At 63.5% G+C, this 57,187-nt stretch carries 50 protein-coding genes (2 of these 50 only partly in view); 34 read left to right on the top strand and 16 right to left on the bottom strand.

Annotated elements, in window-relative coordinates:
• Positions 1-687, bottom strand: partial view of an excinuclease ABC subunit UvrA gene (locus tag KI241_RS14345; RefSeq protein ID WP_212802629.1) — the start only. 1,980 nt of this gene lie to the left of the window's left edge; only the first 687 of its 2,667 coding nucleotides appear in the window; it begins with the start codon at positions 685-687; the stop codon falls past the left edge of the window.
• Positions 688-893: 206 nt separating this feature from the next.
• Here KI241_RS14345 and KI241_RS14340 point away from each other — a divergent pair, with 206 nt between their 5' ends.
• The 9 genes from KI241_RS14340 to nahK all read left to right on the top strand — a co-directional run bounded on the left by KI241_RS14340 (position 894) and on the right by nahK (position 14,259).
• On the top strand, positions 894-2,357 hold the full coding sequence (locus tag KI241_RS14340) for a hypothetical protein (RefSeq protein WP_042730207.1): 1,464 nt from the start codon (positions 894-896) through the stop codon (positions 2,355-2,357).
• Between the two features lie 176 nt (positions 2,358-2,533).
• Positions 2,534-4,684, top strand: coding sequence for a NosR/NirI family protein (locus tag KI241_RS14335; protein ID WP_212803878.1), 2,151 nt, complete (start codon positions 2,534-2,536; stop codon positions 4,682-4,684).
• A gap of 54 nt (positions 4,685-4,738) precedes the next feature.
• Positions 4,739-6,676 (top strand): TAT-dependent nitrous-oxide reductase, encoded by a 1,938-nt coding sequence (gene nosZ / locus KI241_RS14330; protein WP_212802628.1) that lies wholly within the window; start codon positions 4,739-4,741, stop codon positions 6,674-6,676.
• A gap of 26 nt (positions 6,677-6,702) precedes the next feature.
• Positions 6,703-8,022 (top strand): nitrous oxide reductase family maturation protein NosD, encoded by a 1,320-nt coding sequence (locus tag KI241_RS14325; RefSeq protein WP_042730210.1) that lies wholly within the window; start codon positions 6,703-6,705, stop codon positions 8,020-8,022.
• Entirely contained in the window at positions 8,019-8,936 is a 918-nt protein-coding gene (locus KI241_RS14320) for an ABC transporter ATP-binding protein (RefSeq protein WP_212802627.1), read from the top strand. Before KI241_RS14325 ends, KI241_RS14320 begins: the two co-directional genes overlap by 4 nt.
• On the top strand, positions 8,933-9,763 hold the full coding sequence (locus KI241_RS14315; protein ID WP_212802626.1) for an ABC transporter permease subunit: 831 nt from the start codon (positions 8,933-8,935) through the stop codon (positions 9,761-9,763). The genes KI241_RS14320 and KI241_RS14315 overlap by 4 nt, the downstream gene beginning before the upstream one ends.
• Positions 9,764-9,793: 30 nt before the next feature.
• The gene (locus KI241_RS14310; RefSeq protein ID WP_212802625.1) at positions 9,794-10,321 is read left to right on the top strand and encodes a nitrous oxide reductase accessory protein NosL; all 528 of its coding nucleotides are present in this window, start codon (positions 9,794-9,796) and stop codon (positions 10,319-10,321) included.
• A 208-nt stretch (positions 10,322-10,529) separates the two neighbouring features.
• A complete protein-coding gene (gene nosP, locus KI241_RS14305; RefSeq protein WP_042730214.1) occupies positions 10,530-11,687 on the top strand; it encodes a nitric oxide-sensing protein NosP in 1,158 nt (385 codons plus the stop codon).
• Positions 11,617-14,259, top strand: a complete 2,643-nt coding sequence (gene nahK / locus KI241_RS14300; protein WP_080922076.1) for a hybrid sensor histidine kinase/response regulator NahK/ErcS' — start codon at positions 11,617-11,619, stop codon at positions 14,257-14,259. The genes nosP and nahK overlap by 71 nt, the downstream gene beginning before the upstream one ends.
• Positions 14,260-14,417: 158 nt before the next feature.
• Here the strand turns inward: nahK and KI241_RS14295 are convergent, their stop codons facing one another.
• The 6 genes from KI241_RS14295 to KI241_RS14270 all read right to left on the bottom strand — a co-directional run bounded on the left by KI241_RS14295 (position 14,418) and on the right by KI241_RS14270 (position 19,634).
• Positions 14,418-15,083, bottom strand: a complete 666-nt coding sequence (locus KI241_RS14295) for a response regulator transcription factor (RefSeq protein ID WP_042730217.1) — start codon at positions 15,081-15,083, stop codon at positions 14,418-14,420.
• A gap of 53 nt (positions 15,084-15,136) precedes the next feature.
• Positions 15,137-15,670: a PQQ-dependent catabolism-associated CXXCW motif protein gene (locus KI241_RS14290; RefSeq protein WP_042730216.1), complete on the bottom strand. Its 534-nt coding sequence runs from the start codon at positions 15,668-15,670 to the stop codon at positions 15,137-15,139.
• Positions 15,671-15,916: 246 nt separating this feature from the next.
• Complete coding sequence (locus KI241_RS14285) at positions 15,917-16,708, bottom strand: ABC transporter permease (protein WP_047737917.1); 792 nt, start codon at positions 16,706-16,708, stop codon at positions 15,917-15,919.
• Entirely contained in the window at positions 16,705-17,436 is a 732-nt protein-coding gene (locus tag KI241_RS14280; RefSeq protein ID WP_042729327.1) for an ABC transporter ATP-binding protein, read from the bottom strand. Before KI241_RS14280 ends, KI241_RS14285 begins: the two co-directional genes overlap by 4 nt.
• Positions 17,433-18,422, bottom strand: a complete 990-nt coding sequence (locus tag KI241_RS14275; RefSeq protein WP_212802624.1) for a YVTN family beta-propeller repeat protein — start codon at positions 18,420-18,422, stop codon at positions 17,433-17,435. Before KI241_RS14275 ends, KI241_RS14280 begins: the two co-directional genes overlap by 4 nt.
• Positions 18,423-18,449: 27 nt before the next feature.
• Positions 18,450-19,634: an ABC transporter substrate-binding protein gene (locus KI241_RS14270; RefSeq protein ID WP_212802623.1), complete on the bottom strand. Its 1,185-nt coding sequence runs from the start codon at positions 19,632-19,634 to the stop codon at positions 18,450-18,452.
• A 118-nt stretch (positions 19,635-19,752) separates the two neighbouring features.
• On the opposite strand from KI241_RS14270, the gene KI241_RS14265 reads away from it, so the two are divergent.
• From KI241_RS14265 to KI241_RS14255, 3 genes are read left to right on the top strand one after another with little or no spacing between them, the layout of a single operon-like run.
• Positions 19,753-20,007: a hypothetical protein gene (locus KI241_RS14265; protein WP_212802622.1), complete on the top strand. Its 255-nt coding sequence runs from the start codon at positions 19,753-19,755 to the stop codon at positions 20,005-20,007.
• Positions 20,008-20,043: 36 nt separating this feature from the next.
• On the top strand, positions 20,044-21,300 hold the full coding sequence (locus KI241_RS14260) for a sensor histidine kinase (protein ID WP_212802621.1): 1,257 nt from the start codon (positions 20,044-20,046) through the stop codon (positions 21,298-21,300).
• Positions 21,300-21,938 carry a response regulator transcription factor gene (locus KI241_RS14255; protein WP_042729331.1) on the top strand — a complete coding sequence of 213 codons (639 nt, stop codon included), beginning with the start codon at positions 21,300-21,302 and terminating at the stop codon, positions 21,936-21,938. Before KI241_RS14260 ends, KI241_RS14255 begins: the two co-directional genes overlap by 1 nt.
• Before the next feature lie 183 nt (positions 21,939-22,121).
• Here KI241_RS14255 and KI241_RS14250 read toward each other — a convergent pair whose 3' ends face one another.
• Together KI241_RS14250 and exaA are read right to left on the bottom strand one after the other, a co-directional pair.
• Positions 22,122-22,766 (bottom strand): pentapeptide repeat-containing protein, encoded by a 645-nt coding sequence (locus tag KI241_RS14250; protein ID WP_042729332.1) that lies wholly within the window; start codon positions 22,764-22,766, stop codon positions 22,122-22,124.
• Positions 22,767-22,896: 130 nt separating this feature from the next.
• Positions 22,897-24,777, bottom strand: a complete 1,881-nt coding sequence (gene exaA / locus KI241_RS14245) for a quinoprotein ethanol dehydrogenase (RefSeq protein ID WP_212802620.1) — start codon at positions 24,775-24,777, stop codon at positions 22,897-22,899.
• 252 nt (positions 24,778-25,029) lie between these two features.
• Here exaA and pedF point away from each other — a divergent pair, with 252 nt between their 5' ends.
• The 12 genes from pedF to mqo all read left to right on the top strand — a co-directional run bounded on the left by pedF (position 25,030) and on the right by mqo (position 39,907).
• Positions 25,030-25,491 carry a cytochrome c-550 PedF gene (pedF, locus tag KI241_RS14240; protein ID WP_042729334.1) on the top strand — a complete coding sequence of 154 codons (462 nt, stop codon included), beginning with the start codon at positions 25,030-25,032 and terminating at the stop codon, positions 25,489-25,491.
• A gap of 5 nt (positions 25,492-25,496) precedes the next feature.
• Positions 25,497-26,372: a transporter substrate-binding domain-containing protein gene (locus KI241_RS14235; RefSeq protein ID WP_042729335.1), complete on the top strand. Its 876-nt coding sequence runs from the start codon at positions 25,497-25,499 to the stop codon at positions 26,370-26,372.
• Between the two features lie 53 nt (positions 26,373-26,425).
• The gene (locus KI241_RS14230; protein WP_244868294.1) at positions 26,426-27,142 is read left to right on the top strand and encodes a quinoprotein dehydrogenase-associated SoxYZ-like carrier; all 717 of its coding nucleotides are present in this window, start codon (positions 26,426-26,428) and stop codon (positions 27,140-27,142) included.
• A gap of 16 nt (positions 27,143-27,158) precedes the next feature.
• Complete coding sequence (locus KI241_RS14225; protein WP_042729337.1) at positions 27,159-28,094, top strand: quinoprotein relay system zinc metallohydrolase 1; 936 nt, start codon at positions 27,159-27,161, stop codon at positions 28,092-28,094.
• A gap of 141 nt (positions 28,095-28,235) precedes the next feature.
• Positions 28,236-29,339, top strand: a complete 1,104-nt coding sequence (locus tag KI241_RS14220) for an RHS repeat-associated core domain-containing protein (protein ID WP_212802618.1) — start codon at positions 28,236-28,238, stop codon at positions 29,337-29,339.
• Positions 29,340-29,564: 225 nt separating this feature from the next.
• Complete coding sequence (locus KI241_RS14215; RefSeq protein ID WP_212802617.1) at positions 29,565-31,340, top strand: PQQ-dependent methanol/ethanol family dehydrogenase; 1,776 nt, start codon at positions 29,565-29,567, stop codon at positions 31,338-31,340.
• Between the two features lie 284 nt (positions 31,341-31,624).
• A complete protein-coding gene (locus tag KI241_RS14210) occupies positions 31,625-33,145 on the top strand; it encodes an aldehyde dehydrogenase family protein (RefSeq protein WP_042729339.1) in 1,521 nt (506 codons plus the stop codon).
• A gap of 231 nt (positions 33,146-33,376) precedes the next feature.
• Positions 33,377-33,448, top strand: a complete 72-nt coding sequence (gene pqqA, locus KI241_RS14205) for a pyrroloquinoline quinone precursor peptide PqqA (protein ID WP_003243383.1) — start codon at positions 33,377-33,379, stop codon at positions 33,446-33,448.
• Positions 33,449-33,580: 132 nt separating this feature from the next.
• Positions 33,581-34,738 carry an alcohol dehydrogenase-like regulatory protein ErcA gene (gene ercA, locus KI241_RS14200; RefSeq protein WP_123579109.1) on the top strand — a complete coding sequence of 386 codons (1,158 nt, stop codon included), beginning with the start codon at positions 33,581-33,583 and terminating at the stop codon, positions 34,736-34,738.
• Positions 34,722-36,092 (top strand): hybrid sensor histidine kinase/response regulator, encoded by a 1,371-nt coding sequence (locus KI241_RS14195; protein ID WP_042729341.1) that lies wholly within the window; start codon positions 34,722-34,724, stop codon positions 36,090-36,092. The genes ercA and KI241_RS14195 overlap by 17 nt, the downstream gene beginning before the upstream one ends.
• A 617-nt stretch (positions 36,093-36,709) precedes the next feature.
• Entirely contained in the window at positions 36,710-37,915 is a 1,206-nt protein-coding gene (locus tag KI241_RS14190; protein ID WP_212802616.1) for a heparan-alpha-glucosaminide N-acetyltransferase domain-containing protein, read from the top strand.
• A 351-nt stretch (positions 37,916-38,266) separates the two neighbouring features.
• A complete protein-coding gene (gene mqo, locus KI241_RS14185) occupies positions 38,267-39,907 on the top strand; it encodes a malate dehydrogenase (quinone) (RefSeq protein ID WP_042729343.1) in 1,641 nt (546 codons plus the stop codon).
• Positions 39,908-40,608: 701 nt separating this feature from the next.
• Here mqo and KI241_RS14180 read toward each other — a convergent pair.
• Both KI241_RS14180 and KI241_RS14175 read right to left on the bottom strand, forming a co-directional pair.
• The gene (locus KI241_RS14180) at positions 40,609-41,460 is read right to left on the bottom strand and encodes a CAP domain-containing protein (RefSeq protein WP_047738768.1); all 852 of its coding nucleotides are present in this window, start codon (positions 41,458-41,460) and stop codon (positions 40,609-40,611) included.
• Between the two features lie 192 nt (positions 41,461-41,652).
• Positions 41,653-42,426 carry an L-iditol 2-dehydrogenase gene (locus KI241_RS14175; RefSeq protein ID WP_212802615.1) on the bottom strand — a complete coding sequence of 258 codons (774 nt, stop codon included), beginning with the start codon at positions 42,424-42,426 and terminating at the stop codon, positions 41,653-41,655.
• A 230-nt stretch (positions 42,427-42,656) separates the two neighbouring features.
• Between KI241_RS14175 and KI241_RS14170 the strand changes: the two genes are divergently transcribed.
• Positions 42,657-43,568, top strand: coding sequence for an AraC family transcriptional regulator (locus KI241_RS14170; protein WP_212802614.1), 912 nt, complete (start codon positions 42,657-42,659; stop codon positions 43,566-43,568).
• Here the strand turns inward: KI241_RS14170 and mhpT are convergent.
• Positions 43,547-44,758, bottom strand: a complete 1,212-nt coding sequence (mhpT, locus tag KI241_RS14165; RefSeq protein WP_212802613.1) for a 3-(3-hydroxy-phenyl)propionate transporter MhpT — start codon at positions 44,756-44,758, stop codon at positions 43,547-43,549. The two genes, KI241_RS14170 and mhpT, sit on opposite strands and share 22 nt — an antisense overlap.
• Positions 44,759-45,067: 309 nt before the next feature.
• Between mhpT and KI241_RS14160 the strand changes: the two genes are divergently transcribed.
• Positions 45,068-46,375, top strand: a complete 1,308-nt coding sequence (locus KI241_RS14160) for an OprD family porin (protein ID WP_042732037.1) — start codon at positions 45,068-45,070, stop codon at positions 46,373-46,375.
• A 57-nt stretch (positions 46,376-46,432) separates the two neighbouring features.
• Here KI241_RS14160 and KI241_RS14155 read toward each other — a convergent pair whose 3' ends face one another.
• Entirely contained in the window at positions 46,433-46,915 is a 483-nt protein-coding gene (locus KI241_RS14155; protein WP_042732036.1) for a MarR family transcriptional regulator, read from the bottom strand.
• Positions 46,916-47,129: 214 nt separating this feature from the next.
• Here KI241_RS14155 and KI241_RS14150 point away from each other — a divergent pair, with 214 nt between their 5' ends.
• The 3 genes from KI241_RS14150 to KI241_RS14140 all read left to right on the top strand — a co-directional run bounded on the left by KI241_RS14150 (position 47,130) and on the right by KI241_RS14140 (position 51,516).
• A complete protein-coding gene (locus tag KI241_RS14150) occupies positions 47,130-47,960 on the top strand; it encodes a p-hydroxycinnamoyl CoA hydratase/lyase (protein ID WP_212802612.1) in 831 nt (276 codons plus the stop codon).
• Between the two features lie 107 nt (positions 47,961-48,067).
• On the top strand, positions 48,068-49,516 hold the full coding sequence (locus KI241_RS14145) for an aldehyde dehydrogenase (protein WP_042732034.1): 1,449 nt from the start codon (positions 48,068-48,070) through the stop codon (positions 49,514-49,516).
• 131 nt (positions 49,517-49,647) lie between these two features.
• Positions 49,648-51,516, top strand: a complete 1,869-nt coding sequence (locus tag KI241_RS14140; protein WP_123579155.1) for a feruloyl-CoA synthase — start codon at positions 49,648-49,650, stop codon at positions 51,514-51,516.
• Positions 51,517-51,694: 178 nt separating this feature from the next.
• On the opposite strand, the gene KI241_RS14135 is transcribed toward KI241_RS14140, so the two are convergent.
• Complete coding sequence (locus KI241_RS14135; protein ID WP_042732611.1) at positions 51,695-52,012, bottom strand: DUF883 family protein; 318 nt, start codon at positions 52,010-52,012, stop codon at positions 51,695-51,697.
• A 158-nt stretch (positions 52,013-52,170) separates the two neighbouring features.
• Between KI241_RS14135 and KI241_RS14130 the strand changes: the two genes are divergently transcribed.
• Positions 52,171-52,425 carry a hypothetical protein gene (locus KI241_RS14130; protein WP_003181187.1) on the top strand — a complete coding sequence of 85 codons (255 nt, stop codon included), beginning with the start codon at positions 52,171-52,173 and terminating at the stop codon, positions 52,423-52,425.
• A gap of 3 nt (positions 52,426-52,428) precedes the next feature.
• Here KI241_RS14130 and KI241_RS14125 read toward each other — a convergent pair whose 3' ends face one another.
• A complete protein-coding gene (locus KI241_RS14125; protein WP_047738755.1) occupies positions 52,429-53,337 on the bottom strand; it encodes a LysR substrate-binding domain-containing protein in 909 nt (302 codons plus the stop codon).
• Positions 53,338-53,422: 85 nt separating this feature from the next.
• Here KI241_RS14125 and KI241_RS14120 point away from each other — a divergent pair, with 85 nt between their 5' ends.
• Positions 53,423-54,346: a carbon-nitrogen hydrolase family protein gene (locus KI241_RS14120; protein WP_212802611.1), complete on the top strand. Its 924-nt coding sequence runs from the start codon at positions 53,423-53,425 to the stop codon at positions 54,344-54,346.
• A gap of 1 nt (position 54,347) precedes the next feature.
• Here KI241_RS14120 and KI241_RS14115 read toward each other — a convergent pair whose 3' ends face one another.
• Positions 54,348-54,818 (bottom strand): LEA type 2 family protein, encoded by a 471-nt coding sequence (locus tag KI241_RS14115; protein WP_042732613.1) that lies wholly within the window; start codon positions 54,816-54,818, stop codon positions 54,348-54,350.
• A 157-nt stretch (positions 54,819-54,975) separates the two neighbouring features.
• Between KI241_RS14115 and KI241_RS14110 the strand changes: the two genes are divergently transcribed.
• From KI241_RS14110 to zapE, 3 genes are all read left to right on the top strand, one after another.
• On the top strand, positions 54,976-55,692 hold the full coding sequence (locus KI241_RS14110) for a YafY family protein (RefSeq protein WP_042732614.1): 717 nt from the start codon (positions 54,976-54,978) through the stop codon (positions 55,690-55,692).
• A 51-nt stretch (positions 55,693-55,743) separates the two neighbouring features.
• Entirely contained in the window at positions 55,744-56,085 is a 342-nt protein-coding gene (locus KI241_RS14105) for a nuclear transport factor 2 family protein (protein WP_042732615.1), read from the top strand.
• A gap of 183 nt (positions 56,086-56,268) precedes the next feature.
• Positions 56,269-57,187 carry the 5' portion of a cell division protein ZapE gene (zapE, locus tag KI241_RS14100; protein ID WP_212802610.1) on the top strand. It continues 200 nt past the right edge of the window, so only the first 919 of its 1,119 coding nucleotides appear in the window; it begins with the start codon at positions 56,269-56,271; its stop codon lies beyond the right edge, outside the window.

The raw sequence follows: 57,187 nt of genomic DNA, 5'->3' as shown, positions 1-57,187 counted from the left end.
GGTTTCTTCGGTGAAGAGAATCCAGTCGCGTTGCTTTTTCGGCAGGTCCCGCCAGGGCACATCGACGTCATAGCCCAGCGTGACGAGGATGTCGCGCAGGTTCTGCCCCTGCCAGGCCATGGGCCAGGCGGCCACGGCCCGCTGGCGGATGGTCAGCGAAGGGTCCGGCACCATGGACGCTTCCGTCACCTCATAGACCCGGCCCAGGCCATGGCACTCCGGGCAGGCACCCTGGGGCGTGTTGGGGGAGAAGTCCTCGGCATAGAGCATCGGTTGATCGGCCGGGTAGCTGCCGGCACGGGAATAGAGCATGCGGATCAGGCTCGACAGGGTGGTGACGCTGCCTACCGAAGAACGGGCGCTGGGCGTGCCGCGCTGTTGTTGCAGGGCCACGGCCGGTGGCAGGCCTTCGATGCTGTCCACGTCCGGCACGCCCACCTGGTCGATCAGGCGCCGCGCATACGGCGCGACGGATTCGAAGTAGCGGCGCTGGGCCTCGGCGTAGAGCGTGGAGAAGGCCAGCGACGATTTACCGGAGCCCGACACACCGGTGAACACCACCAGGGCATCGCGTGGAATGTCGACGTCGACGTTCTTGAGGTTGTGTTCGCGGGCGCCGCGCACCCGGACACAACCGGCGCTTTCGGGCAAGGACGAGGGGGAGGCGGGGCCGGAGCGGGAGGGCATGGAATTTCCTTGTGTGCGTCTGCTTGAGGCGTCGTGGCTTTCGGAGCTTTTGTGACGTGGCGTGATGGATCGGCTGAAGAATGCAACCTGAGTCACAGCCCTGACAATAATGCGACCGGGTTCAACCGTTCTCGTGCGATAAAAATTTACTCGGGCCCCGGGAGATGAGAAAAGCATTTCCAGTTTTCCCAGGATACGGACCTCCCATGCCTCGATCGAAGCTTCTGACTCAACTGTTTGTTGCCCTGCTGGCCGCCGCGGCGCTGTGGTACATGTGGACGATCACCAGCGCCAAGCTGGATTGGGGCGGCGACAGCCCAGGCCGGCAAGACGTGGGCGCCGTGAAAGACACCCGCCAGCGGGCGATGAGCCAGTATTGCACGGGCGTGGTCGCGACCCCGAAAGGCACCTGGCTGGTCGGGCGCCTGGAAGGCGATGCGCAAATGTTGGAGCCTGCGGCCGAGGTCGTGAACCTGGACACCGTGGTCTACGGCAAATCGAAGGAGACCGAGGCCGCGCAGGACGCTAGCGCCTTCAGCGTTTTCTCGGCGCGGGAGACAGAAACCTCATTCATCTCACGGCTCGACGCCCAGGGGCAGTTCCAACTGGTAGCCCATGTCAGCGGCGCCGCGTGCCTGGTCGCCAGTCCCGATGGCGCCAGCCTGTTCCTGCTCACCGGCCTGGACCGGCCCGACGCGTGGACCACTGACGGTCCGCGGCAGACGGTTGTCCTGCGCAGTGATGACCAGGGCAAGCAGTGGACAGGGTTGAAGCAAGGCTTCTTCGCCGAGGCCGATCAGGTGGCCTGGAGCCTCGATCCTTACTTTCACGGATCGGATGAAGTGTGGGCCTGGGGCTCGTTGAGCGCGATGGACGCAGAGGTGCCCGGTGGCATTGCTACCGGCGTGTTCTATTCGGCCGATCGCGGCGCAACCAGCACCCCGATCGTCACCGCCGAATCGCTGCTGGTGAGCGCCCAGTACGCCCATGACCAGCGACCTGACGTCGTGCAGTGGCATACCGACTCGGAGGATCGGGGCGAAATCCGTGGTCACGTCATTCAGGTCGATGGGCAGCGCGCGTTCATCTGGTTGTCCCAACGTTTTTGGGGCAGTCATCCGGATGGCAAAAGCGACAACGTCGCGGTCAATGTCACGACGCGGGCCGAGTTGCAACGCCAGGCCGGGAAGTGGCAGATGGTGGCCAGGCAGCGTGACGACAACCTGTTTATCGATGCACTGGCGCAGAACGAGGCCGGGCGGGTGTTTGGCCTGATCGACCAGGGGCATCAGGGCCAGGACGTCGTAGCCGAGTTGGACACCGGCACACTGAACTGGCGCCCCACGGGCGAGTTGCCCAGCGTGTTTGCGCCCCTGGCCTCGGACAGCCGCTTGCGCGGCGATGGTTTCTGGGTCGGGCAAAACACCTTGCTGATCAACACCAGCAGCGAGCATCACCCACCGCGTTGGCTCTACTGGTGGTCGGACGCCAGCATTTCCGCGGACGGGGTGTTTTACTCCACGGACTGGGGCGGTTCCTGGCACAAGCTGAATGTGGACGGCTACCTGGGGGTGCTGGGTTTCCAGCCGGGCCAGGATCGAGTGTTCTGGGCCAAGGGCAATTGGTACGACAACAATGACCTGGGGATTTACGCCTATGGGTTGCATTGAGGGGGCTTGCTCGCTGTAGGGGATGGGCCTGGTGCACTGGGGGGCTTCGCACGCAGGCTTCCGACAGCGCTTTTGTAGCAAGTTGATTTCAATCAAGGGCCAAAAAAAGGCTGGCCCCTAGGATGTTCGCCAAGATCCTGTCCTAAGCCCTGGCGTCCATGACCCCTTCCTTTGCGATGCTGCACCTGTTCCGCCACTGGCTGGGTGGCCTGTTGGTTTTCCTGCTGTTGTTCGCGGGCCTCGCCCAGGCCAAGGACTACGGGGACATCCAGCAGCAGCGCATCCACCATGTGCTGGGCCAGAGCGACGCGATCTCCGAGCCTGAAGGCCCCTACAAGGTGCGCACGCTGTCGGCGGCGGGCAAGGTCGTGGGCTACGTGTTCCAAAGCCTCGACGTGGTGGACATCCCGGCCTATTCGGGCAAGCCAATCAACGTGCAGGTCATCCTCGACCCGGCCGGTGTGATCCTCGACGCCTACGTGCTCGAACACCATGAGCCGATCCTGTTGATCGGCATCGCCGAAGAAAAACTCCACGCCTTCAGCGCGCGCTACAGCGGCGTCAAGGTCAGCCAGCGAGTGGTGGTGGGGCACTCCAGTGACCCGAATGCGGTAACGGTGGATGCCATTGCCGGCGCCACCGTGACGGCGATGGTGGTCAACGAGGTGATCATGCGCGCCGCCCACGATGTCGCGGTTGCCCTGGGGTTGGTCAAGGGCAACGCCGGGTTGACGGTGGCACCGGCCCGCGTGCGTGAGGACAACTTCGAACCCGCCGGCTGGGCGACGCTGACCGGCAGCGGCGCGGTGCGTCGCCTGCACCTGACGCGGGGCCAGGTCGACGCCTCGTTCAAGGGCACCGAGGCCGAGCAGGTGGAAGTCGCCAGCGCCGAGCAGGCCGACGACACCTTCATCGACTTGTACGTGACCCACCTCAACCCGCCCACCATCGGCCGCAACCTCTTGGGCGAGGGCCCATACCGCACGCTGATGAGCGAACTCAAGCCGGGCGAGCAGGCCATCGCGGTCATGGGCAGCGGGCGCTACTCGTTCAAAGGGTCGGGTTATGTGCGCGGCGGGATTTTCGATCGGGTGGTGCTGCGCCAGTTCGGCGACACCATCAGCTTCCGCGACCTGGACTTCCAGCGCCTGGACGATGTCGCCGCCGACGACATGCCGGCCTTCGATGAAATGGCGATTTTCATCATCCGCGCCACCCATCGCTTCGACCCCGGCGCGCCCTGGAGCCTGGAGTTGCTGGTGCGCCGCCAGACCGGGCCGGTCAGCGGTACGTTCAGCAGCTTCGTGCTGGCCTATCAACTGCCCGAAGCCTACCTGGAACGGCCGTTGCCCAGCGCCGAACAACTGGCTGCGGCGCAGGAGGCCAGCCGGCCGATGTGGCTGACGCTGTGGTACCAGAAAAGTCTGGAGATCAGCCTGCTGGGGGCGGCGTTGCTGGTGCTGACCGTCATCCTGTTCTTCCAGGACGCCCTGGCCCGGCGGCCGACCCTGCTGCATTGGGTGCGCCGCGGCTACCTGGTGTTCACCGTGGTGTTTCTCGGCGGCTTCGCCCTGGCCCAATTGTCGGTGGTCAACGTGCTGACCTTCGTCCATGCCCTGTTCGAAGGCTTCCGCTGGGAGCTGTTCCTCACCGACCCGCTGATCTTCATCCTCTGGGTGTTCACCGCCGCCAGCATCCTGCTCTGGGGGCGTGGGGTGTTCTGCGGCTGGCTGTGCCCGTTCGGTGCGTTGCAGGAGTTGATCAACGAGCTGGCGCGCAAATTCAAGGTGCCCCAGTACGAACTGCCATTCGCGGTCCACGAACGGTTGTGGGCGCTCAAGTACATCATTTTGCTGGTGCTGTTCGGCGTTTCGCTGGAGTCGATGGCCACCGCTGAACGCCTGGCCGAAGTCGAGCCGTTCAAGACCGCCGTCACCCTGCGGTTCGACCGCCAGTGGTGGTTCGTGGCGTATGCCCTGGGCCTGCTGGTGGTCAACCTGTTCACGCGCAAAGTCTATTGCCGTTATGTCTGCCCGCTGGGCGCGGCCCTGGCGATGCCGACACGCCTGCGCCTGTTCGACTGGCTCAAGCGCCGCAAGGAGTGCGGCAACCCCTGCCAGTTGTGCGCCAAGGAATGCGAGATCCAGGCGATTCATCCCGACGGTCGCATCAACGCCAACGAGTGCCACTACTGCCTCGATTGCCAGATGACCTGGCACAACGAAAACAAATGCCCGCCGTTGATCAACAAGCGCAAGAAACGCGGCAAGGCCGCGGTGGCCGACCCCCAATTGATTCCCGTGGTGCAGGTGACCCCGGCGCCTTGAGGCACCTGGAAAAACCCGCCCCCTGACCCTTTCATTCTTGATGGAGCACACAGCATGAGCGACAAGAAAAACGCCACGCCGGACGTGGTGGAAGAACCGCGGGGCGTGAGCCGGCGCAGTTTTCTCGGCACCGGTGCGGTCACCGGCGCCGTGCTGGCCGGTGCCACGGCGCTGGGCGCCGGGACTTTCACCCGGGAGTCATGGGCGGCGGCCGCCAAGGAAGCCAAGGAAGCCAAGGAGGCCAAGTCCAAGGTCCATGTCGGCCCCGGCGAACTGGACGAATACTATGGCTTCTGGAGCGGCGGTCACCAAGGCGAAGTGCGGGTGCTGGGCGTGCCGTCGATGCGCGAGCTGATGCGCATCCCGGTGTTCAACGTCGACTCGGCCACCGGTTGGGGCCTGACCAACGAAAGCAAGCGCATCCTGGGGGAGAGCGCCAAGTACAAGAACGGTGACTGCCACCATCCGCACATCTCCATGACCGACGGCAAGTACGACGGCAAGTACCTGTTCATCAACGACAAGGCCAACTCCCGGATCGCGCGCATTCGCCTGGACATCATGAAGTGCGACAAGATCCTCACCGTGCCCAACGTGCAGGCGATCCACGGCCTGCGCCTGCAAAAGGTGCCCTACACCAAGTACGTGTTCGCCAACGCCGAGTTCGTGATCCCGCATCCCAACGATGGCCATACCTTCGACCTGCAGGACAAGAACAGCTTCACGATGTTCAACGCCATCGATGCCGAGAAAATGGAAATGGCGTTCCAGGTGATCGTCGACGGCAACCTGGATAACTCCGATGCCGACTACACCGGCAAATACGCCGCCAGCACCTGCTACAACTCCGAGAAGGCCTACGACCTGGGCGGCATGATGCGCAACGAGCGCGACTGGGTGGTGGTGTTCAACATCCCGCGGATCGAGGCGGCGATCAAGGCCGGCAAGTTCATCACCCTGGACGGCTCCAAGGTGCCGGTGGTCGATGGTCGCAAGACCGACGGCAAGGACTCTGAATTCACTCGCTACATCCCGGTGCCGAAGAACCCCCACGGCTGCAACACCTCGTCCGACGGCAAGTACTTCATCGCCAACGGCAAGCTGTCGCCGACTGTCTCGATGATTGCCATCGACCGCCTGGATGACCTGTTCGAAGGCCGCTACAAAGACCCTCGGGAAGTGATCGTCGCCGAGCCGGAACTGGGCCTGGGGCCGCTGCACACCACCTTCGACGGGCGCGGCAATGCCTACACCACCTTGTTCATCGACAGCCAAGTGGTGAAGTGGAACATGGACGAAGCCATCCGCGCCTACAAGGGCGAGAAGGTCAACTACATCAAGCAGAAACTCGACGTGCAGTACCAACCCGGGCACAACCATGCGTCCCTGACCGAGACCAGCGAGGCGGACGGCAAGTGGCTGGTGGTGCTGTGCAAGTTCTCCAAGGACCGCTTCCTGCCTACCGGGCCGCTGCACCCGGAGAACGACCAGTTGATCGACATCTCCGGCGAAGAAATGAAGCTGGTGCACGACGGCCCGGCCTTCGCCGAACCCCACGATTGCATCCTCGCCCGGCGCGACCAGATCAAGACTCAGAAAATCTGGAACCGCAACGACCCGTTCTTCGCCGAGACGGTGGCACTGGCGAAAAAGGACGGTATCAACCTGGAGACCGACAACAAGGTCATCCGCGATGGCAACCAGGTGCGGGTGTACATGACGTCGATGGCGCCGGCCTACGGCTTGACCGAATTCACCGTCAAGCAGGGCAACGAAGTGACGGTCACCATCACCAACATCGACCAGATCGAGGACGTGTCCCACGGCTTTGTCATGACCAACCACGGCGTGAGCATGGAAATCAGCCCGCAGCAGACGTCCTCCATCACCTTCACCGCCGACAAGGCCGGCCTGCACTGGTACTACTGCAGCTGGTTCTGTCACGCCCTGCACATGGAGATGGTCGGTCGCATGCTGGTTGAAAAAGCCTGAGTCGGCCGAACGAGGAGACAGGCCCAATGGCCGGGAAACCGCAGCAACCCACGGGCCGCGCGTGCCAACCGGTCATTGCGCTGATGCTGGGCCTGTTATCGGGCGGCGCGTTCGGCGCGCCGCAGCCGATCACCGACCTGCCCTTGCAGGCCGAGGGCGACCAGCAATGGCGCCTGCCGGCGGGGCAGTACCGGGGCTCGTTCAGCGTCGATCAGCCGATGACCCTCACCTGTGCGCCGGATGCGGTATTCCTGGGGCAGGGCGAGGGCAACGGCGTGATCATCCAGGCGCCGAACGTGCGCATCCAGGGTTGTACGTTCCTGGACTGGGGCCATGACCTGACGGCGATGAACGCCGCGGTGTTCATCAAGCCTGTCGCCCAGGGAGCGGTGGTGCGTGGCAACCGGATGCAGGGCCAGGGCTTCGGCATCTGGGTCGATGGCACGCGGGACGTCAGCCTGATCGACAACCGCATCCAGGGCGACGCCAGCCTGCGTTCCCAGGACCGGGGCAACGGCATCCACCTGTATGCGGTCCACGGGGCCCAGGTCATCGGCAACCAGGTGCGCGACACCCGCGACGGCATCTACATCGACACCTCCAACGGCAACCTGCTCCAGGGCAATGTCCTGGAGGACCTGCGCTATGGCGTGCATTACATGTTCGCCAACGATAACCGCCTGCTGGACAACGTCACCCGGCGGACCCGCACCGGTTATGCGCTGATGCAGAGCCGCCAGTTGACGGTCATCGGCAATCGCTCCGAACAGGACCAGAACTACGGGATCCTGATGAACTACATCACCTATTCAACCCTGCGCGACAACGTCGTCACCGACGTGCGCGACGGGTCCACCGGCGACACCATGATCGTCGGTGCCGAGGGCAAGGCCCTGTTCATCTACAACTCATTGTTCAATCGCATCGAAGGCAATCATTTCGAGCGCAGTGCGGTGGGCATCCACTTGACCGCCGGCTCGGAGGACAACCGCATCGCCGGCAATGCCTTCGTCCATAACCAGCGCCAGGTCAAGTACGTCGCCACCCGCCTGCAGGAGTGGTCGGCGGACGGGCGCGGCAACTACTGGAGTGACTACCTGGGGTGGGATCGCAATGGCGACGGCCTGGGAGATGTGGTCTACGAGCCCAACGACAACGTCGACCGCCTGCTGTGGCTGTACCCGCAGGTGCGGCTGTTGATGAACAGTCCGGGCATCGAATTGCTGCGCTGGGTACAGCGAGCCTTCCCGGTGATGAAATCCCCCGGGGTGCTGGACAGCCATCCGCTGATGGCGGCGCCGGTCCAACCCCCACCACGCAACAGGGCTCAGGAGGACGCGTCTTGAACGTCGTCGAGATCGAAGGCGTCAGCCAGCAGTATGGCGACGTTGCCGTGCTGCACGGGCTGAACCTGAACCTGGCCCAGGGCGAAGTGCTCGGCCTGTTCGGGCACAACGGTGCGGGCAAGACCACCACCATGAAGTTGATCCTCGGCTTGCTGCGGGCCAGCGAGGGCCAGGTGCGGGTCTTCGGGCGCGAGCCCAGCGACCCGAGTGTGCGACGCCTGCTCGGCTACCTGCCGGAGAACGTCATGTTCTATCCGCAGTTGAGCGGGTTGGAGACGTTGCGTCATTTTGCCCGGCTCAAGGGCGCCGCGCCGGAGCAGGTCGAACGGTTGCTGGAGGAGGTGGGCCTGGCGGACGCGGCCCGGCGCCGGGTGCGGACTTATTCCAAGGGCATGCGCCAGCGCCTCGGGCTGGCCCAGGCATTACTCGGCCAGCCGCGGTTGTTGCTGCTGGACGAGCCCACCGTGGGCCTGGACCCCATCGCCACCCAAGACCTCTATCAGCTGCTCGATCGCCTGCGTTGGCAGGGCACCAGCATCATTCTCTGCTCCCATGTCCTGCCGGGGGTCGAGGCCCACATCAACCGCGCCGCGATCCTCACCCGCGGGCGCCTGCTGGCCCTGGGCAGCCTGGCCCGGCTGCGCAAGGACGCCGGTCTGCCGACCCTGATCCGGGCCTCGGGCCTGGCCCGCGCCGAGCAGTTGCAGCAGCACTGGCGCAGCGAAGGGCATGTCACCCAGGGCTGGGGCGCCGAAGGCTTGCAAGTGTCGGCGCCGGACGGCAGCAAGCTCGCACTGTTGCGCCAGCTGCTGGCGCAGCACAACCCGACCGACGTCGAGATCAAGCCGCCGTCCCTGGAGGACTTGTACCGCCATTACATGGTCCGTGCAGCCAGCGAGGAGGCCCATCAATGAACCCGATCCAGACCATGGCCCGCAAGGAGTTCTGCGACGGCCTGCGCAATCGCTGGTTGTTGGCGATCAGTCTGCTGTTCGCCGTGCTGGCCATTGGTATCGCCTGGCTGGGCGCCGCGGCGTCGGGGCAGTTGGGCTTCACCTCGGTGCCAGCGACGGTGGCGAGCCTGTCGAGCCTGGCGACCTTCCTGATGCCCCTGATCGCCTTGCTGCTGGCCTATGACGCCATCGTCGGCGAGGACGAAAGCGGCACCTTGCTGCTGTTGCTGACCTACCCGTTGGGGCGCGGTCAGTTGCTGCTGGGCAAGTTCGTCGGACACGGCCTGATCCTGGCCCTGGCGACGTTCATCGGTTTCGGCTGCGCGATGCTTGCCATTGCTCTGTTGGTGGATGACGTCGAACTGAGCCTGCTGCTCTGGGCTTTTGGGCGCTTCATGGTGTCCAGCACGCTGCTGGGGTGGGTGTTCCTCGGCCTGGCCTATGTACTGAGCTGCCTGTCGGCGGAGAAATCCACCGCCGCCGGGTTGGCCCTGGGGGTGTGGTTCTTCTTCGTGCTGGTGTTCGACCTGGCGTTGCTGGCGCTGCTGGTGCTGAGCGAAGGGCGCTTCAACCCGCAACTGTTGCCATGGCTGCTGCTGTTCAACCCCACCGATGTCTATCGGCTGATCAACCTGTCCGGATTCGATTCGGCCACCCACGGCGCCGCCGTGCTGACCCTGGGCAGCGATCTGCCGGTATCGGCGCCCGGGCTGTGGATGTGCCTGGTGGTGTGGATGGCCGTGCCGTTGTGGCTGGCCTATCGGCTGTTCCAGCGCCGGTGCCCGTGAATGTCTGATCTTGATAAGGAGTCTGTAACGATGAACAGGGTGTATTCCAAGGCGAGCCGCCTGCTGGCCGGGATGCTGGTGTGCCTGGCGCTGGTGGCGTGTGACCAGGCCGTGCCGCCAGCGGCCGGCGAGGCGCCGCTGGCGTTCCATCGCAGTGACGAGTGCCATGTATGCGGCATGGTCATCACCGATTTTCCTGGGCCCAAGGGCGCGGCGGTCGGGGCCGATGGGGTGAAAAAGTTCTGCTCCCCGGCGGAAATGCTCGGCTGGTGGCTGCAACCGGAAAACCATCGGGCCGACGTCAAGTTGCTCGTCCATGACATGGGCCGCAGCCACTGGGACAGCCCGGATGACGCGCACCTGATCGACGCCCGCAGCGCCTATTTCGTGGTCGGCTCCGGGCTCAAGGGCGCCATGGGCGTCGTCCTGGCCTCGTTCGCCGAAGCCCAGGCCGCGCAGAAGCTGGCTACCGAGACCGGCGGCCAGGTCCTGCGCCTGGAGGACATCGACCAGAAGGTGCTGGGGCAGGCGGGAGGTATGTCGTCGATGAGTCACTGAAGTTGGTGTAGCACGTGAATCGTGCGGCACGACAATGAGCTGCACGGCAGTCGTGGCGAGCGAGCAAGCGCCCTCGCCACGCTCTCGAAGGGTTTGCCGCCGTCTTCTCATCCCATCGAAGCGTCCACCCACTACCCAAGTAGCATTCGTCGCCCCGGCCTATCTTCGTACACTCAAGGTCCCTATCACGCACCCGCCGGAGGCGTAAATGCAGCAGGCAGAAGGCGTGGTCAGCGCCATGTCCGCGGCGACGGATGTCCAGGAAGTGGCCCAGGCGCTGGCGCGGCAGTTGTTGCACCCGCACCTGGGTTTCGTGCTGTTTTTCTGTTCCGCCGCCTACGACCTGCCGGCCCTCGGCCAGGCACTGTCCCAGAGCTTTGGCGGGATTCGCCTGGTGGGGTGCACCAGCGCCGGTGAAATCACCCCCCAGGGCTACGGGCGCAATTGTGTGACGGCGGTGGGGTTCGACCACCGGCATTTTTCCATCGCCGCCGAGCTGATCGGTGAAATGGAGCACTTTAGCCTGATCGACGCCCAGCAGATGGTCGAGCGTCTGGCCGGCGGGTGTCGCAGCAACGCCCTGGCGCCGATCAAGGGTCACAGTTTTGCGCTGACCCTGCTCGACGGCCTGTCCAGTCGCGAAGAAATGGTCCTGGCGGCCTTGAGCGCAGCGTTGGGAGACATCCCGCATTTCGGCGGTTCGGCCGGCGACGACAACCACCTGACCCACACCCACGTGTACTTCGAAGGCCAGTTCCACAGCGGCGCGGCGGTGGTGGTGCTGATCAATACCTGGCTGGAATTCGAGGTCTTCACCACCCACCACATCCTGCCCCGGGAAGAAAAACTGGTGGTGACCGGCGCCGACAGCGCCTCGCGACGGGTCTACGAACTCAACGCCGAGCCCGCCGCCGAGGAGTACGCTCGGCATATCGGCGTGCCGGTGAGTGCCCTCGATTACCGGGTGTTCGCGGCACATCCGTTGGCGGTGCGCATCAACGACCAGTACTACGTGCGGGCGATCCAGCAGGTGCACCCGGACCTGAGCCTGAGCTTCTATTGCGCGGTGGAGAACGGCATCGTCCTCACGGCGATGACGCCAGGGCCGTTGCTGGACAACCTGCAGGCCCTGTTCGACGGCTTGCAGGCGCGGCTTGGCGACGTGCTGCTGACCATCGGCTGCGATTGTTTCCTGAGGCGCCTGGAGCTCGAAGACCGCGGCGGCCTGGAGCAGATCGGCCAATTCCTGCGCGAACAGCGGGTGCTGGGGTTCAACACCTATGGAGAACAGTTCAATGGCATGCACATCAACCAGACGTTCACCGGAGTTGCCATTGCCCGTCATCGCGCCCCCGGCCATCGCTGAGCTGCAGGCCCAACTGGCCAACCTCGAACACGAGAACCGCAAGCTGCGGCGGATCAACGCGGCGCTGATCGAACGCGTGGAGTCCGGGGTGACCCGTGGCAACGACCCGTACGCGGCGTTCCAGCATTCGGTGGTGCTGGCCGAACAAGTACGCGAACGCACCGATGCGCTGAACCAGGCCATGGCCGAGCTCAAGGCCGGCAATCACTTGCTGGGCGAGGCGCGATTGCGGGCGGAAACCGCCCATCGGCACCTGATCGACGCCATCGAGAGCATCTCCGATGCGTTCGTGCTGTTCGACGCGCAGCAGCGCATCGTCCTGTTCAACAGCCGCTTCAAGGCTTTCTGGGCCCACAGCCGGGTGCGCATTATCGCCGGGATGCGCCTGTGCGAGGTCAAGCGCCTGATGACCGCCAACGGCCTGTTCAGCGAGGAGCCGCGGGGGCAGGCCGACGAGCACGTGCTGTACCGAATGCAGAACGGTCGCTGGCTGCAGGTCAGCGAGCGGCCGACCCAGGAAGGTGGGCGGGTGATGCTGTTCACCGACATCACCGACGTCAAGCTCAGTGAAACCGTGCGTCGCGAGCAAGCCATCGCACAGAAGTCCCACCTGCTGCAACGGGCCGTGGACAACCTGTCCCAGGGCGTGGCGATGGTCAATGCCCAGGGTGTGCTGGAGCTGTGGAACCGGCGCTTCCTCGAACTCAGCGGCCTGGCTCCCGTGGCGGCCCATCGTTCGTTCAGCGAAGTGATTGGCGACTCCGAGCTGCAATTGCTGACCCCGGCCAGCCGCGACAGCAATGGCCGCTCGGTTCACGAATGCGAACAGCGCCTGTCGGACGGCCGGGTCCTGGAGATCCGCACCCATCCGCTGCCCACTGGTGGCTACGTCAATACGTTCACCGACATCACCGAGCGCTACCAGCATGCCGAGGCACTGAGCGAAAGCGAGCGCTGGATCCGCTTGATCACCGACCACGTGCCAGCGCTGATTGCCTACCTCAACGCTGACCTGGTCTATGAATTCACCAACAAAGTCTACGAGCAGTGGTACTGCTGGCCCCGTGGCGTGATGCTCGGCCAGAGCCTGCGCGAGGCCCACAGCGAGCAGCATTACCAACGCCTGGAAGCCTACGTGGCCCGCGCGCTGGCGGGTGAAAGCGTGACGTTCGAGTTCGCCGAAACCAACATCAACAACCAGGAACGCTACATGCTGCGCTCCTACGTGCCCAACCGCCTGGCCAACGGTGAAGTGGTGGGGATCTTCGTGCTCATCCGCGACATCACCGAACGCCGCCGCACGGCCGAGGCACTGCACCAGGCTTATCAGAACCTGGAACAGCGGGTCCAGGAACGCACCGCCGAACTGACGTGCCTCAACGACCAGCTGCTGCGTGAAATCGATGAGCGCAGCCGGGTGGAAGTGCGCCTGCGCGAGGCCAAGCGAGAGGCCGAGCAGGCCAACTTGTCGAAAACCAAGTTCCTCGCCGCGGTCAGCCATGACCTGTTGCAACCGCTCAACGCCGCGCGGCTGTTCACCAGCGCGTTGCTGGAGCGCCGCGAGCCGGTCGCCAACGCGCACCTGGTGCGCAATGTGAGCAATTCACTGGAAGACGTCGAGAACTTGCTCGGCACCCTGGTGGACATCTCCAAGCTGGACGCCGGTGTGATCAAGGCCGATGTCGCGCCGTTCGGCCTGAGCGAACTGCTCGACAACCTGGCGGCCGAGTATGCCCAGGTGGCCCGCAGCGAGGGGCTGGCGCTGCACTTTGTCGGCTGTTCGGTGTTGGTGCGCAGTGACATGCAGTTGCTGGCGCGGATCCTGCGCAACCTGTTGAGCAACGCCATTCGCTACACCCCCAGCGGGCGCATCGTGCTGGGCTGCCGACGGCATCGTGGGCAGGTGTCGATCCAGGTCTGGGACAGCGGCATCGGCATCGCCGAAGACCGGCTCGAGGAAATTTTCCAGGAGTTCAAGCGCGGCGATGTGCAGCGGCCCAACCAGGACCGAGGGTTGGGCCTGGGACTGGCGATCGTCGAGAAAATTGCCGGGATCCTCGGGCATCGGATTCAGGTGCGCTCGTGGCCGGGCAAGGGCTCGATGTTCGCCATCGACGTGCCCCTGAGCGCCACGGCGCCCAAGCCGTTGCCGTGCCCGGACATGAGCGAACCGATGCTGGGGCGCCTGCGCGGTGCCCGGGTCTGGGTGCTGGACAACGATGCGGCGATCTGTGCCGGCATGCGCACCTTGCTGGAAGGCTGGGGCTGCCAGGTGACGACGGCGTTGTCGGAGCAGGACCTGGCGCGCCAGATGGACGACGACCCCGCCGGCGCCGATCTGCTGATCGCCGACTATCACCTGGACCACGACCAGAACGGCGTCGACGCGGTGGCCCGGATCAACGCCCGGCGCACGGCGCCGATCCCGGCCATGATGATTACCGCCAATTACAGCAACGAACTCAAGCAGCAGATCCGCGAGCGCGGCCACACCCTGATGCATAAGCCGGTGCGCCCGATGAAGCTGAAGATTGCGATGAGCCACCTGTTAGGTGGGGGCCAGAGCCACTAGGTAGAACCTCATTGTGGCGAGGGGATTTATCCCCGTTGGGCTGCGAAGCAGCCCCTGGTTCCATCTTGTGTACCGAGTTGCCGTTTTTAGGGCCGCTTCGCGCCCCAGCGGGGATAAATCCCCTCGCCACAACCGGCATGTTTAGGGTTCGAACAGCATCAACGCCGCAGATAAGCCCCAAAATCAATATCCCCCGCGCTGAGGATCGCCTGCACTCGGTTGTGCACGTTGAGTTTGCGCAGGATCGCCGAGACGTGGGCCTTGACCGTGGTTTCGGCGATGTCCAGGGTGTAGGCGATCTGTTTGTTCGACTCGCCCTTGGTCATGCGTTCGAGCACCAGCAGCTGCTTGCGGGTCAGGGCCTGGAGCAGTTCGGCGGGGAAGGCCGGGGTTTCGTTCAGGCGGCGGCCCGTCGGGCTTTTCTGCGTGCGGATGATGTCTGGCGGCAGGTAGACGTTGCCGTTGAGGATCTGCTCGATGGCGTCGGTCATTTGCGAGCGCGGCGAGGATTTGGTGATGAACCCCACCGCGCCATAAGTGATGGCTTGCAGCACCACCTGCTTGTCCTGTTCGGCCGAGACGATCACCACGGGAATGGTGGGGGCCTCGTTGCGCAGGTTGATCAGGCCATTGAGCCCGTGCATGCCGGGCATGTTCAGGTCCAGCAGGATCAGGTCCAGGTCGTCGTGTTCGATGGTCAATGCCAGGGCACTGTCCAGGTCGGCGGTTTCCATGACCTCGCTGCCGGGAAAACCGTCGCTGATGACGTTGTGGATGGCTTCGCGAAACAGTGGGTGATCGTCGGCTATCAGAATTTTATACATGGCCATTCACCTCGTTATTGTGTTGTGGCTGGAGCAGGTGCACGCATTCAGGATCAGGGAAAAGGTTGGGGGCGGGCCGCTTGCAGGGGCAGGTTGGCTGCCTCCCAGGCATCGAGGCCATCGCGATACCAGTACAGATGCTTATAGCCCATGGCGGCGGCGCGTTTTACCGCGTTCCAGCTCAACCAGCAATCGGAGCGGCAATAAAAGACCAGTGGTTGCTCCAGGCGTCCGGCGGTGGCGTCGCGCAGGTGGCGGCTGAAGTAGTCCTGCCAGGCCGGCTCCAGTTCACCGTCGCCAGTATTGGCCAGCCACAGGCTGCCGGGCAGGTTGGCGTGAGGTTCGTTGTCGATGAAGCGCCCCTGGAGCCAGGGCCGCCGGTAGACGTCCACCAGCACCGGCGGCGGATCCTGTTCGAGCAGGTGCTGCAGGGCGGAGGTGTCGAGGGTTTGAGCGCCGTCGACGGTGCTCGGCGTCGGGCTGCGGTACTGGGCAATGCGGTAGCCCTGCGGGGAAAACAGCAGCGTGTCGGCCTGCGCGGCATTCAGCGCCAGGCCCAGCAAGACCATGGCCAGCAAACGGGGCATAGGATTTATCCTTTTTGTTATGCGCCCATTACATGCCAGGGTCGAGGTCTTGTGAATGCGACCATAGACAGGAAAACCAGTACTAAAGTCGTAATTTCGGATAGGCGCTGTGCCTATGCAGGGGTACACAAACCCTGTGGGAGCGGGCTTGCTCGCGAAAGCGGTGGCCCATCCAGCACCGGAGCAAACTGCCCCTCCGCATTCGCGAGCAAGCCCGCTCCCACAACAGGATTGACGCGGGTTTGCTCAACCCACCTTGCGCAGCGCCGCATGCTGGGGGTTGAACGTCCACACCGCCAGCAGGGCGAACACCAGCGTCAGGCCGGCGCACACCCCCAGCGCCAGCGGATTGAATTGCTCGTACAACGCGAAGCGCACCAGCTCCACCCCATGGGTGAACGGGTTCAGCGCACAGAGCCAGTACAACCAGGGGCTGGCCTCGAGCATTTTCCACAGCGGGTACAACGCCGAGGACAGGAAGAACATCGGGAAGATCACGAAATTCATCACCCCGGCAAAGTTCTCCAGTTGCCGGATCGCATTGGACAGCAGCAGGCCCAGGGCGCTGAGCATCAGCGCCACCAGCAACAGCGCCGGCAATGCCAGCAGCAGGCCCATGACCGGCGGCTGGATGCCGTACAACCAGGCAATGGCGAGAAAGGCATAGACCTGCAGCAGCGAGATCAGCGACGTCGCCACAAGCTTGCTCGCCAGCAGGAAGGCCCGGGGCAGGGGGCTGGTCAGCAGCACGCGCATGCTGCCCATTTCCCGGTCGTAGACCATCGACAAGGAACCTTGCATGCCATTGAACAACAGGATCATGCAGGCCAGCCCGGGCACGATGTACACCTCGTAGGGGATGTAGGTGTCGTAGGGGGCGATGATCGCGATGCCCAGGGCCGCGCGAAAGCCGGCGGCGAACACCAGCAGCCACAGCAACGGGCGCACCAGGGCACTGAGCAGGCGGGTGCGTTGCAGCACGAAGCGCAACCATTCGCGCATGACGATGCCGCTGAAACATTGCCAATAGGCGTTCATGACGCAGCTCCCGCAGCGGTCAATCGGCTGAAGGCCGAGCCCAGGGTGCCGCCATGGGCCTGGCTGACGCTGTCGGCGCGGCCGCGGGCGACCAGGCGACCCTGGTGCAGGATCAACAGGTCATCGCTGGGTTGCACTTCGTCCAGCAAGTGGGTGGTCCACAGCACGCTGATACCCTGCACCCGGCACAACTGCCGGATGTGTTCGCCCAGGGCCAGGCGACTGGCCGGGTCGAGGCCGACACTCGGTTCGTCGAGCAACAGCAGGCGCGGCTCGTGCAGCAGCGCTCGGGCGATTTCCACGCGGCGCCGATGACCGCCATTGAGGTCGCGCACCCGTTCGTGGCGCCGCTCGGTCAGGTGCTGGCGCGCCAGTTCGGCGTCGATCCGGGTGGCGCCCTGGCGTCGCGACCAGCCGTGCAGGGCGATGTGATAACGAAGGTTCTGTTCGACGCTGAGGTCCAGGTCGAGCGTGCTTTGCTGGAACACCACGCCCAGTTGCCGCAACGCCGGACGGGGCGAGGCCTGCAACGAATGACCGCCGACGCGGATGTCTCCGCGCTGCACATCGTACAGGCGCGTGAGCAAGGCAATCAGCGTCGACTTGCCGGCGCCGTTGGGCCCCAGCAATGCCGCGAAATGCCCGGCCGGCAGGCTGAAGTTCACCTGCCGGAGGGCCTCGCGCGCACCGTAGGCGAAGCTCAGGTCGCTGACCTCCAGCGCGTTCATGGCGTCACCACCACGCCCCAGGGGTAGCGCCCGACTTTCACCGACTTGAGCACCTTGCGGCTCTCGACGTCGATCACCGAGACATCGCCGCTCACGCCATTGGTTGCCAGCAATTGGCGTTGGTCCGGGGTGAACGCCAGTTGCCAGACCCGCCGGCCCACCAGCAGGTAATCGAGCACTTCGAAGGTCTTCGCGTCGATCACCGCCACATGATTGGCCGGGCCGAGGGCGACGAACGCGTACTTGCCGTCGGCGCTGAGCTTGATGCCTACCGGCTGGACCTTGTCCGGGTGCACGCCCTTGATCTGGAACGTCAGGGTCTTGAGCACCTGACGTGTGGCGACGTCGAGTATCGTCAGGGTGCCGCCGATTTCCGCCGAGGCCCACAGCTGGGTGCCGTCGCGACTGAATTCGACGAAGCGCGGCCGCTGGTCCACCAGGGTGCTGTCGGCCAGGGTCAGGGTGCTGGTGTCGATCCAGTGCAGCATGTTGGTGGTTTCACTGGTGTTGACCGCCCACTTGCCGTCGGGGCTGACGGCCATGCCTTCGGGCTCGACCCCGACGCCAACCTGGCCCAGCACTTGGGAGGTCTGGGTGTCGATCACCGTCACCAGCGCGTCGTCCTCGTTGGAGACGTAGAGCCAGCGGTCGTTGGGGTGCAGGGCGAATTGCTCGGGGTCCTTGCCGGAGGGCAGTTCCTTGATGATCTTGCGGGTGGCCACGTCCATCACCTGGACCCGGTCCGAATCGCTGGCGCAGATGTACAGCAGCCGATTGTCGTGGGACAGCAACAGGCCGCGGGGGCGCTGGCCCACCGGCAGGGTCTCGATGACCTCCAGGCTCTGCATGTCGATCAGGCTCAGGCTGTTGTCTTTTTCGTTGGAGACCCAGGCGATGCTGGCGGCGGCCGGGCCGGCGGCGAGCAACACAGCGCCGAGGGCGAGGACCTGGCAGAGCAGGGTCGGTTGGAACAGCGGGCGGCGCATGGCGGTTTTCCTTATTGTTGTGTGCGATCAGGGGTAGCGACAGCTCACTTCGGGCTGGTCGTAGCCCAGGCTGTCCATTTCATTGGTGGGGTGCAGGAAGCCCTCTTGGGGCGAAGTGCTGACCAGCGCTCGCGGCTGGACCAGGGGAATCGGTTGGCGCAGTTGGCCGTTCCAGGGGCGGTAGCTGAGTTTGCGGCCCTTGAAACCGTCCAGGGGCAATTGGTCGCCCAGGGCCAGTTGGCGGATGGCGAAGGGGTCGTCCTGGCGCAGTTTGCTCACGGCGCTGGCGATGCTGCGCACGGCGATCCAGGCCGCGAAGTCGCGGTCGTTCATCCAGCGGCCGGCCAGGTTCTCGAAGCGTTTTTGCAACTGGGCGGCGCCGTAGGTTTCCACGGTCTTGTGCCAGCCGGTGGGGGTCAACCCCTGCGTGCCGGCGACCGGGCGCGGGTACCAGGTCTGGTAGGGCAGGTATTCGCCAAAATCGCCGCGCTCATCGGCTACCAGCACCACGTCGTACTCGGCGGCCTGGGTGAACAGCGGCATGTCGGCCTGGGCGCTGCGGCGTTGGTCGTTGTCGAACTGCCAGGCCTTTTCGGCGACGATTTTCATTCCGAAGCGCTTCATCGCCCGGCGCAGGGCCGCGGCGTAGGCCTGGTCGTCGGCGGTCTGGCCGACGATCAACAGCGCCCGCTGCCATTTGCGCACCACGCTGAACTGCACCAGCGCATCGGCGAGCATGGCCCGGTCGGGCAGGCTATGCAGCACGTTGCCCAGGCAGTCGGTGGTGCGCAGGCTGTCGTCGGGGCTGCCGGCGTTGAAGATCAGGCTGTCGGGCAGGGCGGCGCTGAGCTGGCGCAGGCTTGCCGCCGGGGCATTCACCACGAACAGCCGCAAGCCCTGTTCATGCTGGGCGCGGGCCGCCTGCAGCAGGGCTTCGGGGGTGTCGACCTGGGCGCTTTCCAGGCGGTAGTCCTGCTTCAGGAAACGCCCGGTGCTGTTGCTGTCGATCACCGCCAGTTCGGCGCCGCGCAGCCCCGCGTCGGTGGGCTCGGCGATCACGTTGGACAGCAATGGCCCGGGGTCGGGGCGATAGCCCAGGTAACCGATGCGTACTTGCAAGGGCGTGTTCTCAGCAGCCTGGACGACGCCCGGCAGCCAGCCACTGGCCGCTGCCAGCAAGGGAACCAAGGCGTAACTGACGAGCCGGCGCATACCACCTCCATTGCAGGTAGCGCCAGCATAGGAAGCCGGTGGGCCTGGGGAAATATGCAGAAAGTACCGCCGGGCCAGTACCAAGGTAGTAACCCGCCGCGGGTGCCGGGGTTTTAGCATGCAGGCAATCGTCATTGACCAGGAGGGGACAGACCATGCGGATTATCAAAGCGCTGCTGTTGCCGTTTCTGCTGATCCTGAGTTTGATCGGCGTCGATCGCTTGCCTGGCAAGCACAAAACCAGCAAACACCCACAACCCTCTGTGGGAGCGGGCTTGCTCGCGAAGGCGGCAGTCCTGTCGATGCCGATGCAAGCTGCCCCATCGCTTTCGCGAGCAAGCCCGCTCCCACAAAGGAACTGTGGCGTGCATGAAGGTTGTGCGTCAGTTCCGACAACAGGCCGCTAACCATGTCAGCCCTCTGGCGAATCAATCTCTGGGTCACGGTGTTCTTCGCCCTGGTGACCCTGGCCTGCGCCACGCTGCTGTTGCACCAGGCCGTCGCCGATGTGCAGCGCGAACTGCAATCGGCCGGGTCGGTGGTGCATTACCTGCGCGAAACCGCCGAACGCGACCCGGCCAGCCTGCAACCACGACTCACCGGTAGCCTGCGCCACGTCCGCGTCCGTTGGTTGGCGCCGGGGGAACAGTTTCCGGCCGACCCCGACGCCGGGCTCAAGGACTGGCTCGGCCAGCGATTGCTGGAGGATGGGCCCGCCCCTCAAGTGGTGGACCTGCGGGACGGTCGACGGGCCTGGATTGCGGTCGATCCTCGGGACGAAATCGATGAGATCCTCGACTCGCTGGTGCAACTGCTGGGCGTCTGCGCCCTGGCTCTGTTGGTCAGCCTGTTGGTGATTCGCTGGGCGGTGCGCCAGGGCATGCGCCTGCTGGATGAGTTGCTCGATGCTCTGCGTCAGGTGTCCGCCGGGAACCTGCACGTGCGCCTGCCGGCCGAAGGCGTGCCTGAAGCCCAGCAACTGGCCGGGCATTTCAATCGGATGACCGCCGCGCTGGCCCAGGCCCAGGCCGACAATGCCCGGCTTACCCAGGCCCTGTTGGCCGTGCAGGAGCAGGAGCGCACCCAGCTGGCCCAGACCCTGCACGATGACCTGGGCCAGTATGTGGCGGGCATTCGCGCTCGGGCCTGCCTGCTGCGCCTGGTGCTGGACCAGCCACCAGTGCTGGAGCAGACGGTCGGTCAGTTGGAGGAACACTGCGAGCATTTGCAGCAGGGGTTCCGCGCGCTGGTGCATGACCTGTACCCGGTGGTCTTGCAGCACTTGTCGTTGCACGAAGCCGTCGGCTTGCTCGCCGGGCAATGGCAGAAGAACCAGGGCATCGCTTGCCAGGTGCACATCGATCAAGCGCTGCCGGCGTTGCCGGGGACGGACAAGACTCATCTGTATCGCTTGTTGCAGGAAGCGTTGACCAACGTGGCCCGGCACGCAGGCGCCACGCGGGTGCGGATCCGCCTGCAACACCGGGCCGGGCGCCTGCGCCTGCTGGTGCGTGATAACGGCCGCGGTGCGAAGCAGCCGCCGCGCGCCGGCGTGGGCCTGCATTCGATGATGGAGCGGGCCCGCAGCCTCGGCGGCGAGTTGCGCATTATCAGCCAGCCCGGCGACGGTTGGGCGCTGGCCTTGAACATGCCTCTGGAGGGCTGATGAACATTTTGCTGGTGGATGATCATGCGGTGGTCCGGCAGGGCTATGCCAGCCTGCTGCGGGCACTGATGCCGGACTTGCAGGTGCGGGAGGCGGCCACCGGGGAGGAGGCACTGAACCTGGTCCAGGAACAACTGCCTCACCTGGTGATCATGGACTTTGGCCTGCCGGGCATCAGCGGGCTGGAAACCACCCGGCGCCTGCGCCAGCGCCTGCCGCAACTGCGGGTGTTGTTTTTCAGCATGCACGACGAACTGCCGTTGGTGCGCCAGGCCCTGGACGCCGGCGCGGCGGGCTACCTGACCAAGAATTCGGCGCCCCAGGTGCTGGTGGAAGCGGTGCGCCGGGTGCTGGCCGGGCATGCCTACATCGAACAGTCCCTGGCGACGCAGCTGGCCTGCGCCAGCTCCCGGCACGCCGTCGACCCGCGCCTGCAATGCATGACCCAGCGCGAGCTGGAAATCTTCGTCATGCTTGCCAAGGGCACCCCGGCGCGCACGATTGCCGAGCAGTTGTGCATCAGCGCCAAGACCGTCTCCAACCACCTGACGCTGCTCAAGAGCAAGCTGCAGGTCAGCTCTCACGCCGAGTTGGTGCACCTGGGGATCGACCTGGGGGTGGTGCGGGTGGCGGGGTGACAGCCGACCTCCCTGGAATCAATCATTGTGGCGAGGGGATTTATCCCCGTTGGGCTGCGAAGCAGCCCCGATAAAACAATCACTCGAATGTTCCTGATACACCGAGTGTCAGATTTTAGGGCTGCTGCGCACCCCAGCGGGGATAAATCCCCTCGCCACAGTGAATGCAGTGTTTGCAATATTTCATTTATCCCAGGAGGTTGGACACCCCTCGCAGCCCTCCATATTCGCATCCTGGAAATTGCCGTAGTGCTGGCGTGAGCCGCTCAGGTTGGCCTGCGCCAGGTTGCTTTCCCCCAGCTTGGCTTCTTGCAGGTTGGCGTCGCGCAAGTCGGCGGCCGTGAGGTCGGCCTTGCTCAGCCAGGCCATTTCCAGGTCGGCGGCCTGCAGGTTGGCGCCTTGCAGCCTGGCGCCGGACAGGCGGGCGAATTGCAGGTAGGCGGCGCTCAGGTCGGCCCGCTGGAACTGCGCGCCCTGGGCAAACAGCCCCCAACCCTGGATGGCCTTGAGCGTGGCGCCGCTGAAGTCGGCCAGGCGCAGGTTGCTTTGTTGCAGGCTGGCGCGGGTCAGGTTGGCGCCTTGTAACTGGGCTTTCTCCAGGTTGGCCAGGTCCAGGCGCGCGTGCCGCAGGTCGGCATCGCGCAGATCGGCGCCACTGAGGTTCATTTTGCGCAAGTCCTGGTTCGCCAGCTTGGCGCCCCGCAGATGGGCGCCGGGGCATTGGCTGGATTCGGCGATGACGCAGCCGTTGATCGTCAGAACGGTGTCAGAGTCGTCAGCCTGGGCAAAAGCGCCGACGAGCAGAAGCAGCAATGGCAAGAGTTTCATGGCATCAACTCAGGTAAGTGTGGGAGCGGGCTTGCTCGCGAAGACGTCGGCACAGTCAAAATCCATATCAACCGAACCACCGCTTTCGCGAGCAAGCCCGCTCCCACAGGGATGGCGTACAGGTCAGGAGTTATTTCTGCGCAGTTGTCTTGTCCCAACTCGGGATCTTGAACACCCAGAACGACCCGCCCTGGGCCACCGGCTTGGTCAGTTCGGCCATGTCGCCGCCCCACAACGGCACCGCGCCGCCATAGCCGACGGTGACGCCGATGTACTGCTCGCCATCCTGCTCCCAGGTGATGGGCGGGGAGACGATCCCGCTGCCGGTCTGGAATTTCCACAGCTCCTGGCCGGTCTTGGCATCGAAGGCCTTGAAGAACCCGTCGCCGGTGCCGGTGAACACCAGGTTGCCCTTGGTGGCCAGCACGCCGGCCCAGAGCGGCAAGGGCTCCTTGTGTTCCCAAACGACCTTGCCGGTGGTGGGGTTCATCGCCCGCAGGGTGCCGACGTGATCGTCGTACATGCGCTTGATGCGAAACCCCATGCCCAGGTAGGCCGAGCCTTTCTTGTAGTTCACTTCTTCGGTCCAGTACTCCTCCTTCCACTGATTGCCGGGCACGTAGAACAGCCCGGTGTCTTGGCTGTAGGCCATGGGGTTCCAGTTCTTGCCACCGAGGAACGGCGGCGAGACTTCCACCGGCTTGCCCTTGGTTTCGCCGGGCAGGGGCTTGGCCGGACGCTGGCCGGGGTTTTCCACCGGGCGGCCGGTCTTCAGGTCGATGTGGCTGGCCCAGGTGATGTTGTCGACGAAGGGAAAGGCGTTCTGCAGCTTGCCGTTGTGGCGGTCGACCACATAGAAAAAACCGTTGCGGTCGGCATGGGCGGTGGCCTTGACCACCTTGCCGTCCTTGTCCTTGTAGTCGAACAGCACCAGCTCATTGTTGCCGGAAAAATCCCAGGCATCGTTGGGCGTGTGCTGGTAGAACCACTTCACTTCGCCGGTGCTCGGGTCGACGCCCACCTGGCCTGAGGTGTAGAGACTGTCGTAATCGTGGGGGTTGCCGTCCTTGGCTGTGCGCGCCCAGGTGTTCCAGGGGCCGGGGTTGCCCGCGCCGACAATGATGGTGTTGGTCTCGGGGTCGAAGCTCGCACTCTGCCAGGGTGCGCCGCCGCCATGGCTCCAGGCTTCGACCTTACCGGTCTCGGTGGTCTTGTCGTCGGGCCAGGACGGTGCCTTGACGTCGCCGGTGGGCGTGCGGTCCTTGCCGTTGAGGCGGCCCATGTGGCCTTCGACGAAGGGGCGCATCCAGACCTCTTCGCCGGTCTCCGGGTCGCGGGCGAACAACTGGCCGACCACGCCAAACTCGTCGCCGGAACTGCCGTGGATCAACAGCACCTTGCCGCTGGTCTTGTCTTTGATCAGCACCGGCGCGCCGGTCATGGTGTAGCCGCCGGCGTGGTCGCCGAACTTCTTGTTCCAGACCACCTTGCCGGTGTTCTTGTCCAGGGCGACCACCCGGGCGTCCAGCGTGCCGAAGTAGATCTTGTCGCCATAGATCGCCGCGCCACGGTTGACCACGTCGCAGCACGGACGGATGTTGTCTGGCAGCCGGTGGTTGTAGGTCCACAGGCGCTTGCCCGTCTTGGCATCGAGGGCAAAGACCCGCGAATACGAGCCGGTGACGTAGACCACGCCGTCGCTGACGATGGCCTGGGACTCCTGGCCGCGCTGCTTTTCGTCGCCGAAGGAGTAGGACCAGGCGGGGGTCAGCTTGAACACGTTCTTGTCGTTGACCTGGGCCAGCGGGCTCCAGCGCTGGGCGTTGGTGCCCATGCCGTACTGCAGGACATCCCGGGTGGTCAGGTGATCGTTGGCGATGTCTTCCCAGGTCACTCCCGGAGCGGTCGCGGCGGCGTGGGCCAGCGTGCCCAGCGTCAGGCTGCCGGCCAGCATCAGGGCCTGCACGGCAACGGCCAGGGGGGAGAAGGGGGGCAGTGTTCTTATTGTCATGGTAGCGATTCCCAGTGAGGTTTTGGCCTGACTAGGGTCGGTCGTGGCGATGCCTGGCCGATACGGAAAAAGTCCCGCCCTTGCCGGGAAGACTTCCCGATCCGGGTGTCTTTGCGACTTGCGTCGGAGGGCTTGCTACCAAGGAACTAGACCCCGGCCACCAAAGCAGCATTCGGCGGGGAACGGGCGCTTTCTAAGATGACGGCACGGCCTCTGCAGAGAGGTTTGCGTGCAATCTGAGAGGGCATAACAATGACAACAAAACGCAACGCCATCATCGCTAGCGCCTTGCTGATGGGGCTGATCGGCGCAGGCCCGGTGTGGGCCCACGGCAACGTAGTGCCCCAGGCAGTGGAAACCAAAGGGCTGACCCCGGTCAAGGACAGCAACCTGCCGCTCGACGCCGACGGCTGGGCTTCCCAGAACCCTTATCGCAATTCCCCCGAGCGCGACAAAGCGGTGGAAATCGGTGCTTCGGCGTACAACCAGAACTGTGCGGCCTGCCATGGCCTGGAGGCCAAGTCTGGTGGCATCGCCCCGGACCTGCGCCTGCTCGATGCCGCCGAGGCCGGAGACGAATGGTTTGTCGAGCGCGTGCGTCACGGTGCCGTGCGCGACGGTCGGGTCTACATGCCGAAAATGGCCGACTACCTGAGCCAGGAGGCCTTGTGGGCGGTGCGCTCTTACCTGGACAGCGTGCACGTCGAGGAGTGACCGTCATGCGCCTGTTCGCGTGGGTGATATGCAGCCTGCTGCTGTGGGGCCAGGCGGTGCAGGCGCAGGTGCGCAGCTACGACCAGATGATCGCCGCCGGCGAGTTGAAGGTGGCGGTCTACAAGGACTTCGCCCCCTACAGCTTCGAAGACCAGGGCCAACCCAGGGGCGTCGACGTCGAGTTGGCGCAAGCCCTGGCCAAGGCCCTGGGCGTGCGCCTGCAATTGATCTGGGCGCCGCCGGGCGAGAAGCTCGATGACGACCTGCGCGACTACATCTGGCGCGCCAGCCCGCTGCACGACCGCCAGCTTGCCGACTTGATGATGCGGGTGCCCTACGATCACGACTACGTGCAAAAGCGCAACGATGTCGGTGAGCTGGAGAATGCCCAGGTGGTGATGTTCGGTCCCTATCAGCAGGAGTGCTGGCAGGTGGCGTTTGACCGTCGGCGCCTGGACTCGGTGGCGAGTGTCGCGGTGTTCCAGCAGCACCCCATTGGTGTGGAAGTGGACAGCGTGCCGTCGTTCTACCTGACGTCGGTGTTCAACGGCATGCTCAGCGCCAAAACCCATCATTACCCCGGCGTGAACCAGGCCTTCAAGGCCATGCAGGCCGGGGAGGTCGATGCGGTCATGGCCATGCGCGGGGAGGTTGACTGGCAGATGCACCAGGCCGCCGACCCGCAACTGGCGCTGGCGGAAAACGCCTACCCGAACATGGGCAAGCAGCGTTGGGAAATCGGCATGGCGGTGCATGAAAGCAACCGCCAGTTGGCCTATGCGGTGGAAGAGGCCCTGGAGGGTCTGATCCGCGACGGCAGCCTCAAGGCCATCTATGCCCATTACGGCCTGCGGTATGACGTGCCGCAGATGTATCAGTAGGAGCGCAAGGGATGAAATGGCTCGTGTGTGGGCTGTTGGGGCTTGGCCTGCCGATGATGGGGCTGGCGGCCGTCGAACCGGGAAAGGATCCGGTGCCGTCGGTGATGTGGGCGTTCTATCACAAGCAACTGCTGCGCGATGCGCCGTTCGTGTTCGACGATCGCGTCCGATTGGTGGCCCCGCCCTTTGCCGAAGATGCGCGCCAGGTGCCGCTGGAAATCGATGCCCGGGCCCTCGGCGCGGACGTGGTGCGGGTGTTGGCCTGGGCTGAACTGAACCCGTTGCCGAAAGTCGTCGATTTCCAGCCGGTGGCGCGGGTGCAGCCCTGGCTGTCGATCCGCATTCGCATCGAGCAGGCCACGCCGTTGCGTGCCGCCGTGCAAACCCGCGATGGCCTGTGGCACGTCGGCTCGACCTTGATCGACGCGGCCGGTGGCGGTTGCACCGCGCCCAGCGTGGTGCGCACCCAGCCCGGTTGGGAAGAACACCTGGGCGAAGTGCTCGGGGCCCGCTATCCCCGGGGCGACAGCAGGCGCTTGCGTGTGCAGGTTGCCCACCCGATGGACAACGGCCTGGTGAGCGGTATCCCCGAGTTCTACCTCAACCAGGCCCAACTGCTGGGCGCCGACGGCGAGGCGTTGGCGCGCTTGGAGCTCTTCCCGGCCGTCAGCGAAAACCCCAACCTGGGTTTCGATATCCAAGGCCCGGGCCGCACCCGGTTATTGCTGCGTGACAACAGCGGCAATGCTTTCGAAGCGGCGATCCCCTGACCACAAGGAGTGCGCCATGCGCTGGTTGTTGCTGATCTTCATAGGCCTGTGCTGGCCGGCCTGGGCCGGCTCGGACTATGGGCTCAAGCCCCGGCAGATCGCTGCGGATACCTGGCTGCTGGAAGGCAGCACCGAGAACTTTGCCAAGGCCAACGGCGGCAACATCGTCAATACCGGTTTCATCGTCACCGACGCCGGGGTAGTGGTGATCGACACCGGGCCGTCCAAGCGCTACGGCGAGGCCCTGCGCCAGGCCATCTCGGCAACGACCGACAAACCGGTCATCCAGGTGCTGCTGACCCATCATCACCCCGATCATGTGCTCGGCAACCAGGCCTTCGGCGACGTGCCCATCGGCGCGCTGGCGGGCACCACGCAGCTGCTGCGTGAGCAGGGCGATGCGCTGGCGGAGAACATGTACCGGTTGGTGGGCGACTGGATGCGCGGCACCGAAGTGCTGCTGCCGACCCAGGTGCTGGAGCCTGGCCCGCTGCAGGTGGGCAATCATTCGTTGCGGCTGTTGCAGATGGCCGGGCACACCGGCGCGGACCTGGCGATCCTCGATGAAACCACGGGCGTATTGTTCGCCGGTGACCTGGTGTTCTACGAGCGCGCCCTGACCACTCCCAACAGCCCCGGGCTCGATGTCTGGCTCCACGACCTGGACACCTTGCAGGCCTTGCCCTGGAAACTGATCGTGCCCGGCCACGGCCCGGTGGCAAGCGACAGCGGCCCCTTTGTGCAGATGCGCGATTACCTCGGTTGGCTTGATCAACTGATGCGCGAAGGCGCCGCACGGGGCGACGACATGGCCGAGATGATCCGCAGCCCCATCCCCGAGCGCTTCGCCGCAATCAGCCTGAGCCGGTATGAGTTGATCCGCAGTGTCAGCCACCTGTATCCGCGGTATGAGCGGGCGGGGATGAAGCGGGTGGACAGCAAACCTCGATAATCCTGTGGCGAGGCCATGGAAGGCGCTACCTCTCAAGGAAACGCACGTGGTCATGGAGATGCTTCAGTCCTAGCAGTTCTGTTAGTAGCCGCCCATCCCAATCCATTGAATACTTGTGCTTGGCTTTCTGGAGCACACCCGATGCAAACCCCATGGAAAACCGTGCTCTGCCGATACCATTACGATGCGCTCGATCATCTAAACGCCCAGACGCTGCCGGGTAAACCCAGGCTTCAACGCTTCCATTGCGAAAATCGCCTGGCCACGGAGATTCAAGGCGTGGTACGGCGTTCAATTATCCAGCAGGGGGGCTGGCTGTTCGCACAACAACAGCACCACGACACTCTATTCGACGCCACGCTACTGGCCACCGATGGTCAGCAGTCAGTGTTATTCACGATTGCCGAAAGCAATCGCAGGCAATCCATCGCCTATTCACCTTACGGTCATCCTTCGACTGAAAACGGTCCGAGTCGCGTTCCGGGTTTCAACGGTGAACAGCCGGACCCGGTGACCGGGCATTACCCGTTGGGTAACGGCTATCGGACATTCAATCCCGTGTTGATGCGATTTAACAGTCCGGACAGGTTCAGTCCGTTTGGAAAGGGTGGACTGAATGCCTATGTTTATTGTTCTGGTGATCCGATTAATAAAAAAGACCCGGAAGGAACGAGTCCATTTACTTGGTTGGCCCGGCAGGTGGGTTTGAAGAAAATTCATTTAGGTGGCGGGGTATGGACTAGAAAAGGCATTCCTGCTGGTGTGGGAAAGCATTTCTACTCCCGCGCAAAGGAAATAGATAACAAGCTGGAATTTTTAGAGGAGTCATTGAGGAGAAAGATGTTCAACGCGGATTATCAGGAGTTAAGCGCTTCCAAAGAACCCCCCGTCGTGACTTCGTTGCGGCTTGAAAAGCTTGCTTATGATGTGTTGCCTAAGCGGTCTTATCCATTTGGTATAGAACAGGGTTTAGAAAGTCCTTTTGATGAAGTCGTAAGAAATGTGGCGGCGGCTGACAGGCAAACATATCTTGATCGAGAACGATATAGGGGAGTGCTCAAATATGTGGCTGATCGACCCAATAAGCGTATTTTAGATACGTTAACTTTGGCGGGACTTGATAAAAGTCTTGATCCGGAAATGGTTAATTTGTACTGCCTTAGAATGGCAAGGGTGAAAACTGAACAGACGGATAAATTGACTCGTGAGTACAATACAATTTTTACGAGGTATATACGTAAATAAAAATCGGGAATAGTCATGTTTCATTGAAAAAGTCGATCGCTACCTCCCACAGATTGAGGGCTGGTCGGGAAGCGGGAGGTCGGTGGCGAATTGGCGCCTCACATGTACCAAGGAACTAGAAAACTCAACACAGCGGGCAATTGTTGGCAGGGGCTGCGGGCCCAAGAATCTGCGCCAGACCGGGAAAATTTCCCGGGTATAACAATAATCGCAGAGGTAGCCGTCATGACTCATCCCGCACGTCGCCAACCCTTCGCCGTGAGCTTGCTGCTCAGTGCCATGCTGCTGTCCGGTTCGGCCTTGGCTGCCGTGACCGATCAGGAAATTCTCCAGGACCCGAAGAACCCGCAGCAGGTCGTGACCAACGGCCTGGGCGTCCAGGGTCAGCGCTACAGCCCGCTGGCGACCCTCAACACCGACAACGTCAAGGACCTGCGCCCGGTCTGGGCCTTTTCCTTTGGCGGTGAAAAGCAGCGTGGCCAGCAGGCGCAGCCCATGATCAAGGACGGGGTGATGTACCTCACCGGGTCCTATTCGCGGGTGTTTGCCGTGGATGCGCGCACCGGCAAGAAACTCTGGCAGTACGACGCGCGTCTGCCCGATGACATCCGCCCTTGCTGCGACGTGATCAACCGTGGCGTGGCGTTGTATGGCGACCTGGTGTTCTTCGGCACCCTCGACGCCAAGCTGGTGGCCTTGAACAAGGACACCGGTAAAGTGGTGTGGAGCAAGAAGGTCGCCGACCACAAGGAAGGTTACTCCATCAGTGCCGCGCCGCTGGTGATCAACGGCAAGCTGATCACCGGCGTGGCCGGTGGCGAGTTTGGCGTGGTGGGCCAGATCAGCGCCTTCGACCCGAAGAACGGCGAGCTGCTGTGGACCCGTCCGACCGTGGAAGGCCACATGGGTTATGTCTACAAGGATGGCAAGGCCATCGAGAACGGGATCTCCGGCGGTGAGGCCGGCAAGACCTGGCCGGGCGATCTCTGGAAAACGGGCGGTGCCGCGCCGTGGCTGGGCGGTTACTACGACCCGGAAACCAACCTGCTGTTGTTCGGTACCGGCAACCCGGCGCCGTGGAACTCCCACCTGCGTCCTGGCGACAACCTCTATTCCTCGTCGCGCCTGGCGCTGAACCCGGACGATGGCAGCATCAAGTGGCACTTCCAGAGCACGCCGCACGATGGCTGGGACTACGACGGCGTCAACGAGCTGATCTCGTTCAACTACAAGGAAGGCGGCAAGGACATCAAGGCGGCGGCCACGGCCGACCGCAACGGTTTCTTCTACGTGCTCGATCGCACCAACGGCAAGTTCATCCGTGGCTTCCCGTTTGTCGACAAGATCACCTGGGCCAGCGGCCTGGACAAGGAGGGGCGGCCGATCTACAACGAGGCCAGCCGACCGGGCGCGCCGGGCAGCGAGGCCAAGGGCAGCTCGGTGTTCGTCGCGCCGGCGTTCCTGGGGGCGAAGAACTGGATGCCGATGGCGTACAACCAGGACACCGGGCTGTTCTATGTGCCTTCCAACGAGTGGGGCATGGACATCTGGAACGAAGGCATCGCCTACAAGAAGGGCGCGGCGTTCCTGGGGGCCGGGTTCACCATCAAGCCGCTGAACGAAGACTACATCGGCGTGCTGCGGGCCATTGACCCCAAGACCGGCAAGGAAGTCTGGCGCCACAAGAACTTCGCGCCGCTGTGGGGCGGGGTGCTCACCACCAAGGGCAACCTGGTGTTCACCGGCACGCCTGAAGGCTTCCTCCAGGCCTTCAATGCCAAGACCGGCGAGAAGGTCTGGGAATTCCAGACCGGTTCCGGTGTGCTGGGCTCACCGATCACCTGGGAAATGGACGGTGAGCAATACGTCTCCGTGGTCTCGGGCTGGGGCGGCGCGGTGCCGCTGTGGGGGGGCGAAGTCGCCAAGCGGGTGAAGGACTTCAACCAGGGCGGCATGCTCTGGACCTTCAAGTTGCCGAAGGACTTGGTGGCCAAGCACTGAGCCAACTCTGGCAAGTGCAGAACCTGTGGAAAATGTAGAACCTGTGGGAGCGAGCTTGCTCGCGATGGGGCCAGAACATCCTGCATTGATGTTGACTGATCCGCCGCCATCGCGAGCAAGCTCGCTCCCACAAAAAAGCCCGGGTCATCCTCAGATCGCGGCAAAACCTACGACCAAATAACGAGAGCTTCCCTGCCAACGACGCATTCGTCCGCCGCACGGGGCTCTCTACCATCGGCCTATCGCCTGTCCCGTGACAGGCATCGACCAGGCAGAGGCCCATCATGATCTACGCACAACCCGGAACCCCAGGCGCCGTCGTTTCCTTCAAGCCGCGCTACGGCAACTTCATCGGCGGCGAGTTCGTCGCGCCCGTCCACGGCGAATATTTCACCAACACCTCGCCGGTCAATGGCGAAGTGATCGCCGAATTTCCACGCTCCAGCGCCGCCGACATCGACAAGGCCCTGGACGCCGCCCATGCCGCCGCCGACGCCTGGGGCAAGACCTCGGTCCAGGACCGCTCGCGGGTGCTGTTGAAAATCGCTGACCGTATCGAACAACACCTGGAACTGCTGGCGGTCAGCGAGACCTGGGACAACGGCAAGGCCGTGCGCGAAACCCTCAACGCCGACGTGCCGCTTTCAGCCGACCATTTCCGTTATTTCGCCGGCTGCATCCGGGCCCAGGAGGGCGGCGCCGCCGAGATCAACGAGCTGACCACCGCCTACCATTTCCACGAACCGCTGGGCGTGGTCGGGCAGATCATCCCGTGGAACTTCCCACTGCTGATGGCCGCCTGGAAACTCGCCCCGGCCCTGGCGGCCGGCAACTGCATCGTGCTCAAGCCGGCGGAACAGACGCCGCTGTCGATCACGGTGTTCGTCGAGCTGATCGCCGACCTGCTGCCGCCCGGCGTGCTGAACATTGTCCATGGTTTCGGCCGCGAAGCCGGTGAAGCCTTGGCCACCAGCAAGCGTATCGCCAAGATCGCCTTCACCGGTTCCACCCCGGTCGGATCGCACATCATGAAATGCGCCGCCGAGAACATCATCCCGTCCACCGTGGAGCTGGGCGGCAAGTCGCCGAACATCTTCTTCGAGGACATCATGCAGGCCGAGCCGGCCTTCATCGAAAAAGCCGCCGAAGGCTTGGTGCTGGCGTTCTTCAACCAAGGCGAGGTCTGCACCTGCCCGTCACGGGCGCTGGTGCAGGAATCGATCTACGCGCCGTTCATGGCCGAGGTGATGAAGAAGATCGCCAAGATCAAGCGTGGCAATCCCCTGGACACCGAAACGATGGTCGGCGCCCAGGCCTCGCAGCAGCAATACGACAAGATCCTGTCGTACCTGGACATTGCCCGGGAAGAGGGCGCCGAACTGCTCACCGGTGGCGCGGCCGAGCGCCTGGAAGGTGACTTGTCGAGCGGCTATTACATCCAGCCGACCCTGCTCAAGGGCCACAACAAGATGCGCGTGTTCCAGGAGGAAATCTTCGGCCCGGTGGTGGGCGTGACCACCTTCAAGGACGAAGCCGAAGCCCTGGCGATCGCCAACGACACCGAGTTCGGCCTCGGCGCCGGCCTGTGGACCCGCGACATCAACCGCGCCTACCGCATGGGCCGGGCGATCAAGGCCGGCCGCGTATGGACCAACTGCTACCACCTGTACCCGGCACATGCCGCGTTCGGCGGCTACAAGAAGTCGGGCGTGGGCCGTGAAACCCACAAGATGATGCTCGATCACTACCAGCAGACCAAGAACCTGCTGGTGAGCTACGACGTCAATCCGCTGGGGTTCTTCTAGTAACTCCTGTGGGAGCGGGCTTGCCCGCGAAGGCGTCAGTAGATTCAGCACTTCTGCAAGCTGAACCACCGCCTTCGCGAGCAAGCCCGCTCCTACAATTGAGTGTTGTGTGATGCCTGAAATCGCTACCAACGCACCCCGCCCACCGCTGCGAAAGTAGCATTCGAACCCAGGGCGCACCGTGCATTAATGAGTCACCGGAATCGTCCGGTACAAGAAGAGGAAAGACCCATGTGGACTAAACCCGCGTACACCGACCTGCGTATTGGCTTTGAAGTGACGATGTACTTCGCCAACCGATGAGTGCCGGCCCGGTCTGGCGCGTCCAGGCCGGGCTACCCATTGGTCTGATTGCATTCACGGCGGGATGCTTTAGGCTCAGAGTATCCCCGGACAATAACAACAGGCTTACCAATGAGCCACGCCCCTGCAAAGATGAGTCTCAGCCCGCTGCGCAAGTTCGTTTCTCCTGAAATCATGTTCGGCGCCGGATGCCGACACAATGTTGGCAACTACGCCAAGACCTTTGGTGCGCGCAAGGTCCTGATCGTGACCGATCCCGGCGTGATCGCTGCCGGCTGGGTGGCCGATGTCGAGGCCAGCCTCCAGGCCCAGTCCATCGACTATGCCCTCTACAGTGCGGTCTCGCCCAACCCCCGGGTCGAGGAAGTGATGCTCGGTGCCGAGCTGTACCGGGAGAACCACTGCGACGTCATCGTCGCGGTCGGCGGCGGCAGCCCGATGGATTGCGGCAAGGCCATCGGCATCGTCGTTGCCCATGGCCGCAGCATTCTCGAATTCGAAGGCGTCGACACCCTGCATGTGCCCAGCCCGCCGTTGATCCTGATTCCCACCACCGCCGGCACTTCGGCCGACGTGTCGCAGTTCGTGATCATCTCCAACCAGCAGGAACGCATGAAGTTTTCCATCGTCAGTAAGGCGGCGGTGCCGGATGTGTCGCTGATCGACCCGGAAACCACCCTGAGCATGGACCCGTTCCTGTCGGCCTGTACCGGCATCGACGCGCTGGTGCATGCCATCGAGGCGTTCGTGTCCACCGGCCACGGGCCATTGACCGACCCCCATGCGCTGGAGGCGATGCGCCTGATCAACAGCAACCTGGTGCAGATGATCGCCAACCCGGCGGACGTCGCCCTGCGGGAAAAGATCATGCTCGGCAGCATGCAGGCCGGGCTGGCGTTCTCCAATGCGATCCTGGGCGCGGTGCACGCGATGTCCCACAGCCTGGGCGGCTTCCTCGACTTGCCCCACGGGTTGTGCAACGCAGTGCTGGTGGAACACGTCGTGGCGTTCAACTACAACTCGGCGCCGGAGCGCTTCAAGGTGATCGCCGAGACGCTGGGCATCGATTGCCGTGGGCTCAATCACCGGCAGATCCGCAGCCGGCTGGTGGAACACCTGATCGCGCTCAAGCGCACCATCGGTTTTCACGAAACCCTGGGCCTGCACGGCGTGAGCACGTCGGACATCCCGTTCCTGTCGCAGCATGCGATGCACGATCCCTGCATCCTCACCAACCCTCGGGAGTCGAGCCAACGGGATGTCGAGGTCGTCTATGGCGAAGCCCTCTGACGAGCAGCAAAAGGCCCTGGCCGGTTTGCTCGGGCTGGGCAATCACTCCACGCGCAAGAGCCATTACCCCGAGCTGGCGGCGCGTCTCGATGAGCTGGAGTTGGCCCGCCAGCGCTTGCAGCAACTCAATGACCAACTGGAGCAACGGGTGGCTGAACGCACCGATGCGCTGTTGGAAGCCAACCACAACCTGCAACAGCAGATCGCCCAGCGCGAGCGAGTCGAGCGGCAATTGCGCGACGCCCGGGACGCGGCCCAGGCCGCCAACCGCAGCAAGGACAAATACCTGGCCGCCGCCAGCCATGACCTGCTGCAACCGCTCAACGCCGCGCGCCTGTTGATCGCCACGCTGCGCGAGCGGCAACTGCCCGCCACCGAGCGGGTGCTGGTGGAGCGCACTCACCAGGCCCTGGAAGGTGCAGAAGACCTGCTCACCGACCTGCTGGACATTTCCCGCCTGGACCAGGCCGCCGTCCGGCCCGACCTGGCACCGTATCGGCTGGATGAGCTGCTGGCGCCCCTGGCCTCGGAGTTTCAATCGGTGGCCGGGGCGGCGGGGCTGGAGCTGCGGGTGCGATTCGCCGACGAGGCGGTGATGACCGACCTGCGGCTGCTGACCCGGATCCTGCGTAACCTGCTCAGCAACGCCTGCCGCTACACCGACCAGGGCGGCATTCTCCTGGCGGCGCGGCGCCGGGCAGGGCGCTTGAGCCTGGAGGTGTGGGACACCGGGCGCGGCATCGCCGCCGATTGCCTGGAATCGATCTTTCTCGAATTCAACCAATTGGATGTCGGCCGAGCGGCCGATCGCAAGGGGGTAGGCCTGGGGCTGGCGATTGTCGAGCGCATCGCCCACATCCTTGGCTACCGTGTCCAGGTTCGCTCGCGTCCGGGACGGGGTTCGGTGTTCAGCATCGAGGTGCCGCTCTCCACTGAGAAACCGTTGCCTGTGTCGCAGGTGCCCGTCCAGGCGGTGACCGGCAATCCGCTACCGGGCCGTCGGCTGCTGGTGATCGACAACGAACTGAGCATCCTGCAGAGCATGGCCGCGTTGCTGGGGCAGTGGGGGTGCGAAGTGTTGACCGCCACCGACGAAGCGGGCGCCATCGACGTGTTGCAAGGGCGTGCGCCGGAGCTGATCCTGGCGGATTTTCACCTCGATCATGGGGTGGTGGGCTGTGATGTGGTCAGGCGCTTGCGCGAGCACTTCAGCCGGGCAATCCCGGCCGTGATCATCACCGCCGACCGCAGCGACCAATGCCGCCGCGCCCTGCGCAAACTGGAAGCGCCGTTGCTCAACAAACCGGTCAAGCCCGGCAAGTTGCGGGCGGTGTTGAGCCAGTTGCTCGGCTAGCGCGGTGTACTCATCCCCTGCGACGGATCCCCGGTAGGAGCGGGCTTGCTCGCGAAAGCGGAGGGTCAGTCAACCAAGATGTCGGATGTGCAGCCGTCTTCGCGGGCAAGCCCGCTCCCACAATGAATGGGCGTCGGACACGCCATCCGGGTTGGCCGAAGAGCCTGTGGGAGCGAGCTTGCTCGCGAAAGCGGAGGGTCAGTCAACCAAGATGTCGGATGTGCAGCCGTCTTCGCGGGCAAGCCCGCTCCCACAATGAACGGGCGTCGGACACGCCATCCGGGTCGGCCGAAGAGCCTGTGGGAGCGGGCTTGCTCGCGAAAGCGTTGTGTCAGTCAACGGAAGTGTCGGATGTGCAGCCGTCTTCGCGGGCAAGCCCGCTCCCACAATGAATAGGCGTCGGGCACGCCATCCGGACCGGCCGAAGAATCGGTGGGAGCGGCTCGCTAAAGCGGAGGATCAGCCGGCACAAGCCTGAGTGAACCGCCGTTTTCGCAAGCAGGCCCGTGCCCACCGTGAAGGGTCTATTCGTCGCGATGTTTTGTGTTATGTTATCCGCTTTCTTTTGACAGGGATTCTCATTCCCTGTCTTGTACGGATCCCCGACGAGTATTGCCATGAGCCTCTCTTCCCCTGTGACGAGCCTGTCCGGCGTCGCCGCGCCCGCCCTCGCCACGAGCCTCGCCAAAACCCATGTGCGCATGCTGGCCATCGATGCCCTGCGAGGGTTCGTGATGTTGCTGATGCTGGTCGACCATGTTCGCGAAACATTCCTGCTGCACCGGCAGGTCAGCGACCCGATCGATGCGTTGAGTGTCCCCCCGGACCTGTTCTTCACCCGGTTGCTCAGCACGCTCTGTGCCCCGGTGTTCATCTTCCTCACCGGTTTGTCGGCCTGGCTCTACAGCCAGAAGCACACCGCCGGCGAAACCTCGGTGTTCCTGCTCAAGCGCGGGTTGTTCCTGGTCGTGCTGGAACTCACGTTCGTGTGTTTCGCCTGGACCGCCGAGTTTCCCCCCAAGACTTTGTGGCTGCAGGTGATCTGGTGCATCGGCATTTGCATGATCACCCTGGCCGTGCTGTTGCACCTCAAGCGCAGTTGGCTGATCGTCATCGGCGTCGCCATTGTCGCCGGCCACAACCTGCTGGACGGCATCGTGCTGGGGCCTGACTCGCCGTTCTTCGTGCCCTGGTCGATCCTGCATCAGCGGGCGTTCATCGACCTCACCGAATTCACCCGCGCCCGCACCACTTACCCGGTGCTGCCCTGGATCGGCGTGATCCTGCTGGGCTGGGCCATCGGACCGTGGTTTGCCCGGCAGGTGGACCCCGCCGTGCGAGTGCGGCGGCTGTTGCAGGTGGGCATCGGCTTGCTGGTGGCATTCGTCGTCATCCGCTACCTGAACGTCTATGGCGACAAGCCCTGGGTGCAGACCGGCGATGCGCTTCGCACCGCCATGAGTTTCCTAAGTGCGACGAAGTACCCGCCATCGTTGATGTTCCTGCTACCGACACTGGGGGTTGGCCTGATCCTGTTGGCATTGTTCGAGAAGGCTCAGGCGCGGGGCACCATCGCCTTGCTGGCGGTCTACGGCGGCGCGCCGATGTTTTTCTATCTGTTGCATCTCTACGTGCTCAAGGCCCTTTACCTGCTGGCGGTTGCCTTCTGGGGCACCAACCAGGGTGCGTACTTCGGTTTCGATCATTTGCCCCTGGTGTGGGTGTGCAGCGTGCTGCTGGGGGTGGCGCTGTTCTTCCCGACCCGCTGGTTCGCCGAGCTGAAGCAACGGCGACGGGACATCGCGCTGCTCAAGTATTTCTGATCAGAGCCAATAAAACGCCGTCATCTGGCCGGCGTTTTTCGTCCGTAATGTAAAAAGATGCTTCGGTCTGGTTATTTCATTATGTAAACTCCCCCCGCTGCGACAATCGGGCACGGTCAAACCAGACCCGAACACAACCGTTTTGCAGTGTCCCTCACTCAGCTGAAGCCAAGACCTACAAGAAGTCAGCGCCGGAGAGACATAAATCTGAGGCCGACCTATTTGCTCGGTCCTGTAGGTCCATCCTCCAGTCCTATCGAACCTGTCACGCTGGCGCTGCCGGCTACGGGCGTGATCTATCCTTGATCAGGGCAGGAGGGCGGAATGGCGTTCCATCCTAGGGATACACACATGTTGAAGAAAACACACACGGCGCTACTGGGCCTGGCGATGGCGATGGGTCTTGCGACCACGCACGCCGCCGAGGCAAAAAAAGTGGACGTCCTGCTCATTGGTGGGGGCATCATGAGCTCGACACTCGGCGTCTGGCTCAATGAGCTGGAGCCGGGCTGGACCATGGAGATGGTCGAGCGCCTGGACGGTGTTGCCGAAGAAAGTTCCAACGGTTGGAACAACGCCGGTACCGGTCACTCCGCACTGGCCGAACTGAACTACACGCCGGAAGACAAGAACGGCAAGGTCGATATCTCCAAGGCCATCGAAATCAACGAAGCCTTCCAGATCTCCCGTCAGTTCTGGTCCTGGCAGGTCAAGAACGGCGTGCTGAAGAACCCACGTTCGTTCATCAACTCCACGCCGCACATGAGCTTCCTGTGGGGCGACGACAACATCGCGTTCCTGAAGAAGCGCTACGAAGCCCTCCAGGCCAGCCCGTTGTTCGCCGGCATGCAGTATTCCGAAGACCCAGCGCAGATCGGCAAGTGGGTGCCGCTGATGATGCAAGGGCGTGACCCGAGCCAGAAAGTCGCGGCGACCTGGAGTCCCCTGGGCACTGACGTGAACTTCGGCGAAATCACTCGCCAGTTCGCTGCCTACCTGCAGAGCAAACCGAACTTCTCGCTGAAACTGTCCAGCGAAGTGGAAGACATCACCCGCAACGAAGACGGCACCTGGCGCGTTTCGTACAAGAACCTGAAGGACGGTACCGAAACCGAGACCGACGCCAAGTTCGTGTTCATCGGCGCTGGCGGTGGTGCCCTGCACCTGCTGCAGAAGTCCGACATTCCGGAAGCGCGCGAGTACGCCGGTTTCCCGGTGGGCGGTTCGTTCCTGGTCACCGAAAACCCGACCGTTGCCCAACTGCACCTGGCCAAAGCCTACGGCAAGGCTTCGGTCGGCGCGCCACCGATGTCGGTGCCGCACCTGGACACCCGCGTGCTGGATGGCAAGCGTGTGATCCTGTTTGGCCCGTTCGCCACCTTCTCGACCAAGTTCCTGAAGAACGGTTCGTACTTTGACCTGCTGACCAGCACCACCACCCACAACGTGTGGCCGATGACCAAGGTCGGTATCGAACAGTACCCACTGGTCGAGTACCTGGCCGGTCAACTGATGCTGTCGGACGAAGATCGTTTCAATGCGCTGAAGGAATACTTCCCAGAGGCCAAACAGGAAGACTGGCGCCTGTGGCAGGCCGGCCAGCGCGTGCAGATCATCAAGCGTGACGAAGAGAAGGGCGGCGTGCTGAAACTGGGCACCGAAGTGGTCGCGTCCCAGGACGGCAGCATCGCCGGCCTGCTGGGTGCTTCGCCAGGTGCTTCGACGGCTGCGCCGATCATGCTGACCGTGCTGGAGAAGGTCTTCAAGGACAAGGTCGCCAGCCCGGCCTGGCAGGAAAAACTGCACCAGATCGTGCCAAGCTATGGCACCAAGCTCAACGACAGCCCTGAGCGCGTTGCCCAGGAATGGGCCTACACCAGCGAAGTCCTGCAACTGGACACGCCGCCGGTGATCACCAAGCCAGGCACCCCGGCCCCGGCCCAGCCAGCGGCTGCCCGCGAAGCCAATCCAGCGGCTGACATGGCGCTGTAAGCCTGACGTTGTCTGGTGTAATGCAAAACGCGGCTTGTCGAGTGTTATGCGGTTGAGTTAGGGATTGTTGACCTTAACTCGTCAGGGAAAATCCGGAGTCCGAGAGGGGTCCGGATTTTTTTTATGCGCTGTTCAGTATCCAGATCAAGTGCTGTTCCTGGTTTTCCTGGGTGGTGCTGATTATATCTTTCCAGATCAAGCGACCCTGTTGAAAGTCGCGCTGTAATTATGCAGAGGGCTGTCCTTCATGCTTTGGTCACTATCTCGATATATTGTGTCGGCTGTGTTGGATCCTCCGACGTCTTTTTTACCGACAAGGAAACGGTGACCACGTGGGAACTGCTGTATTTATCCTTTACAGCCTGGACAGCCGCCTCCGGTGAGTCTGCGGTAATCGTTCCGTATTGAGTATTATGGGTACCGCGATCCGCATACGCTGAGTATCGATATTCAGTGCTCATTTTATTTTCCTCAAGAGCAGTTTGTGACCAGGGTGATCATGGTGTGCCCGGAGGATTGTTTCTACTGTCAAGGATTACAGTTGTTGATGTCTGATCGGAATAATGTTTTTGGACTTTATAGCGATTGGACTATTGCTCTGGAGTTTTAGAGGCAGACAGTCTGGCGTAACGCTGTTCACTTAAGAAAGTTGGCAAATTTGTGGCGAGGGGATGAGTCCGCTCGCCACTCATTTTTTTCATCTACTGGGTGCCGAACATCGCCGTCCAATAGATCCCCGCATCGCTTTTCGGGTCGGTGGCGTAACCGGCGCCCAGCTCGTGGAACTGCGGGTTCATCAGGTTGGCGCAGTGCCCGGGGCTGGCCAGCCAACCGTCCACCACCTTGAGGGCGGTGTCTTGCCCGGCGGCAATGTTCTCGCCGATCAACTGGCCCAGGTAACCGGCGAGTTCGGCACGGTCGCCGGGCATGCGGTTGTCACGGTCCTTGTGGTCGAAGAAATTGTTGTTGGCCATGGCACGGGTGTGGGTCACGGCGGCCAGGGCCAGGGTCGCGTTCCAGGTCAGCGGGGTGGTGGCGGCAAAGGTCTCGGTGCCGCAGCGGCGCGGTTGGGCCCGGGCGCTGTTGATCAGCTTGAGCAGTTTCTGGCCTTCGGCCTGCCAGTCACCGAGGCGCGCCGACAGCAGTGGCCGGGCCACCACGATGCGCCATTCACGGTCCATGCGACTGACGCCGATGTCGACGAACTGCGGGTCGAGGACCACCTGGCAGAAGCTTTCCTGGATGGCCTTCATCGCACTTTGCGCATCCCGCGGTCCGGACAGGCTGATGGCCTGGACGTTGACCATCGGGTAGGCCGTGCGCGCGAGCGCCTGCTGCAGATCGCCGATGCCATTGGCCGACAGGATCAGCCGGGAATCCATCGCCAGCGGTGGCAACTCCAGCGAAGCCTGCCCGGAGCAGCTTTGGGATTGGCTGCGGTAAAGGTTGATGGACTCGACCAGTTGCGTCTCTTCGGTGGCTGCGGCGCTGGCGGCGAACACCAGCCCCAGCGACAGCACGACAAGACGCATGACGGATGAAATGGCACGCATGTAAATCTCCCTTGAGCGGACGGCGCCTATGATGCGCAATTTTTGCCCCGCTGGGGCAACGGTATTCACGCTCTCTTGAAATTCCCTGAGCGGCACCGCTGGGCACCGTTCGGGACAATCCTCAAGTACTGGGATCAATTTTCAGGCAAATAAGTCCATCACCGGCGTTTGAAGGTGCAAATCCGTCGAACTTCAGCTCATCCAGTTGCCGCCGTCGACGTTGTACGTCTGGGCCACCACGTATTCGCTGTCCGCCGAGGCGAGAAAAACCGCCATGCCTGTCAGGTCTTGCGCGGTGCCCATGCGGCCGTAAGGCACCTGCTGGCCGACCTGGCGTTTCTTTTCCCCCAGGGGCAGGTTTTCATGGCGGGCGAACAGCGCGTCCACGCCGTCCCAATGCTCGCCCTCCACCACGCCGGGCGCGATGGCGTTGACGTTGATCCGGTGCTTGATCAGATCCAGCCCGGCGGACTGGGTCAGGCTGATCACCGCTGCCTTGGTGGCGCAATAGACACCCACGAGGGCTTCGCCACGGCGTCCGGCCTGGCTTGCCATGTTGATGATCCGGCCGCCGTGGCCCTGGCCGATCATCTGCCGGGCCGCGGCCTGGAGCGTGAACAGCGTGCCGGCGACGTTGATCGAGAACAGCCGCTCATAGCTTTGCCGTGTGATCTGCACGATGGGCGCCAGGTCGAACAGCGCCGCGTTATTGACCAGGATGTCCAGTTTGCCTGCACGTGCCACCACCGCTGCAATGGCTTCGTCGATCGAAGCCTGTTCGGTCACGTCGAGCCTGACCGCGTAGGCGTCTTCGCCCAGCTCGGCGGCGGTGGCTCGGGCCCGATCCAGGTCGATATCGGCAATTGCCACGGTGGCACCTTCGTTGATGTAGGCCTGGGCAAACGCCTTGCCGATGCCTCGGGCGGCGCCGGTGACCAGGGCACTTTTTCCTTCCAGTCGTTTCATGGGATGGTCCTGTGTTCGATGGCAAAAGGGTGGGGTGTCGCCATGGCGGCGGCAGGCCGATTACAGCAGCGAGCCCGAAGGCCGACAAACGCGGGCAGCATCGCCAACCGATACTTTTTTAACGCAGGGCACTGCGGGTTAAAAAAGTATCGGTGAACGGTCAAGCCGCGGCTGGCAGGGCGCCGGTCATCCGGCGTAAGGTGCCGTCATGAGGCCAGACGAGATGCAACATGCCTGATCACCGAGCACCCCTGTTCGAGCAGCGCCCGGCCGAGCTGGAGGTCATCCTGCCCGAGCCCGAGCACAGTTTTCGTTGGTACGAGCACGATTACCCGTACCCCCTGGCGCGCTGGAACCACCACCCCGAGTTCGAAATCCACCTGATTCGCCAGGGCAGCGGGAAGTTGTTGGCGGGCGACTACATCGGGCCTTTCGGTCCCGGCCATGTGGCGATGATCGGTCCCGGCTTGCCCCACGACTGGATGGCGGACCTGGCCCCCGACGAATACCTGGCGGGGCGCGATGTGGTCCTGCAGTTCGACGGTGCGGCGTGGCTGGCCTTGCGTCCGACCTTGCCCGAGCTGGCGCAGGTGCAGGGGCTGTTCGAGCGCGCCCATCGTGGCCTGGCCTTCAGCGGCGACACCGCACGGCGTGCCGCGCAGTTGCTCGAAGCCATCGGCCCGGCCCGGGGGCTCAAGCGCCTGGCGCTGTTCCTCGAGTTGCTCGAAGCCCTGGGCCAGGCCCCTGACACCGACGTGCTGAGCCTGGCAAGCCCTTGCTATGCGCCGACTCTCGATGCCCGCAGCAGCGAGCGCATCCATCAGGCTTTCGAATACCTGCACGCCGAACTCACCGGTGACCTGCGCCTGTCAGAGATCGCCCGGCGGCTGAACATGAGCGAGCCCGGTTTCTCGCGCTTCTTCAAGCGCATCACCGGGCATGGTTTTGTCGACCTGATGCGCAAGCTGCGGGTCCAGCGTGCCTGCCGCTTGCTGTTGCACAGCGAATTGCCGGTGACCGAGATCTGTTTCGAGGTGGGGTACAACAACCTGTCCAATTTCAACCGGCACTTTCGCATCGAGATGAACCAGACACCCAGCGAATATCGCCGGCTGTTGGCTCAACGGGCCACGTGCGCCTGACCCACCGTCGCGGCACGGGCCATCACACTGATCGCCGCCACGGCGGCAATCAGCAGCCCGGGTGATGTCGCCAGCAGCACGCCGGTGGTTCCCGCGCCGGCCGCCAGGATCTGCCCAGCGGCCAGGGGGCCAGCGACCGAACCCAGGCGCCCGATGGCTACCGCTGCACCGACGCCCGTGGCGCGCACGGCCGTGGGGTAGGCGGGCGGCGCCAGTGCGTAGAGCACCAATTGCGCGGCCATGACAAACAGCCCGGCGGCGAACCCGGCGATGGCCATCGGCACGATGCCCACCGATAACCCGACCCCGGCCAGGGCGCTGAGAAGCCCGGCGTAGACGAACAGCACCACCTTCAAACCATTGCAGCGGTCCAGCAACAGGCCGCCAATCAACGAACCCAGGGTGCCACCGATGTTGAACAGCATCTGGACCAGGCCCGCCTGGGGCTTGCTGAAGCCTTGTTCCAGCAGCAGCGACGGCAGCCAGTTGAGCAGCATGTACATGACCGTCAGCGTGAAGAAATAGCTCAGCCAGAGGGCCAGGGTGGTCCGGCCTCGACCTTCGCCGAACAGTGCCTGGCCGGTTGAAGCACGCGCGTCGCCACCGACCTCCCGGACCTGGCGAAAGGCGCTGGACTCGGGAAGCCACAGCAGCATCAACGGCACCACCAGCAGCGGTGCCAGTCCGCCGATGAAAAACGTCATCTGCCAGTGCTCGCCAAACAACATGGCGACCACCGCCGCCAGCGCGCCGCCCAGCGGAACCCCGGCGTACATCACGCTGATTGCCGTACCGCGACGCTGCTCACCCACGGCTTCGGCGCACAGGGCAATGAGGTTGGGCAGGGCGGCACCCAGGCCCAGGCCCGTCATGAAACGCACCAGCAGCAGGCTGGAGAACTGCTCGACGTAGGCCGTGCTGAGGGAGAACACGCCGAACAGCAGGACGGCGGCGATGAGGATTTTCTTGCGGCCAATGCGGTCGGCGATCCAGCCACCGAAGAACGCCCCGGGCAGCAGGCCGATGATCCCGGCACTGAAGACCCAGCCCATCATTTTGGGGTCGAGGGTGAATGTCTGCCGCAAGCCCGCGGCGGCGGTGCCGGCCGACTGCAAGTCAAACCCCTCGATCAGCGCAACGATGAAACACAAGGCAATGGTCAACGTCGCACGACGTGTCGGCTGGTTCATGGCAAATCCTCTTATTGTTTTTGTCCTGGGGCGCTGACCGAGAGCGACCAGCGCAATTTAGATTAACAAAGCTAACTAAAAAGTGAATGGATGAGAGGAAGTGACTCGGATGGCAAAAATAGACAATTAAATCAATAGGTTGAAATATGTTTTTAGCGCTACGGCTTAATTTGTTAACGATATTAACGTTCGATTATCGGACGGTTGAGTTGACGAAACCTGCACGGCCTTTCCATTCTCCTTGCCCAGAGCCCCGACCCGAAGGCGTCGAGGGTGATCAAAAACAACAACAATAAGTGGACATAGGACATGCCGAATCTTGCGCGGGCCGCCCTGGCGGCGGCCCCTGTTTCACCCTTCGTTCAACTGCTGGCCTGCCTGGGATTGAGCCTGGGTTCCAGCGCGGCGCTGGCAGAAGGATTCATCGATGACAGCCACGGCACCCTGACCCTGCGCAATTACTACATGGACCGCGACTACAAGGACGACGGCGCCAAGACCGCGGCCCGGGAATGGGCCCAGGCGGCGATCGTAAACATGGAGTCGGGATTTACGCCCGGCACGGTAGGGTTCGGCCTGGATGCCCGCGGCTTGCTCGGGATCAAGCTGGATTCGTCGCCGGACCGCAGCGGCACCGAGTTATTGCCGGTGTCCAGCAGTGACAAGCGTGCCGCCGATGAATATTCGCGCCTGGCCATCACCGGCAAGTTGCGCGTTGGCCAGACGACGGTGAAGACCGGCGATGTCTCGATCTTCCTGCCGTTCGCCTTTGCCAGTCCGTCACGCCTGTTGCCGCAGACGTTTCGTGGCACGACCCTCAGCAGCAAGGACATCGACGGCCTGACCTTGAACACCGGCTACATCGACCGCCTCAACCGACGCGATTCCACCGATTACCAACCCATGAGCATTGCCGCGCCCAACCGGCGCTTCAATGGCGCGGCGACGACGTCCCACATGGCCTATGTCGGCGGCGACTATCAAGTCGGCAAGAGCCTGAGCCTGCGCGCCTATCACGCCGAAGTGGCCGACCTATACCGTCAGGACACCCTGGCGCTGCTGCATGACCTGCCGTTGGGCGACGGGGTGTTGACCACCGATCTGCGCAGCTTCTTCAGCGGCGAGGACGGGACTGCCAAGGCCGGCAAGGTCGATAACATCAATGTGTCGGCACTGGTCGGCTATCGCCTGGGCGGGCATCGATTGAGCCTGGGCTACATGCACGCCAGCGGCGACACGGCCACACCCTACGTGTCGGGCACCGAGTTGATGGGCTTGAGCGAGATGACCATGAGTTCGGATTTCCTCAATGCCAAGGAACGCACCTGGCAGGCGATCCATGACTATGACTTCGCCGCGGTCGGTGTGCCGGGCCTGAGGACAAGGCTACGTTATGTCCGGGGAGACCACATCGAGTTGGCGGCCCTCGGTGCCGAGGATCGCAAGGAGCGAGAGTTCCAGATGGAGTTGGGCTACGTGATCCAGAGTGGTCCGCTGAAGAACGTCGGGCTGCTGGCGCGCAAATCGATCTACCGCAATGACTTTCCGGGCACCGCGGCGTTTCGCGATGAGAACCAGACCCGCTTCCTGGTGACCTACAACGTGCCGATCTGGTGAAGCGTCGCCAGACCCGTGGCGAGGATGATCCTCTCGCCACAGGGCTGGGTGCGGGCCTTACTGCTGGTACACCTTCTTCAGCAACCGCAGCAATTGCTCCCGCTCATCGTCCGACAGCGCTGTCGTGGAGTCCAGGTCGCTCTGGGCGGCGATCTGCTGGAGTTCCTTGAGCAGGGTTTCCCCGCTCTTGCTCAGGAAAATCCCATAGGAACGCTTGTCCGGCTTGCAGCGCACGCGTACGGCCAGGGCCCGGCTTTCCAGTTTGTTCAGCAGCGGCACCACTTGCGGCGGTTCGATGGCCAGGGCCCTGGCCAGGTCAGCCTGCATCAGGCCGGGGTTCTGGTCGATGATCGCCAGGGCCGAGAACTGTGCAGGCCGCAGGTCGTGGACGGCCAGCCGACCGATCAGGTTCTGGAACAGTTTCAACTGGGCGCGACGCAGGGCGTAACCGATCAGGTCGTCCAGCGCAGTGTCCAGCGGCGCCTCGGCACCGGCGGCCACGGGCTCGGCGGTTTCGGCAAGCTTGGAAGACTTGGCCATCGAAATGAGCATCCTTGGGATGAGTAATTAATAAGGCTATGCATTTTGCCGAGGTTGCGACGCCCTGGCTATGGGCGAGCGCGAATTCCTGATTTGCAGCTGCCTTCGCATCGCTGAAAAAACACAGGTAAATCGGTTAATAGTTAATTGACATAACTAAATTTCAGGTTTAGTTTTTGCTCATCTTCAGCCAAAGAACAAGAGAGCCCGCATCATGAGCAACTACGAAGGTCGCTGGAAAACGGTCAAGGTCGAGATCGAAGAGGGCATCGCCTGGGTCACGCTCAACCGCCCGGAAAAACGCAACGCCATGAGCCCGACCCTCAATCGCGAGATGATCGACGTGCTCGAGACCCTGGAGCAGGACCCGGCCGCCGGCGTCCTGGTGTTGACCGGGGCAGGGGATGCCTGGACCGCCGGGATGGACCTCAAGGAATATTTCCGCGAAGTGGATGCCGGGCCGGAAATCCTCCAGGAAAAAATCCGCCGCGAGGCCTCCCAATGGCAGTGGAAACTGCTGCGCATGTACGCCAAGCCGACCATCGCCATGGTCAACGGCTGGTGCTTCGGCGGCGGTTTCAGCCCGCTGGTGGCGTGCGACCTGGCGATCTGTGCCAACGAAGCGACCTTCGGGCTTTCGGAAATCAACTGGGGCATCCCGCCCGGCAACCTGGTCAGCAAGGCCATGGCCGACACCGTGGGTCATCGCCAGTCGCTGTACTACATCATGACCGGCAAGACATTCGGCGGGCAGAAAGCCGCTGAAATGGGCCTGGTCAACGAAAGCGTGCCCCTGGCGCAACTGCTCGAAGTCACCGTGGAGCTGGCGCGCAACCTGCTGGAGAAAAACCCGGTGGTGCTGCGGGCGGCCAAGCATGGCTTCAAACGCTGCCGCGAGCTGACCTGGGAGCAGAACGAGGATTACCTGTACGCCAAGCTCGACCAGTCGCGCCTGCTGGACACCGAAGGCGGTCGCGAACAGGGCATGAAGCAGTTCCTGGACGACAAGACCATCAAGCCTGGCTTGCAAACCTATAAGCGCTGAGGCGACAGGCGATAGCGGGCCGCATCCCGCTGTTCGCCGCGTCGCCCCGGCGCTACTGTTACACCGCTGCGCTGCATTCCCGATAAAGACAATAAAGAGGAATCACCATGCTGGACGTGCCCCTGTTGATCGGCGGCCAGTCGTGCCCGGCCCGTGACGGTCGGACCTTCGAGCGCTGCAACCCGGTGACCGGTGACGTGGTCTCGCGCGTCGCCGCCGCCACCCTGGAAGATGCCGACGCCGCCGTGGCCGCGGCCCAAGCCGCGTTCCCCGCCTGGGCCGCGCTGGCGCCCAACGAGCGCCGCACGCGTTTGCTGCGCGCCGCCGAACAGTTGCAAGCCCGCAGCGGCGAGTTCATCGCCGCCGCCGGCGAAACCGGCGCCATGGCCAACTGGTACGGATTCAACGTACACCTGGCGGCCAACATGCTGCGCGAAGCGGCGTCGATGACCACCCAGATCAACGGCGAAATCATCCCTTCGGACGTGCCCGGCAGTTTTGCCATGGCCCTGCGCCAGCCCTGCGGCGTGGTGCTCGGCATTGCGCCGTGGAACGCCCCGGTGATTCTCGCCACTCGCGCCATCGCCATGCCCCTGGCCTGTGGCAACACCGTAGTGCTCAAGGCGTCCGAGATCAGCCCGGCGGTGCACCGGCTGATCGGCCAGGTCCTTCAGGACGCCGGCCTGGGCGACGGGGTGGTCAACGTGATCTGCAACGCGCCAGCCGATGCGCCGGCGATTGTCGAGCGGCTGATCGCCAATCCGGCCGTGCGCCGCGTCAATTTCACCGGATCGACCCACGTCGGGCGAATTGTCGGTGAACTGTCGGCGCGGCACCTCAAGCCGGCCTTGCTCGAACTGGGCGGCAAGGCACCGTTGCTGGTGCTGGACGACGCCGACCTGGATGCGGCGGTAGAGGCGGCCGCCTTCGGGGCGTACTTCAACCAGGGACAGATCTGCATGTCCACCGAGCGGCTGATTGTCGACACCAGTGTCGCCGATGCCTTTGTCGAGCGCTTGAGCGCGAAGATCGCCACGTTGCGCGCCGGTGACCCGGCAAACGGTGATTCGGTGCTGGGCTCGCTGGTGGATGCCAGTGCCGGCCAGCGCATCAAGGGGTTGATCGACGATGCCTTGGGCAAGGGCGCGAAGCTGGTGGCGGGCGGGCAGTTGGACGGCAGCATCCTGCAGCCGACCTTGCTCGACAACGTCACCGCCGACATGCGCTTGTACCGCGAGGAGTCTTTCGGGCCAGTGGCCGTGCTGCTGCGCGGTGACGGCGACGAAGCCCTGCTGCGCCTGGCCAATGACTCCGAGTTCGGCTTGTCGGCGGCAATCTTCAGCCGTGATACCACCCGTGCCCTGGCCTTGGCCCAGCGTGTCGAATCGGGCATCTGCCACATCAACGGCCCGACCGTGCACGACGAAGCGCAGATGCCTTTCGGCGGGGTCAAGTCCAGTGGCTATGGCAGCTTTGGCGGCAAGGCATCCATCGAGCATTTCACCCAGTTGCGCTGGGTGACCTTGCAGAATGGCGCCCGGCATTACCCGATCTGAAACCCGTCGCATCGTCGGCGGCCCAGCGCCGCCGCGATGCAGGCCAATAATAATGACAAGGCCGCAGCCAGACGCTGCCACGCTCCGCTCGTTTCATGCGAGCCGACCGTGCCTTGGTGGAGGAAATGTACGTGAGTTCCGAGTTCAGATCGTCCTCCCGGACGCCGGCCGGGCGTTATCGCCAGGTGTCGATCGGTCATCCCGCCGTAGAAGTCAGGGAAGAGCACGGCATCTTGCACATGCGTTCCCTGGAACCCTTGGCGCCTTTGCCGGCGCGTTTGCTCGATCGCCTGGTGCACTGGGCCGAAGTCCGCCCGCAGCACACCTTCATCGCCGCCCGCGACGGGGGAGGTGACTGGCGCCGGGTCAGCTACGCGCAGATGCTCGACAGTGTCCGCGCCATCGCCGAAAGCCTGCTGGGCTTTGGTTTGTCGGCGGAAAAACCCTTGGCGCTGCTGTCGGGCAACGACATCGAACACCTGCAAATGGCCCTGGGCGCGATGTACGCCGGGATCCCGTATTGCCCGGTGTCGCCGGCCTATTCGCTGCTGTCCCAGGACTTCGCCAAGCTGCGTCACGTCTGCGACTTGCTGCAGCCCGGGCTGGTGTTTGTCAGCGACACGGCGCCTTTCGAGCGAGCGATCAATGCCGTGCTGCCGGCCAACGTACCCTTGATCAGCGTGCGTGGCGAGCTGCCGGGCCGCGCTATGACGCGCTTCTCCAGCCTGCTGGCCCAGCCTGGCGGCGAGGCGGCGGAGCGGGCGTTCGCCGCCACGGGGCCGGACAGCATCGCCAAGTTCCTGTTCACGTCAGGCTCGACCAAGTTGCCCAAAGCCGTGATCACCACCCAGCGCATGCTCTGTGCCAACCAGCAGATGCTGCTACAGACCTTCCCGGTGTTTGGCGAGGCGCCGCCGGTGCTGGTGGACTGGTTGCCGTGGAACCACACGTTCGGTGGCAGCCACAACGTCGGCATCGTGCTCTACAACGGTGGCACGTTTTACCTGGATGACGGCAAACCCACGGCCCAGGGCTTCGCCGAGACCTTGCGCAACCTTAAGGAGATTTCGCCCACGGCCTACCTGACGGTCCCCAAGGGCTGGGAAGAATTGGTCAGCGCTCTGGAGCAGGACGGCGAACTGCGCGAGCGTTTCTTCAAGCGCATCAGCTTGTTTTTCTTTGCCGCCGCCGGCCTGTCCCAAAGCACCTGGGACCGCCTCGACAAGGTCGCCGAGGCCCATTGCGGCGAACGCATCCGCATGATGGCAGGGCTGGGCATGACCGAGGCGGCGCCGTCCTGCACCTTCACTACCGGGCCGCTGTCGATGGCCGGCTACATCGGCCTGCCGGCCCCGGGCTGCGAGGTGCGGCTGGTACCGGTGGACGGCAAGTTTGAAGGCCGGTTTCGCGGACCGCACATCATGCCGGGCTACTGGCGCTCACCGCAGCAGACCGCGGAAGTCTTCGACGAGCAAGGGTTCTATTGCTCCGGTGACGCGATCAAGCTGGCCGACCCGAGCAATCCGCAATTGGGGCTGATGTTCGACGGGCGGATCGCCGAGGACTTCAAGTTGTCGTCCGGGGTGTTCGTCAGCGTCGGGCCACTGCGCAATCGCGCCGTGCTGGAAGGCACGCCTTATGTCCTGGACCTGGTGGTCACCGCGCCTGATCGCGAATGCCTGGGCGCGTTGGTGTTTCCACGACTCCCCGAGTGCCGTCGCCTGTCGGGGCTGGGCGCCGATGCCACTGATGCCCAGGTGCTGGCCAGCTCGGCGGTGCGCCAATGGTTCACTGAATGGTTGCAGCGCCTGAATCATCAGGCCAGCGGTAACGCCAGCCGTGTGGAATGGATTGCCCTGCTCGATGAGCCGGCTTCCATCGACCGTGGTGAAGTCACCGACAAGGGTTCGCTCAACCAGCGTGCGGTGTTGCAGTGGCGGGCGGAGAAAGTCGAGGCGTTGTATCGGGGCGAGGATGCGTCGATCCTGCGGGCGGGCTAGCGGGTGCAAGTTGTACCGGGAGCCCGCTCCCACAAAGTTTAGCGTCGAGTCTCAATCCCAAGCAGCCCGCCATCCTCATTGTGGGAGCGAGCTTGCTCGCGAAAGCGGCGCGTCAGTCAGCGATGAACTTGACCGTGCTACCGCCTTCGCGGGCAAGCCCGCTCCCACAAGGGGTGGCTTACCGCCGTCCCAGCAGCAAGCCCACCACCAGCCCGAACCCGGCGGAGATCGCCACGGTCTGCCACGGGTGGCCGCCGATGTAGGTTTCAGTGGCGTCGACCATCGGGCGGGTTCGCTCCCGCGCGCTGGCGAGGGAATCCAGGGCTTGTTGCAGTTTCTGGGAGATCTGGCCGCGCAGGTTCTCCGCGTCTTCGCCGACCAGTGCGGCGCTGTTCTTGAGCAACTTCTCCGACTCTTCGATCAACGCCTTCAGCTCGCTGAAGGCCTGGTCCTTGATTTGCTCCCCGTTTGCTTGCACGGTGCTTCTACGCGCCATGGTGTATCTCCTTGTAAATGATGGCAGTGAACTATGGAGTGCTGCGCGGGCTTAAAAGTTGCGACGGGGCTGCTCGCAACCGGTCATTCCCAAAAGCGGGTTAAGGCTGTTCGCCGCAAGGTGTAAGATGTCGCCTATTTACGCAACAGGTAATTCCCATGAGCTTCAATCTGGCTGACAAGCCCCTGGCCGAGCGCGCCGCCCTGGAAGACGAAAAATCCCGACTCTTTGAACTGTGGCAAAACAACCTGGGCAAGGCCAAGGGTGATGCGGCGCGGCTGTTCGGCGAGCGTTCCAAGCGCAAGGGCAAGTGGGCCGAGTGGGTGCGCGCCGAACTGGACGGCATGTCGCCGCCGGAATACGCCAACATGGTGCGCAGTGAAGTCAACCGGCTGATGGCGGCCAACAAGTAAGTCCTACGCGAAGGCGGCGACAATCGCCTCGCGAACCTTGATCACGGCCGGGTCCATCTGCAATTGGGTTCGCCAGCCGAGTTCGATGGGGTAGCGAGGCAGCGCCAGGGGGCAGGGCAGCAACGCCAGGCCGCCGAGGGCCGCGATGGCCTGGGCGGCATGGGTCGGAATGGTCGCCACGGCCTGGCTGCCCTTGAGCAGGAAAGGCAGCGCGGCGAAATGGGTGGTCGAGGCAGACACCCGTCGACTCAAGCCGAGCCCGGCCAACCCTTCATCGGTGATGCCGATAAAACCACCGGAAGACACCAACAAGTGCTCGCGGGCCACGAACGCCTCCAGGCTGAGGGTCGGCGAGGCTTGCGCCAGGCTGGCCGGGTCGACCAGGCAAGCGTAGTCGCCTTCCCCCAGCACCTGGCGGCTGAGCAGCCGCTGGGCGAAACCGCCGGCCGTGATCGCCAGGTCGAGGTGACGCTCCATCAGCGCCAGGCCAACGATCTGGCTGTGGGTCTGGCGAAAAATCAGGCGCAGGCCCGGTGCACGCTGCGCCACTTCTTCTACCAGGCGCCGTCCGTAGGCGATCTCGAAGTCGTCGGACAGCCCGACGATGACCGAGCGCCCCTGATAATGGTTGGCGTGCGGGTCCACCATCGCCAGGCTCTGGCGGCATTTGTTCAAGGCTTCGCTGATCACCGGCTTCAACTGGTTGGCTCGCAACGTCGGCGCCAGGCCCCGACCGGTGCGCACGAACAGTTGATCGTCATACAGGCTGCGCAGCCTGCGCAATGCGGCGCTGATGGCCGACTGGGTCACACCCAGGCGCAGGGCGGCACGGCTGGCGCTGGACTCGTCATGCAGCGCTTCGAAAGTCTTGAGCAGATTGAGGTCGATGTCGGCGATATTCATAACGCTCATATCATTTAGCAGCGGTTGGGGCTTTATTCATGATCGGTCGACGCCGGAAAATCAGCAACACTTGTTGATGACGGAGTTGAACACCATGCCCAAATCCATTGTGGCGGCCCTGCAAATCGGTTCGTTGTCCGGCGGCAAGGGCGACACCCTGGCCCAGATCCTTTCTTATGAAGACGCCATCCGCGAGGCGGGGGCGCGCCTGGTGGTGATGCCCGAAGCCCTGCTGGGTGGCTACCCCAAGGGCGAAGGTTTCGGCACTCAACTGGGGTATCGCCTGCCGGAAGGACGCGAAGCGTTTGCCCGCTATTTCGCCAATGCCATCGACGTGCCCGGGGTCGAAACCGAAGCCCTGGCCGGATTGTCGGCACGCACGGGCGCCAGCCTGGTGCTGGGCGTGATCGAGCGCTGCGCCAGTACCTTGTACTGCACCGCGCTGTACTTCGAACCCGAGGCGGGCCTGGTGGCCCGGCATCGCAAGCTGATGCCGACGGGCACCGAACGGTTGATCTGGGGCAAGGGCGACGGCTCGACCCTGCCGGTGATCGACAGCCAGGTCGGTCGCGTGGGCGCGGCGGTGTGCTGGGAAAACATGATGCCGCTGCTGCGCACCGCGATGTATGCCAAAGGCGTGGACGTCTGGTGTGCGCCAACGGTGGATGAGCGCGAGATGTGGCAAGTGACCTTGCGCCACATTGCCCACGAGGGGCGCTGTTTCGTGGTCAGTGCCTGCCAGGTTCAGGCCTCGCCGCAAGCGTTGGGCATCGAGGTTGCGAACTGGCCTGCCGAACGCCCGTTGATCGCGGGCGGTAGCATGATCGTTGGGCCCATGGGCGATGTGCTGGCCGGGCCTTTGAAGGACTGCGCCGGGTTGCTCACCGCTGAAATCGATACCGATGAGCTGGTGCGCGCGCGGTACGACTACGACGTGGTCGGCCATTACGCCCGGCCCGACATCTTCGAACTGGTGGTGGATGAACGGGCCAAGCCGGGTGTGCGTTTCATCCAATGATTCACCAGGTGGCCGTGGAACCGCGTAAGTCGAGGGTGCCTCGGTCGACGAAGCGCCGGGTGCCGAACACTCCGCCGGCGAGTTTGCCCCTGAGCACGTAAGGCAGGTTATCCAGGCTTTGGGTCTGGCTCAGGCCGAGGGTCTGGCGCAGTACGGAAAACGCCGAGATGCTCACCGGGATGCTCAGTATTGTTTCGGAAAACCGGGGGAGGGAGCCGGTCTGGTCGCTGACCCCCGAGGCCAGGGGCCGACCGTTGACTTCCAGGTCCAGCGCCACGCCGTTGTAGTCCAGGGTGGTGTCGTTGGGGTTCTGCACGCGCAGCTTCACGGCAAAACGCATTTCCAGATCCTGGCTGGGCAGCGGCTCAATGCCGACCACGTTGATCGTCAGCGGGTCGCGCTGCGGGAACAGGGCGCAGGCGCTCAGGCTGAGCAACATCAGTAGCAGGGACAGGCCGAACAATCTGCGCATGGTCAACTCTCGCAATGGAAATCAGGGGGGCTGGCAGTCATCAGGCTACCGCAATTATCGGCAACCGGCGCCTGGCCATGAAAAGGCTGGCTCCTGACATTTTCTGACACCCGTCTCTGCTAATCTGCGGCAATTATTTCCCTGCGGATCGCCCATCGTGTCGCGTACTACCCGGCTGCTCACTTTGCTGCAAGTCTTGCGGGGCAAGCGTTGCCCGGTTACCGCCGCGACATTGGCTGTCGAGCTGAACGTGTCCGAGCGTACCTTGTACCGTGACATCGCTGAGCTGACGGCCCTCGGTGCGCCGATCCAGGGTGAGGCGGGCATTGGCTATGTCTTGCGCAGTGGGCTGTTCCTGCCGCCACTGATGTTCACCGCCGATGAGATCGAAGCCATCGTGCTGGGCTTGCGCTACGTGGACCAGCGTGGCGACGACGTGCTGGGCAAGGCTGCCGCCGACGCGTTGGCGAAGGTGGAGGCGGTGCTTGCCCCGGACGTTCGTGACGCCTTGCGCAATCCCACGGTGCTGCCCGGGCCGCCGGGTTATGGCTACCCGCAGAACACCGTGCAGTTGAATGTCTATCGCCAGGCCATTCGCACCCAGGCCAAGCTGCACATCGATTACGCCGACGTGAACAAGACCCCCAGCCAGCGGTTGATCTGGCCGCTGGCCCTGGGCTTTTTCAACGAGGCGCGGGTAGTGGTGGCCTGGTGCGAATTGCGAGGGGCCTACCGTACCTTCCGCACCGACCGGATTGCCTCGGCCGCCGAGCAGGGCGAGCGCTACCCCGGGCGGCGCAGCGACCTGTTGCGCGCCTGGTTCGCACTGATGCAACTGGACGAAAACGGGCGCTTCACTCCTGACAAAAACTGACACAGCAGTGTTCTAGCATGGCGCCAGATCGATAAAACAAGGAGCCCTGCCATGTCCAACCCCGTCTCTTCCCTGGCCCCGGCCATCGCCGGCTATATTGCCGCCGCCAACGCCCGTGACAGCTCGGCGGTGACGCGTTTCTTCGCCGAAAACGCCAGCGTGTTCGATGAAGGCCACCACCGCCTCGGTGCCCAGGCCATCGCCCAATGGATGGAAGACACCGCCCAGCGCTACCAGCCAAGGGTGCAAGTGCTCAATGTGCAGCAACGTACCGGCAAGGTGCTGGTGCAGAACCTGATCTCCGGCACCTTTCCCGGCAGCCCGCTGGAGTTGCGCTACACCTTCCGGCTCGACGAACAGGGCAAGATCAGCCGGCTGGATATCTCGGTCTAGTGTTTCTGTCGCTCTGAAGTGAACGCTGTTGTGGCGAGGGGATTTATCCCCGATCGGTTGCGCAGCAACCGCAAAAAGACAGGGCCGCTACGCGCCCCAACGGGGATAAATCCCCTCGCCACAGGTTTTTCGATGCCTTCACATGGCATACTCCCGGTCCTTCTTCCCCCGGACCTGGGCCGCATGACTGACTCCCCCCTGAGTGCCTGGCAGCACGCCATCGAACACCACGGCTTCGTCCAGGACGAGGCCCAGGAACTGGCGATCATGGCCCTGGAACAATGCCACAAGGCATTGGGCGAAGGCCGCAAGTCGATCAAGGGCGTTTACCTGTGGGGGCCGGTGGGCCGTGGCAAGACCTGGCTGATGGACCGCTTCTACGAGAGCCTCAAAGTGCCGGCGCGCCGCCAGCACTTCCATCACTTCATGGCCTGGGTGCACCAGCGCTCCTTCCAACTGACCGGCACACCGGACCCTTTGCAGGCCTTGGCCCGGGAGCTGAGTGCCGAGGTGCGGGTGCTGTGCTTCGACGAATTGTTCGTCACCGACATCGGCGACGCCATCATCCTCGGACGGCTGTTCCAGGTGATGTTCGAACAAGGCATGGTGATCGTCAGTACGTCCAACCTGCCGCCCGAAGAACTCTATGCCAACGGCCACAACCGTGAACGCTTCCTGCCGACCATCAGCGCGATCAAGCAATACATGCAAGTGGTGCCGGTGAACGGGTGGCAGGACCATCGCCAACACCCGGGCACGGTGCAGCAACGCTACTGGGTACGCGACTGCGGGCAACCCGACCCGTTTGCCGCGGTCTTTGACCAGTTGGCGGGTGGGCAAACGCTCGCCAGCGGGCCGATTGAGGTCGGCCATCGCCAGCTCGAGCCTGTCCGGGCTGGCGATACGGTGCTCTGGAGCCGCTACGCCGATCTTTGTGAGCAACCGTTCTCGGCGCTGGATTTCATGGCCTTGTGTGACCGTTTCAGCGTCATCCTGCTCGGCGATGTGCCTTGCCTGAGCGCCGAACAGCGCGAAGGGCGCATTGCCCGTGGTACCGAGGATGGGGTCGAGCGGGTGGAGGCCGGCGACCGTGAACTGCCGC

It is taken from the genome of Pseudomonas sp. Cab53 (assembly GCF_018325965.1).
Taxonomy (GTDB): domain Bacteria; phylum Pseudomonadota; class Gammaproteobacteria; order Pseudomonadales; family Pseudomonadaceae; genus Aquipseudomonas; species Aquipseudomonas chlororaphis_E.
Note: the sequence above shows the minus strand (reverse complement) of the source record. Positions and strands in the feature narration are given on the sequence as shown.

Excerpts from the sequence above, each read along its gene's own strand:
- KI241_RS14340 (WP_042730207.1), top strand. The coding sequence starts at position 894 with ATGCCTCGATCGAAGCTTCTGACTCAACTGTTTGTTGCCCTGCTGGCC.
- KI241_RS14335 (WP_212803878.1), top strand. The coding sequence starts at position 2,534 with ATGCTGCACCTGTTCCGCCACTGGCTGGGTGGCCTGTTGGTTTTCCTG.
- nosZ (WP_212802628.1), top strand. The coding sequence starts at position 4,739 with ATGAGCGACAAGAAAAACGCCACGCCGGACGTGGTGGAAGAACCGCGG.
- KI241_RS14325 (WP_042730210.1), top strand. The coding sequence starts at position 6,703 with ATGGCCGGGAAACCGCAGCAACCCACGGGCCGCGCGTGCCAACCGGTC.
- KI241_RS14315 (WP_212802626.1), top strand. The coding sequence starts at position 8,933 with ATGAACCCGATCCAGACCATGGCCCGCAAGGAGTTCTGCGACGGCCTG.
- KI241_RS14310 (WP_212802625.1), top strand. The coding sequence starts at position 9,794 with ATGAACAGGGTGTATTCCAAGGCGAGCCGCCTGCTGGCCGGGATGCTG.
- nosP (WP_042730214.1), top strand. The coding sequence starts at position 10,530 with ATGCAGCAGGCAGAAGGCGTGGTCAGCGCCATGTCCGCGGCGACGGAT.
- nahK (WP_080922076.1), top strand. The coding sequence starts at position 11,617 with ATGGCATGCACATCAACCAGACGTTCACCGGAGTTGCCATTGCCCGTC.
- KI241_RS14295 (WP_042730217.1), bottom strand. The coding sequence starts at position 15,083 with ATGTATAAAATTCTGATAGCCGACGATCACCCACTGTTTCGCGAAGCC.
- KI241_RS14290 (WP_042730216.1), bottom strand. The coding sequence starts at position 15,670 with ATGCCCCGTTTGCTGGCCATGGTCTTGCTGGGCCTGGCGCTGAATGCC.
- KI241_RS14285 (WP_047737917.1), bottom strand. The coding sequence starts at position 16,708 with ATGAACGCCTATTGGCAATGTTTCAGCGGCATCGTCATGCGCGAATGG.
- KI241_RS14280 (WP_042729327.1), bottom strand. The coding sequence starts at position 17,436 with ATGAACGCGCTGGAGGTCAGCGACCTGAGCTTCGCCTACGGTGCGCGC.
- KI241_RS14275 (WP_212802624.1), bottom strand. The coding sequence starts at position 18,422 with ATGCGCCGCCCGCTGTTCCAACCGACCCTGCTCTGCCAGGTCCTCGCC.
- KI241_RS14270 (WP_212802623.1), bottom strand. The coding sequence starts at position 19,634 with ATGCGCCGGCTCGTCAGTTACGCCTTGGTTCCCTTGCTGGCAGCGGCC.
- KI241_RS14265 (WP_212802622.1), top strand. The coding sequence starts at position 19,753 with ATGCAGGCAATCGTCATTGACCAGGAGGGGACAGACCATGCGGATTAT.
- KI241_RS14260 (WP_212802621.1), top strand. The coding sequence starts at position 20,044 with ATGTCAGCCCTCTGGCGAATCAATCTCTGGGTCACGGTGTTCTTCGCC.
- KI241_RS14255 (WP_042729331.1), top strand. The coding sequence starts at position 21,300 with ATGAACATTTTGCTGGTGGATGATCATGCGGTGGTCCGGCAGGGCTAT.
- KI241_RS14250 (WP_042729332.1), bottom strand. The coding sequence starts at position 22,766 with ATGAAACTCTTGCCATTGCTGCTTCTGCTCGTCGGCGCTTTTGCCCAG.
- exaA (WP_212802620.1), bottom strand. The coding sequence starts at position 24,777 with ATGACAATAAGAACACTGCCCCCCTTCTCCCCCCTGGCCGTTGCCGTG.
- pedF (WP_042729334.1), top strand. The coding sequence starts at position 25,030 with ATGACAACAAAACGCAACGCCATCATCGCTAGCGCCTTGCTGATGGGG.
- KI241_RS14235 (WP_042729335.1), top strand. The coding sequence starts at position 25,497 with ATGCGCCTGTTCGCGTGGGTGATATGCAGCCTGCTGCTGTGGGGCCAG.
- KI241_RS14230 (WP_244868294.1), top strand. The coding sequence starts at position 26,426 with ATGATGGGGCTGGCGGCCGTCGAACCGGGAAAGGATCCGGTGCCGTCG.
- KI241_RS14225 (WP_042729337.1), top strand. The coding sequence starts at position 27,159 with ATGCGCTGGTTGTTGCTGATCTTCATAGGCCTGTGCTGGCCGGCCTGG.
- KI241_RS14220 (WP_212802618.1), top strand. The coding sequence starts at position 28,236 with ATGCAAACCCCATGGAAAACCGTGCTCTGCCGATACCATTACGATGCG.
- KI241_RS14215 (WP_212802617.1), top strand. The coding sequence starts at position 29,565 with ATGACTCATCCCGCACGTCGCCAACCCTTCGCCGTGAGCTTGCTGCTC.
- KI241_RS14210 (WP_042729339.1), top strand. The coding sequence starts at position 31,625 with ATGATCTACGCACAACCCGGAACCCCAGGCGCCGTCGTTTCCTTCAAG.
- ercA (WP_123579109.1), top strand. The coding sequence starts at position 33,581 with ATGAGTCTCAGCCCGCTGCGCAAGTTCGTTTCTCCTGAAATCATGTTC.
- KI241_RS14195 (WP_042729341.1), top strand. The coding sequence starts at position 34,722 with ATGGCGAAGCCCTCTGACGAGCAGCAAAAGGCCCTGGCCGGTTTGCTC.
- KI241_RS14190 (WP_212802616.1), top strand. The coding sequence starts at position 36,710 with ATGAGCCTCTCTTCCCCTGTGACGAGCCTGTCCGGCGTCGCCGCGCCC.
- mqo (WP_042729343.1), top strand. The coding sequence starts at position 38,267 with ATGTTGAAGAAAACACACACGGCGCTACTGGGCCTGGCGATGGCGATG.
- KI241_RS14180 (WP_047738768.1), bottom strand. The coding sequence starts at position 41,460 with ATGCGTGCCATTTCATCCGTCATGCGTCTTGTCGTGCTGTCGCTGGGG.
- KI241_RS14175 (WP_212802615.1), bottom strand. The coding sequence starts at position 42,426 with ATGAAACGACTGGAAGGAAAAAGTGCCCTGGTCACCGGCGCCGCCCGA.
- KI241_RS14170 (WP_212802614.1), top strand. The coding sequence starts at position 42,657 with ATGCCTGATCACCGAGCACCCCTGTTCGAGCAGCGCCCGGCCGAGCTG.
- mhpT (WP_212802613.1), bottom strand. The coding sequence starts at position 44,758 with ATGAACCAGCCGACACGTCGTGCGACGTTGACCATTGCCTTGTGTTTC.
- KI241_RS14160 (WP_042732037.1), top strand. The coding sequence starts at position 45,068 with ATGCCGAATCTTGCGCGGGCCGCCCTGGCGGCGGCCCCTGTTTCACCC.
- KI241_RS14155 (WP_042732036.1), bottom strand. The coding sequence starts at position 46,915 with ATGGCCAAGTCTTCCAAGCTTGCCGAAACCGCCGAGCCCGTGGCCGCC.
- KI241_RS14150 (WP_212802612.1), top strand. The coding sequence starts at position 47,130 with ATGAGCAACTACGAAGGTCGCTGGAAAACGGTCAAGGTCGAGATCGAA.
- KI241_RS14145 (WP_042732034.1), top strand. The coding sequence starts at position 48,068 with ATGCTGGACGTGCCCCTGTTGATCGGCGGCCAGTCGTGCCCGGCCCGT.
- KI241_RS14135 (WP_042732611.1), bottom strand. The coding sequence starts at position 52,012 with ATGGCGCGTAGAAGCACCGTGCAAGCAAACGGGGAGCAAATCAAGGAC.
- KI241_RS14130 (WP_003181187.1), top strand. The coding sequence starts at position 52,171 with ATGAGCTTCAATCTGGCTGACAAGCCCCTGGCCGAGCGCGCCGCCCTG.
- KI241_RS14125 (WP_047738755.1), bottom strand. The coding sequence starts at position 53,337 with ATGAGCGTTATGAATATCGCCGACATCGACCTCAATCTGCTCAAGACT.
- KI241_RS14120 (WP_212802611.1), top strand. The coding sequence starts at position 53,423 with ATGCCCAAATCCATTGTGGCGGCCCTGCAAATCGGTTCGTTGTCCGGC.
- KI241_RS14115 (WP_042732613.1), bottom strand. The coding sequence starts at position 54,818 with ATGCGCAGATTGTTCGGCCTGTCCCTGCTACTGATGTTGCTCAGCCTG.
- KI241_RS14105 (WP_042732615.1), top strand. The coding sequence starts at position 55,744 with ATGTCCAACCCCGTCTCTTCCCTGGCCCCGGCCATCGCCGGCTATATT.